This is a genomic window from Bradyrhizobium sp. AUGA SZCCT0283, assembly GCF_018130385.1.
In the GTDB taxonomy this organism is placed as follows: Bacteria; Pseudomonadota; Alphaproteobacteria; order Rhizobiales; family Xanthobacteraceae; genus Bradyrhizobium.
Window position 1 is genome coordinate 1 of the sequence record NZ_JAFCLU010000027.1, and the last position, 54262, is coordinate 54262.

55 protein-coding genes, 1 tRNA gene, 1 other RNA gene, 1 pseudogene and 1 riboswitch (1 of these 59 cut by a window edge) are annotated in these 54262 nt (G+C 64.1%); of the genes and pseudogenes, 29 read left to right on the forward strand and 29 right to left on the reverse strand.

The window, feature by feature from the left end; genetic code table 11:
• Positions 1-517: 517 nt before the first annotated feature.
• Positions 518-910, reverse strand: coding sequence for a Co2+/Mg2+ efflux protein ApaG (gene apaG, locus JQ624_RS28820; protein WP_212422292.1), 393 nt, complete (start codon positions 908-910; stop codon positions 518-520).
• A gap of 236 nt (positions 911-1146) precedes the next feature.
• On the opposite strand from apaG, the gene JQ624_RS28825 reads away from it, so the two are divergent.
• From JQ624_RS28825 to JQ624_RS28835, 3 genes are read left to right on the forward strand one after another with little or no spacing between them, the layout of a single operon-like run.
• Positions 1147-2388, forward strand: a complete 1242-nt coding sequence (locus JQ624_RS28825; protein WP_212422293.1) for an OpgC domain-containing protein — start codon at positions 1147-1149, stop codon at positions 2386-2388.
• Complete coding sequence (locus tag JQ624_RS28830) at positions 2385-3143, forward strand: SGNH/GDSL hydrolase family protein (RefSeq protein ID WP_212422294.1); 759 nt, start codon at positions 2385-2387, stop codon at positions 3141-3143. Before JQ624_RS28825 ends, JQ624_RS28830 begins: the two co-directional genes overlap by 4 nt.
• A 13-nt stretch (positions 3144-3156) precedes the next feature.
• The gene (locus tag JQ624_RS28835; RefSeq protein ID WP_212422295.1) at positions 3157-4227 is read left to right on the forward strand and encodes an SGNH/GDSL hydrolase family protein; all 1071 of its coding nucleotides are present in this window, start codon (positions 3157-3159) and stop codon (positions 4225-4227) included.
• Positions 4228-4354: 127 nt separating this feature from the next.
• On the opposite strand, the gene JQ624_RS28840 is transcribed toward JQ624_RS28835, so the two are convergent.
• On the reverse strand, positions 4355-5548 hold the full coding sequence (locus tag JQ624_RS28840) for an O-succinylhomoserine sulfhydrylase (protein WP_212422296.1): 1194 nt from the start codon (positions 5546-5548) through the stop codon (positions 4355-4357).
• A 72-nt stretch (positions 5549-5620) separates the two neighbouring features.
• Positions 5621-5700: riboswitch (SAM riboswitch) on the reverse strand.
• A gap of 109 nt (positions 5701-5809) precedes the next feature.
• Between JQ624_RS28840 and JQ624_RS28845 the strand changes: the two genes are divergently transcribed.
• Positions 5810-6916, forward strand: a complete 1107-nt coding sequence (locus JQ624_RS28845; RefSeq protein WP_212422297.1) for a 2'-deoxycytidine 5'-triphosphate deaminase — start codon at positions 5810-5812, stop codon at positions 6914-6916.
• Positions 6917-6931: 15 nt separating this feature from the next.
• On the opposite strand, the gene JQ624_RS28850 is transcribed toward JQ624_RS28845, so the two are convergent.
• The gene (locus JQ624_RS28850) at positions 6932-8173 is read right to left on the reverse strand and encodes a DUF4010 domain-containing protein (protein ID WP_212422298.1); all 1242 of its coding nucleotides are present in this window, start codon (positions 8171-8173) and stop codon (positions 6932-6934) included.
• A 192-nt stretch (positions 8174-8365) separates the two neighbouring features.
• Here JQ624_RS28850 and JQ624_RS28855 point away from each other — a divergent pair, with 192 nt between their 5' ends.
• The gene (locus JQ624_RS28855) at positions 8366-9061 is read left to right on the forward strand and encodes a VIT family protein (protein WP_212422299.1); all 696 of its coding nucleotides are present in this window, start codon (positions 8366-8368) and stop codon (positions 9059-9061) included.
• Positions 9062-9074: 13 nt separating this feature from the next.
• Here JQ624_RS28855 and JQ624_RS28860 read toward each other — a convergent pair whose 3' ends face one another.
• Complete coding sequence (locus JQ624_RS28860; protein WP_212422300.1) at positions 9075-10412, reverse strand: sorbosone dehydrogenase family protein; 1338 nt, start codon at positions 10410-10412, stop codon at positions 9075-9077.
• A 208-nt stretch (positions 10413-10620) separates the two neighbouring features.
• Here JQ624_RS28860 and JQ624_RS28865 point away from each other — a divergent pair, with 208 nt between their 5' ends.
• Positions 10621-12063: an MATE family efflux transporter gene (locus JQ624_RS28865; protein WP_212422301.1), complete on the forward strand. Its 1443-nt coding sequence runs from the start codon at positions 10621-10623 to the stop codon at positions 12061-12063.
• 71 nt (positions 12064-12134) lie between these two features.
• Here JQ624_RS28865 and JQ624_RS28870 read toward each other — a convergent pair whose 3' ends face one another.
• The 6 genes from JQ624_RS28870 to JQ624_RS28895 form a co-directional block, all read right to left on the reverse strand.
• Positions 12135-12638, reverse strand: coding sequence for a hypothetical protein (locus JQ624_RS28870; RefSeq protein WP_212422302.1), 504 nt, complete (start codon positions 12636-12638; stop codon positions 12135-12137).
• A gap of 97 nt (positions 12639-12735) precedes the next feature.
• A complete protein-coding gene (locus JQ624_RS28875) occupies positions 12736-13266 on the reverse strand; it encodes a hypothetical protein (RefSeq protein WP_212422303.1) in 531 nt (176 codons plus the stop codon).
• Entirely contained in the window at positions 13263-13664 is a 402-nt protein-coding gene (locus JQ624_RS28880; protein WP_212422304.1) for an SRPBCC family protein, read from the reverse strand. Before JQ624_RS28880 ends, JQ624_RS28875 begins: the two co-directional genes overlap by 4 nt.
• 149 nt (positions 13665-13813) lie before the next feature.
• On the reverse strand, positions 13814-14173 hold the full coding sequence (locus JQ624_RS28885; RefSeq protein ID WP_212422305.1) for a VOC family protein: 360 nt from the start codon (positions 14171-14173) through the stop codon (positions 13814-13816).
• A 52-nt stretch (positions 14174-14225) separates the two neighbouring features.
• A complete protein-coding gene (locus tag JQ624_RS28890) occupies positions 14226-15065 on the reverse strand; it encodes a helix-turn-helix transcriptional regulator (protein WP_212422306.1) in 840 nt (279 codons plus the stop codon).
• Positions 15066-15074: 9 nt separating this feature from the next.
• Positions 15075-15653 (reverse strand): methylated-DNA--[protein]-cysteine S-methyltransferase, encoded by a 579-nt coding sequence (locus JQ624_RS28895; RefSeq protein ID WP_212422307.1) that lies wholly within the window; start codon positions 15651-15653, stop codon positions 15075-15077.
• 196 nt (positions 15654-15849) lie between these two features.
• On the opposite strand from JQ624_RS28895, the gene JQ624_RS28900 reads away from it, so the two are divergent.
• Positions 15850-15923, forward strand: a tRNA-Gly gene (locus tag JQ624_RS28900).
• 174 nt (positions 15924-16097) lie between these two features.
• On the opposite strand, the gene JQ624_RS28905 is transcribed toward JQ624_RS28900, so the two are convergent.
• Positions 16098-16337, reverse strand: a complete 240-nt coding sequence (locus tag JQ624_RS28905; RefSeq protein WP_212422308.1) for a hypothetical protein — start codon at positions 16335-16337, stop codon at positions 16098-16100.
• Positions 16338-17306: 969 nt separating this feature from the next.
• Between JQ624_RS28905 and JQ624_RS28910 the strand changes: the two genes are divergently transcribed.
• From JQ624_RS28910 to JQ624_RS28925, 4 genes are all read left to right on the forward strand, one after another.
• Positions 17307-17675, forward strand: a complete 369-nt coding sequence (locus tag JQ624_RS28910) for a hypothetical protein (RefSeq protein WP_212422309.1) — start codon at positions 17307-17309, stop codon at positions 17673-17675.
• A 47-nt stretch (positions 17676-17722) separates the two neighbouring features.
• Positions 17723-18084: a transfer-messenger RNA gene (gene ssrA, locus JQ624_RS28915) on the forward strand.
• 121 nt (positions 18085-18205) lie between these two features.
• Complete coding sequence (locus JQ624_RS28920) at positions 18206-18766, forward strand: hypothetical protein (protein ID WP_212422310.1); 561 nt, start codon at positions 18206-18208, stop codon at positions 18764-18766.
• A 118-nt stretch (positions 18767-18884) separates the two neighbouring features.
• The gene (locus tag JQ624_RS28925) at positions 18885-20960 is read left to right on the forward strand and encodes a methyl-accepting chemotaxis protein (RefSeq protein WP_212422311.1); all 2076 of its coding nucleotides are present in this window, start codon (positions 18885-18887) and stop codon (positions 20958-20960) included.
• A gap of 8 nt (positions 20961-20968) precedes the next feature.
• On the opposite strand, the gene JQ624_RS28930 is transcribed toward JQ624_RS28925, so the two are convergent.
• From JQ624_RS28930 to JQ624_RS28945, 4 genes are all read right to left on the reverse strand, one after another.
• On the reverse strand, positions 20969-21262 hold the full coding sequence (locus JQ624_RS28930) for a cupredoxin domain-containing protein (RefSeq protein ID WP_212422371.1): 294 nt from the start codon (positions 21260-21262) through the stop codon (positions 20969-20971).
• A gap of 37 nt (positions 21263-21299) precedes the next feature.
• Positions 21300-21821 (reverse strand): DUF4142 domain-containing protein, encoded by a 522-nt coding sequence (locus JQ624_RS28935; protein ID WP_212422312.1) that lies wholly within the window; start codon positions 21819-21821, stop codon positions 21300-21302.
• A 226-nt stretch (positions 21822-22047) separates the two neighbouring features.
• Complete coding sequence (locus JQ624_RS28940; protein ID WP_212422313.1) at positions 22048-22728, reverse strand: RNA polymerase sigma factor; 681 nt, start codon at positions 22726-22728, stop codon at positions 22048-22050.
• A 153-nt stretch (positions 22729-22881) separates the two neighbouring features.
• Positions 22882-23244 carry a nuclear transport factor 2 family protein gene (locus tag JQ624_RS28945; RefSeq protein WP_212422314.1) on the reverse strand — a complete coding sequence of 121 codons (363 nt, stop codon included), beginning with the start codon at positions 23242-23244 and terminating at the stop codon, positions 22882-22884.
• 108 nt (positions 23245-23352) lie between these two features.
• Here JQ624_RS28945 and JQ624_RS39395 point away from each other — a divergent pair, with 108 nt between their 5' ends.
• Both JQ624_RS39395 and JQ624_RS28955 read left to right on the forward strand, forming a co-directional pair.
• Positions 23353-23475, forward strand: coding sequence for a hypothetical protein (locus JQ624_RS39395; RefSeq protein WP_283816974.1), 123 nt, complete (start codon positions 23353-23355; stop codon positions 23473-23475).
• Positions 23476-23646: 171 nt separating this feature from the next.
• Positions 23647-24792: an alpha/beta fold hydrolase gene (locus tag JQ624_RS28955; protein WP_212422315.1), complete on the forward strand. Its 1146-nt coding sequence runs from the start codon at positions 23647-23649 to the stop codon at positions 24790-24792.
• Positions 24793-24861: 69 nt separating this feature from the next.
• Here the strand turns inward: JQ624_RS28955 and JQ624_RS28960 are convergent, their stop codons facing one another.
• Both JQ624_RS28960 and JQ624_RS28965 read right to left on the reverse strand, forming a co-directional pair.
• A complete protein-coding gene (locus JQ624_RS28960) occupies positions 24862-25212 on the reverse strand; it encodes a RidA family protein (protein WP_212422316.1) in 351 nt (116 codons plus the stop codon).
• Between the two features lie 146 nt (positions 25213-25358).
• Positions 25359-27017 (reverse strand): FAD-binding dehydrogenase, encoded by a 1659-nt coding sequence (locus JQ624_RS28965; protein ID WP_212422317.1) that lies wholly within the window; start codon positions 27015-27017, stop codon positions 25359-25361.
• A gap of 290 nt (positions 27018-27307) precedes the next feature.
• Between JQ624_RS28965 and JQ624_RS28970 the strand changes: the two genes are divergently transcribed.
• The 5 genes from JQ624_RS28970 (at position 27308) to JQ624_RS28990 (ending at position 31556) form a co-directional block, all read left to right on the forward strand.
• Positions 27308-27778: a hypothetical protein gene (locus tag JQ624_RS28970; protein ID WP_212422318.1), complete on the forward strand. Its 471-nt coding sequence runs from the start codon at positions 27308-27310 to the stop codon at positions 27776-27778.
• A 99-nt stretch (positions 27779-27877) separates the two neighbouring features.
• Positions 27878-28126, forward strand: coding sequence for a hypothetical protein (locus JQ624_RS28975; protein WP_312014513.1), 249 nt, complete (start codon positions 27878-27880; stop codon positions 28124-28126).
• Between the two features lie 22 nt (positions 28127-28148).
• A complete protein-coding gene (locus JQ624_RS28980; protein WP_212422319.1) occupies positions 28149-28739 on the forward strand; it encodes an SCO family protein in 591 nt (196 codons plus the stop codon).
• Between the two features lie 182 nt (positions 28740-28921).
• Entirely contained in the window at positions 28922-29749 is an 828-nt protein-coding gene (locus JQ624_RS28985) for a transporter substrate-binding domain-containing protein (protein ID WP_249130156.1), read from the forward strand.
• Between the two features lie 160 nt (positions 29750-29909).
• Entirely contained in the window at positions 29910-31556 is a 1647-nt protein-coding gene (locus tag JQ624_RS28990; RefSeq protein WP_212422320.1) for a lysine--tRNA ligase, read from the forward strand.
• Between the two features lie 36 nt (positions 31557-31592).
• On the opposite strand, the gene JQ624_RS28995 is transcribed toward JQ624_RS28990, so the two are convergent.
• Positions 31593-32348 carry a carbonic anhydrase gene (locus JQ624_RS28995; RefSeq protein WP_212422321.1) on the reverse strand — a complete coding sequence of 252 codons (756 nt, stop codon included), beginning with the start codon at positions 32346-32348 and terminating at the stop codon, positions 31593-31595.
• 257 nt (positions 32349-32605) lie between these two features.
• Between JQ624_RS28995 and JQ624_RS29000 the strand changes: the two genes are divergently transcribed.
• Complete coding sequence (locus JQ624_RS29000) at positions 32606-33388, forward strand: class II aldolase/adducin family protein (RefSeq protein WP_212422322.1); 783 nt, start codon at positions 32606-32608, stop codon at positions 33386-33388.
• A 148-nt stretch (positions 33389-33536) separates the two neighbouring features.
• On the opposite strand, the gene JQ624_RS29005 is transcribed toward JQ624_RS29000, so the two are convergent.
• On the reverse strand, positions 33537-33998 hold the full coding sequence (locus tag JQ624_RS29005; RefSeq protein ID WP_212422323.1) for a mismatch-specific DNA-glycosylase: 462 nt from the start codon (positions 33996-33998) through the stop codon (positions 33537-33539).
• Positions 33999-34058: 60 nt separating this feature from the next.
• Positions 34059-34712 carry a helix-turn-helix transcriptional regulator gene (locus JQ624_RS29010; protein WP_212422324.1) on the reverse strand — a complete coding sequence of 218 codons (654 nt, stop codon included), beginning with the start codon at positions 34710-34712 and terminating at the stop codon, positions 34059-34061.
• A 307-nt stretch (positions 34713-35019) separates the two neighbouring features.
• Between JQ624_RS29010 and JQ624_RS29015 the strand changes: the two genes are divergently transcribed.
• On the forward strand, positions 35020-35364 hold the full coding sequence (locus JQ624_RS29015) for a DUF952 domain-containing protein (protein ID WP_212422325.1): 345 nt from the start codon (positions 35020-35022) through the stop codon (positions 35362-35364).
• Entirely contained in the window at positions 35361-36458 is a 1098-nt protein-coding gene (locus JQ624_RS29020) for a quinone-dependent dihydroorotate dehydrogenase (protein WP_212422326.1), read from the forward strand. The genes JQ624_RS29015 and JQ624_RS29020 overlap by 4 nt, the downstream gene beginning before the upstream one ends.
• A gap of 40 nt (positions 36459-36498) precedes the next feature.
• On the opposite strand, the gene JQ624_RS29025 is transcribed toward JQ624_RS29020, so the two are convergent.
• The 5 genes from JQ624_RS29025 to JQ624_RS29045 all read right to left on the reverse strand — a co-directional run bounded on the left by JQ624_RS29025 (position 36499) and on the right by JQ624_RS29045 (position 41672).
• A complete protein-coding gene (locus JQ624_RS29025) occupies positions 36499-37821 on the reverse strand; it encodes an MATE family efflux transporter (RefSeq protein ID WP_212422327.1) in 1323 nt (440 codons plus the stop codon).
• A 2-nt stretch (positions 37822-37823) separates the two neighbouring features.
• Positions 37824-38558 (reverse strand): MBL fold metallo-hydrolase, encoded by a 735-nt coding sequence (locus tag JQ624_RS29030; protein WP_212422328.1) that lies wholly within the window; start codon positions 38556-38558, stop codon positions 37824-37826.
• A 24-nt stretch (positions 38559-38582) separates the two neighbouring features.
• The gene (locus JQ624_RS29035) at positions 38583-38885 is read right to left on the reverse strand and encodes a DUF6460 domain-containing protein (RefSeq protein ID WP_212422329.1); all 303 of its coding nucleotides are present in this window, start codon (positions 38883-38885) and stop codon (positions 38583-38585) included.
• 100 nt (positions 38886-38985) lie between these two features.
• On the reverse strand, positions 38986-40638 hold the full coding sequence (locus tag JQ624_RS29040) for an ATP-dependent DNA ligase (protein WP_212422330.1): 1653 nt from the start codon (positions 40636-40638) through the stop codon (positions 38986-38988).
• The gene (locus JQ624_RS29045) at positions 40635-41672 is read right to left on the reverse strand and encodes a ligase-associated DNA damage response exonuclease (RefSeq protein ID WP_212422374.1); all 1038 of its coding nucleotides are present in this window, start codon (positions 41670-41672) and stop codon (positions 40635-40637) included. The genes JQ624_RS29040 and JQ624_RS29045 overlap by 4 nt, the downstream gene beginning before the upstream one ends.
• A gap of 177 nt (positions 41673-41849) precedes the next feature.
• Between JQ624_RS29045 and JQ624_RS29050 the strand changes: the two genes are divergently transcribed.
• The 4 genes from JQ624_RS29050 to pdeM all read left to right on the forward strand — a co-directional run bounded on the left by JQ624_RS29050 (position 41850) and on the right by pdeM (position 47677).
• Positions 41850-42776, forward strand: coding sequence for a class I SAM-dependent methyltransferase (locus tag JQ624_RS29050; RefSeq protein ID WP_212422331.1), 927 nt, complete (start codon positions 41850-41852; stop codon positions 42774-42776).
• Positions 42777-42883: 107 nt separating this feature from the next.
• Complete coding sequence (locus JQ624_RS29055) at positions 42884-44113, forward strand: ABC transporter substrate-binding protein (RefSeq protein ID WP_212422332.1); 1230 nt, start codon at positions 42884-42886, stop codon at positions 44111-44113.
• 270 nt (positions 44114-44383) lie between these two features.
• Entirely contained in the window at positions 44384-46963 is a 2580-nt protein-coding gene (locus JQ624_RS29060) for a ligase-associated DNA damage response DEXH box helicase (protein WP_312014514.1), read from the forward strand.
• Between the two features lie 42 nt (positions 46964-47005).
• Positions 47006-47677 (forward strand): ligase-associated DNA damage response endonuclease PdeM, encoded by a 672-nt coding sequence (pdeM, locus tag JQ624_RS29065; RefSeq protein WP_212422333.1) that lies wholly within the window; start codon positions 47006-47008, stop codon positions 47675-47677.
• A 113-nt stretch (positions 47678-47790) separates the two neighbouring features.
• Here pdeM and JQ624_RS29070 read toward each other — a convergent pair whose 3' ends face one another.
• Complete coding sequence (locus JQ624_RS29070) at positions 47791-48654, reverse strand: LysR family transcriptional regulator (protein ID WP_212422334.1); 864 nt, start codon at positions 48652-48654, stop codon at positions 47791-47793.
• Between the two features lie 97 nt (positions 48655-48751).
• Between JQ624_RS29070 and JQ624_RS29075 the strand changes: the two genes are divergently transcribed.
• From JQ624_RS29075 to JQ624_RS29085, 3 genes and pseudogenes are all read left to right on the forward strand, one after another.
• Complete coding sequence (locus JQ624_RS29075) at positions 48752-49684, forward strand: DMT family transporter (protein ID WP_212422335.1); 933 nt, start codon at positions 48752-48754, stop codon at positions 49682-49684.
• Positions 49681-50461: pseudogene (locus JQ624_RS29080) on the forward strand (MBL fold metallo-hydrolase). Before JQ624_RS29075 ends, JQ624_RS29080 begins: the two are co-directional and overlap by 4 nt.
• A gap of 99 nt (positions 50462-50560) precedes the next feature.
• A complete protein-coding gene (locus JQ624_RS29085; protein WP_212422336.1) occupies positions 50561-51916 on the forward strand; it encodes an NRAMP family divalent metal transporter in 1356 nt (451 codons plus the stop codon).
• Between the two features lie 30 nt (positions 51917-51946).
• Here JQ624_RS29085 and JQ624_RS29090 read toward each other — a convergent pair whose 3' ends face one another.
• From JQ624_RS29090 to JQ624_RS29100, 3 genes are all read right to left on the reverse strand, one after another.
• Positions 51947-52780 (reverse strand): sterol desaturase family protein, encoded by an 834-nt coding sequence (locus JQ624_RS29090; RefSeq protein WP_212422337.1) that lies wholly within the window; start codon positions 52778-52780, stop codon positions 51947-51949.
• 15 nt (positions 52781-52795) lie between these two features.
• Positions 52796-53110, reverse strand: coding sequence for a cysteine rich repeat-containing protein (locus tag JQ624_RS29095; RefSeq protein WP_212422338.1), 315 nt, complete (start codon positions 53108-53110; stop codon positions 52796-52798).
• Positions 53111-53191: 81 nt separating this feature from the next.
• Entirely contained in the window at positions 53192-53416 is a 225-nt protein-coding gene (locus tag JQ624_RS29100) for a hypothetical protein (protein WP_212422339.1), read from the reverse strand.
• 186 nt (positions 53417-53602) lie between these two features.
• Here JQ624_RS29100 and JQ624_RS29105 point away from each other — a divergent pair, with 186 nt between their 5' ends.
• Positions 53603-54262, forward strand: the 5' portion of a protein-coding gene (locus tag JQ624_RS29105) for a response regulator (RefSeq protein WP_212422340.1). It continues 63 nt past the right edge of the window; the window shows 660 of its 723 coding nt (coding positions 1-660); its start codon is at positions 53603-53605; the stop codon falls past the right edge of the window.

Here is a 54262-nt window from a genome sequence, read left to right on the forward strand (position 1 = left end):
GCATAACTCCGCCCGTCTCACGGCGGATGAGGGGCGTTGGCCATCGTCACGAACGTGCGGTGAGATGCGATGGACGCGAGAGCTGCGACTGACGTGTGTGGCTCGAGCGTACGGCGAAGTCGTGTGGTCCTGACGCCGCGGTGCTGGCGTCAAGTTCTTGAGAAGCAAGCTTCTTGAGGACGACGGTGGCAAAAGAGCCGTTCTCCGGGAAGAGCTCGAAGTAAGCCGTAAAGCCATTGCGCAGGGAAGGCCGGAATGCTCCCGCTGCCCTGTATGCTCGTGTGCACTTTTGTTTGCGCAAATCGCACGCGAGACCGCGGGTGCAGCAAGCACCCGGTCTTCCCTGCGCCCTCTAAATCCTGGAGGGCCAAACGAAGATGCAAACCTCGGGCGACCAGCGCCGCGAGAATGCATAAGCTCGTTCCGTCATTGCGAGCGCAGCGAAGCAATCCACCTCTCCGCTTGCCGCGCTATGGATTGCTTTGCTGCGCTCGCTACGGAGGAGGGCGCGTTGCCCCTAGTTCAACACCCGCCTGTTGTCGGGGCTATCCAGCGAGAACGTCGGCACGTCGATCTCGAACCGCTCGCCGCTTTCGCTGACCATCTGGTAGCGCCCGGTCATGAAGCCCGACGCGGTCGGCAGCGGCACGCCGGAGGTGTATTCGAAGCGCTCGCCCGGTGCGAGCACGGGCTGCTCGCCGACCACGCCTTCGCCGCGGACTTCCTGCTTGCGGCCGGTGGCGTCGGTAATGATCCAGTGCCGGGCACGGAGCTGCACGGTCTCGGCGCCGGTATTGGTGATGACGATGGTGTAGGACCAGAAATACTGGCCCTTGTCGATCGACGAGCGCCCGGGGAGGAAGTTCGGTTCAACGGTGACTTCGATCTGGCGGGTGACGGCGCGGTACATGCGGGCAAGCTTTCGGAAATTCTGTTCCGTATCATAGCCAAGAATGCAGGGGGAACAATCTCCGGTCCGTCGGGTTTGCCCGGTTGTTTGATCGCGGTTTCAACATAGTTCCATTCTAGAGCGCACCCGCGCGCGGTCCGGCCCCGTATCTGTTTGCATATCTTGTGCGCAAGTTGCGGGCCGATATTATCTTTTCCCGGACAGTGCACGCCTAAAAGCTCAACTCACGGTGCCAGATGTCGTCCATTGCCGATCCAGTTGCCGGAACGTCTCTCAGCGATAGCAAGGCCGCGGCGCCTGCCGCGCCGGCGATTGCGCTGCCGGTAACCGGCGAGCGCGAATTGCGGCTCGACCTGTTTCGCGGGATGGCGCTGTGGCTGATTTTCGTCGATCATCTGCCGGCCAATATCCTGACCTGGTTCACCATCCGCAATTACGGATTTTCCGACGCCACCGAAATCTTCATCTTCATCTCCGGATACACCGCCGCCTTCGTCTACGGCCGCGCAATGCTTCAGGCCGGCTTCGTGGTGGCCACCGCGCGGATCATGCGGCGGGTCTGGCAGATCTACGTCGCGCATGTGTTCCTGTTCACGATCTTCCTCGCCGAAATTTCCTACGTCGCCACCCGTTTCGAGAACCCGCTCTACAGCGAGGAAATGGGCATCATGGATTTCCTCAAGCAGCCGGACGTCACCATCGTCCAGGCGTTGCTCCTGAGATTCCGGCCGGTCAACATGGACGTGCTGCCGCTCTATATCGTGCTGATGCTGTTTCTGCCCGTCATCCTGTGGCTGATGAAGTGGCGCCCTGACGTGTCGCTCGGCCTGTCGGTGCTGCTGTACGCGCTGACCTGGCAGTTCGACTGGTACCTGACGGCCTATCCGAGCGGCTTCTGGATCTTCAATCCGTTCGCCTGGCAGTTGCTGTTCGTGTTCGGCGTCTGGTGCGCGCTGGGAGGCGCGGCGCGCATGTCCCGCATCCTGTTGTCGCCGGTGACGATGTGGATTTGCATTGCCTACTTGCTGTTTGCATTCTTCGTCACGTTGACCTGGCATATCCCGCAGCTCAGCTTTCTGATGCCGAAGCGGCTCGAACAGTGGATGTACCCGATCACCAAGACCGATCTGGACGTGCTGCGGTTTGCCCATTTTCTGGCGCTGGCGGCGCTCACGGTGCGCTTCCTCCCCAGGGATTGGCCGGGGCTGAAATCGCCCTGGCTGCGACCATTGATCCTGTGCGGCCAGCATTCGCTTGAGATATTCTGTCTCGGCGTCTTCCTGGCCTTCGCAGGGCATTTCGTGCTGGCCGAAGTTGGCGGGGGTGCTCTCACGCACGCCCTGGTCAGCCTTGCCGGAATCCTCATCATGTGGGGCGTGGCCTGGGTGATTTCGTGGTACAAGCATTCAGCCGACAAAGATGCGTCCAAGACAAAGCGCACGGGCGGCAATGCCGATATGGCTGGAGGGAGCGTATGAGGCGCGGTTCTGGAGCCGTACTAGCCCTGTCCCTGCTCGCCGGTCTTGCGGCTGCCGGTTTGGCGCGCGCCGAGGATGCCCCCCAAGCCTGCGAAGTGCCGACCTATCTCCTGAGCACCGAAAGCCTGCTGCCGAGGGTCACCGACGCCGTCAAGAACGGCCAGCCGCTGACCATCCTCGTGGTGGGCAGTCGGTCCTCCACCATCGCCGCTTCGGCCGACAGCGCCTATCCCGCTAAATTGCAGGCCGCGCTGAAGGAGAAGCTGCCGTCGATCCAGGTCAATCTATCCGTAGAATTACAGCCCGGAAAAACCGCGGAGGAGACGGACGCCGCCCTCGTTAAGCTGGTGGAAGCAAAAAGGCCTACTCTGGTCATCTGGCAGACCGGAACCGTGGATGCTATGCGATCCGTCGATCCCGACGATTTTCGCGGCGCCGTCGGCGAGGGCGTTGCTGCGCTGCAAAATGCAGGGGCCGACGTGGTTCTGATCAATCTGCAATACAGCCCGCGCACGGAAACGATGATTTCTGCGCCGCCATACCTGGATAATCTGCGCGTGGTGGCGCAGCAGCACGACGTTCCGCTGTTCGACCGGTTCGCCATTATGCGTCACTGGAACGACGCCGGAGATTTCGACCTGTTCAGTACCGTTCACGGCCCCGACATGGCCAAACGGGTTCATGCCTGCCTCGGCCGCGCGCTGTCGAAATTTGTGCTCGATGCGGCCCGCCTGGATCAGGCGCAGCAGAATTAGGGGACCAGCCTTAATGAGCCGTCACTACCCTTTTTGTTTGTCGATATTGCTGATTGTCTCCGCGGCGGGCCTGGCGCTGTTGATGCCGGCCTCCGTGCTTCCGCTGCGCGCCCAAAGCGCCCCGCAACAGACCGCCCAGCAGGCGGCGCTGTCCGACGCCGCCAAGGCCAAGACTGAATCTGACAAGACTGAATCTGAAAAGAAGTCTGAATCTGCAGGCAAGGGTGAAGCGGCCAAGCCGACAGGCGTAGGCAATGTCGCCGCCGTCGATCCGGCCAAGCCGGCAGCGCAGAAGGGCATCGCCGGCAAGACCATCGACAAGGTGAAGGAGGTCGCGAAGTCGGCCGGCGATATCTTCAGCCGTGTGCCTTGCGCGTCGCCGAAGGGCGTCTCCAGATCGATGGGTTCGCTGCCGCATGTCGCGGGCAAGCTCGCGGCGGGCAAGCCGGTCGTGATCGTCGCCTTCGGCTCGTCGTCGACCCAGGGCTACGGCGCGACCTCGCCGGAATTCAATTACCCGAACCGCCTGGCGGCGCAGTTGCGCCGGCAATATCCGACGGCCGACATCACGGTCGTCAACCGCGGCAAGGGCGGCGACGACGCGCCCGAGATGATGAAACGGCTGCAGACCGAAGTCATCGACCTGCATCCGGATATGGTGATCTGGCAGGTCGGCACCAACGCTGTGCTGCGCAACCTCGATCCCGCCGAGACCGCGAAGGTCGTGGAAGACGGCATCGCGCGCATTCAGGCCGTGGGCGCTGATGTCGTGCTGGTCGATCCGCAATATTCGCCGGCCGTCAACGCCAAGGCAGAAAACGCCGGCAAGATGGTGAGGCTGCTCTCAAAGGTCGCCGAGCTCCGTCGCGTCGGCGTGTTCCCGCGCTTCGAAGTGATGAGGGACTGGCACGAGAAGCAGGCGATACCGATCGAGAATTTCGTCATCTCCGACGGGCTGCACATGAGCGACTGGGGCTACGCCTGCTTCGCGCAACTGCTCGGCGACGACATCATCAAGTCGGTCGGCCAGATCAAGCTCGGCGTCAACGTGCCCGCGGACGTGCGGGCGTATCGGCCGATGTGAGGTGATGAATGGCGAGAATTCGTAGGGTGGGCAAAGGCGCGTAAGCGCCGTGCCCACCATTCTATCCGAATACGCGCTGTGAGACGGTGGGCACGCTCCGCTTTGCCCACCCTACAAATTCGCTATCTCACGCCTTCTCCAGCGCCGCCGCAAAATCCTCGATCAGATCATCGGCATGCTCGAGCCCGGCCGAGAAGCGAATGAAACCTTCGCTGATGCCGAGTTCGGCGCGCGCCTCCGGCGTCAGCCGCTGATGCGTTGTGGTCGCGGGATGGGTGACGAGGCTCTTGGCGTCGCCGAGATTGTTGGAGATGCGCGAGATCTGCAGCGCGTTGAGGCAGCGGAACGCGGCCTGCTTGCCGCCCTTGACCTCGAAGCCGATCAGCGTCGAGCCGGCGCGCATCTGCTTCTTCACCAGCGCCGCCTGCGGATGATCGGATCGCCCGGGATAGATCAGCCGCGATATCTTCGGATGACTGGCGAGGCTGTCCGCCACCTTGGCCGCCGTCTCGGTCTGCGCGCGGACGCGCACCGCCAGCGTCTCCAGTCCCTTCAACAAAACCCAGGCGTTGAACGGCGACATCGACGGGCCGGTATGGCGCATGAAGTTATGGAGGTGCTCGGCGATGAAAGATTCCGACGACAGGATGACGCCGCCCAGGCAGCGGCCCTGGCCGTCGATATGCTTGGTCGCGGAATAGACCACGACGTCAGCGCCAAGCGAAAGCGGGCTCTGCCAGATCGGCGTGGCGAAGACGTTATCGACGATCAACCGTGCGCCGCCCTTGTGCGCGATCTCGGCAATCGCCGGGATGTCGAGCACGTCGAGCGTCGGATTGGTCGGGCTCTCCAGGAAGAAGGACTTGGTGTTCGGCCGCAATGCGCGCTGCCACTGGTCGAGGTCAAGACCGTCGACCAGCGTCGTCTCGATGCCGTAGCGCGGCAAGAGATCCTGCACAACGTAAAGGCACGAGCCGAACAGAGCTTTCGAAGCGACCACGTGGTCGCCAGCCCGGAGCGGTGCGAGGATCGCGGTCGTCACCGCGGCCATGCCGGTCGCGGTCGAGCGCGCGGCTTCCGCGCCCTCGAGTTCGATCATGCGGCGTTCGAACATCTCAATCGTCGGATTGGAATAGCGCGAATAGATAAAGCCGGGCTCCTGGCCCTTGAATCGGGCCTCGCACTGCTCCGCGCTGTCGTAGACGTAGCCTTGGGTGAGGAACAGCGCTTCCGACGTCTCGCCGAATTGCGAGCGCAGCGTGCCGCCATGGACAAGGCGGGTTTCGGGACGATAGCGGGCAGTAGACTTGGCTTCAGACATGTGACCTCCGTCGTGACCACCTTGGAAAATGGTCACAAAAAACCGGCCTGGAAAAATTTCCACAGGCCGGGATCACACGTGTCCCCGGCCTGTTTAGCGACTTATTTAACGTGGCTGCAAGCCGGCCGGCTCAAATCACCACGGGATAAGTCATGCTGATATTACCTCGCGCCCTTCCCGTCAAGGCGGCCATCGGATAACCCCTAAAAGCCCATATTTACGAGGTTTGGATGCTATTTGGGCCGTATTGAGGATCGCGCCGTGCCGTTCACGCTTCCGCCCGACGCCAACGGAATTCTGCCCGACCGCATGATCGCGGCGATGGCGGATGCGGGCCTGATCCTTCCGGAATATCCCTTTGTCGAAAGCCAGATCCAGCCGGCGAGCCTCGATTTGCGGCTGGGCGACATCGCCTACCGGGTGCGCGCGAGTTTCCTGCCCGGCCCCGGCTCAACCGTTGCCGAGCGCATCGACGAGCTGAAGCTGCACGAAATCGACCTCTCCGACGGCGCGGTGCTGGAAACCAATTGCGTCTACATCGTGCCGCTGCTGGAGAGTCTCGCGCTGCCGCGCGAGATCGTGGCGGCCGCCAATCCGAAGAGCTCCACCGGGCGGCTCGACGTCTTCACCCGCGTGATCGCCGATGGCACCCGCCGCTTCGACATGATCGGCGCCGGCTATCACGGCCCGCTCTATGCCGAGATCAGCCCGAAGACGTTTCCGGTGCTGCTGCGCGAGGGCTCCCGGCTCAGCCAGGTGCGCTTCCGCACCGGTGACGCCATCCTCAACGCCGACGAGCTCGACGCGCTGCACGGCGCCGAGCGGCTGGTCGACATCGACGATGCCGATCTCGCCAACGGCGTGGCGCTATCCGTCGATCTCTCCGGCGAAAACACGTCAGGCTTCGTCGGCTACCGCGCCAAGCGCCACACCGGCGTCGTCGATATCGACCGCCGCAGCGGCTATGCGGTCGACGAATTCTGGGAGCCGATTCCGGCCCGCCCGGACGGCAGCCTGATCCTGGATCCCGGCGAGTTCTATATCCTGGCCTCCAAGGAAGCCGTGCAGGTGCCGCCGGATTACGCCGCCGAGATGGTGCCGTTCGATCCGCTGGTCGGCGAATTCCGCGTGCATTACGCCGGATTCTTCGATCCGGGCTTCGGCTATGCCGGCGCCGGCGGACAGGGGTCGCGTGCCGTGCTCGAAGTGCGCTCGCGCGAGGTGCCGTTCATCCTCGAGCACGGCCAGATCGTCGGCCGGCTGGTCTACGAGAAAATGCTGTCGCGCCCCGACGCCATGTACGGCCAGCGCATCGGCTCGAACTACCAGGCACAGGGCCTGAAGCTCTCCAAGCATTTCCGCGTCTAAGCGGTAGACAGGCCATTACATCAGCAGTGCGCCGGCCCACGCCGCGCCCGCGACCAGGATCAGGCCCGGAATCAAGCGCAACGCGAAAGTGCGGCTTCCGCTACTCCAGGCGAATATGATCTTGCTGATCGTATTGGTCGAGAGCGCGGCGAGAATAGGAAACACGGCGTCGGCGGCGGTCATCTTCCCTGACGCAACCAGCGAAGCAATCGCGATCGCCGCGGAATGCGTGTCGACGAAGCCGGCCGCCGCAGCCGCTACAATGATTCCGGTCTCGCCGAACCATTCCCGTAGCGCGGCCGAGGCGATGAGCACCGCGGAAAGGGTCAGGGCGAATACCAGAGCTACCAGGAAGCTGAAGGCGTGTCCCGGCTGCGGTTCGGCTACGTCCCGTTCGCGCAAGGCCCGGACCGAGAATCCGGCGCCGTAGGCAGCGGCGGCAATGCCGGCGCAAATCAGCGGCACGGACAGCGCGCGCAGTGTGACCGGGCTGGTGGCTGCCAGCACCAGGCACAGCTGAATAACCGTGGCGACTGTCGAGAGAGCCGCGCCGGCGACCGCTGCACTGATGACCTCAGGACTCTTTTGAACCCGCGTGCCCATGGCGCCGATCGTGGCGGTACTCGAAATGAAGCCGGATGCGAGGCCTGCGATCGGGAGGCCAAACCGCGCGCCGAGCATCCGAACAAGGATATATCCCGCGGCGCTGATGGCCATCACCAGAATGACGACGATCCAGATCGACCTCGGAATGAGCGCGTCATATGGTCCGAGCGCCTGATTGGGCAGCAACGGAAGTACCACCAGGGTCGCGCCGGCGAAGATCAGTGCGTCGTTCACTTCACTCTCGGTAAGCACGGAACGGACGAAATGATGCAGAGGGGTTCGCGCCGCGAGCAGGGCGGCAAGGCCGACGGCCATGCCTGCCGCCAAGGCCGGTTGCTGCATCGCCAGACCCCCGAGCAGCGCGGTCAGGATCAGCGCAATCTCGGTCGTAAGGCCGGGATCGTCGCTGCGGGATCGCAAATATGCGATCGCGGTCAGCGCCGCCACGCCTGTGACCGTAACGGCCAGCACGACTGCGCCGCCGACCATGACGCTTGCTGCACCGGCGAGCGAGGCGACGGTGAAGGTGCGGATCCCCGCCGGCGCGCGGGCCGGACCGCCTCCCTTGCGGCGTTCTCGCTCGGCGCCGATCAGAAGTCCGATGCCGAGCGCTGCCGCGAGATTCAGGAGCACGGACGGGAGATCGGGCATGTTCTTCCTGTTTGCGGGAACATCGGCACGTTCGACAGGCCGCCGCAGCAGCAGATTCATCAGATGTCGATCATGACGGCAATCGTCTGATATTGATTCAGATCATTGCTGAACGCTCGACGCTTTGGGAGGCTACCAAGCTTCTTGACGGCGGTTAAGGCGCCGGCCTCGCTCGACAGGAAAGATCGATCAATGAGTCGCCTCCACCGCGAGAATCACCTCGTTGAGCGCATCGGCTGGCTGAGAGCAGCCGTTCTCGGCGCCAACGATGGGATCATATCAACCGCCAGCCTGATATTGGGTGTGGCGGCCGCGGCGGTATCCCGCAACGATATTCTGTTGACCGGCGTGGCCGGGCTTGTTGCCGGCGCCATGTCGATGGCGGCTGGCGAGTATGTCTCGGTCAGCTCGCAGTCCGATACCGAGCATGCCGATCTCGCGCGCGAAAAACGTGAGCTTGCAGACGACCCCGTGTTCGAAAGGGAAGAGCTCGCTCAGGTCTATGTCGCGCGCGGCGTCGAGGAGGGTCTTGCGCGCGAAGTTTCGAAGCAATTGATGGCCAGGGACGATTTGGGCGCGCATGCGCGGGATGAACTTGGCATTTCGGAGATCACCGCTGCTCGTCCTGTGCAGGCGGCGTTGGCGTCGGCTGCGACCTTTTCCGTTGGAGCGGCAGCGCCCCTTGTGCTCGTTCTGGTCTCGCCGTCCAACGCACTGATCCCGATCGTCTCGGTGGGATCGCTGCTGTTCCTGTCGCTGCTCGGTGCGATTGGTGCGAAAGCCGGTGGCGCCGGCTTATTGAAGCCGACCATCCGCGTGACGTTTTGGGGTGCTTTCGCGATGGGGCTGACAGCTGGAATTGGCGCGATTTTCGGCAAAATCGTCTGAACGTCGGCGGTCCCTATCGCGCCGCCGACTTTGCCGCCGGCGTCACGCGCCACACCGTGTTGCCGACATCGTCGGCGACGAGCAAGGCGCCCTGCTTGTCGAGCCGTACGCCGACGGGGCGGCCCTGCGCTTCGCCCTTGTCGTTGAGGAAGCCGGTCAGCACATCCTGCGGCGCACCCGAAGGCTTGCCGTCCTTGAAGGGGATGAAGATCACCTTGTAGCCGGCGCGCGGTTTGCGATTCCACGAGCCGTGCTGGCCGATGAAGGCGCCACCTTCCATCTCGGGCGGGAAAAGATTTCCGGTGTTGAAGGCAAGCCCGAGCGAGGCCGTATGCGCGCCGAGCGCATAGTCCGGAGCCATCGCTTTCTGCACCATATCCGGCCGTCGCGGCTCGACGCGGGTGTCGACGTGGTCTCCGTAATAGCTGTAGGGCCAGCCGTAGAACGCACCGTCCTTCACCGAGGTCATGTAATCGGGGACGAGATCGTTGCCGAGTTCGTCGCGCTCGTTGACGACGACCCAGAGCTCGCCGGTTTTCGGATTCCATGCGGGGCCGTTGGGATTGCGCAAGCCCGAGGCGAACACGCGCCATTGGCCGTTGGCGCGGTCGACTTCCAGAATCGCCGCGCGATCCTTCTCGGCCTCCATGCCGTTTTCGCCGACATTGCTGTTGGAGCCGACGGTTGCATAAAGCCTCGTGCCGTCCAGGCTCGCCGTAAGGTCCTTGGTCCAGTGGTGATTGAGCGTGCCGGCGGGGAGGTCCGCAAGCCTGACGCCGGGCGCGCTGATCTTGGTGTCGCCCTCGCGATAGGGGAATTTCATGATCGCATCGGTATTGGCGACATAGAAATCTTCACCGACCAGCACCATGCCGAACGGCGAATTCAGCCCGCTGAGGAAGGCGCTGCGTGTTTCGGCGACGCCATCGCCGTCGGCATCGCGCAGCAGCGTGATGCGGTTGGCGCTCGGAACCCCGGCGCCTGCCCATTTCTGCGCGTGCTTGTAGATAAAACCCTTGATGCCCTTGCCGTCATCCGGCTTCGGCGGAGCGTTGCTCTCGGCGACCAGCACGTCGCCGTTCGGCAGCACATAGACCGTACGCGGATGGTCGAGTCCGGTCGCGAAGGCGGTGACTGTCATGCCATTGGCGGCGGTCGGCTTGGCGCCGTCGGGCCAGCGGTTGACCGAGGCGATATCGACCGTCGGGATCCATGAATGTTCCGGCGGCGGCAAGTTTGGCGAAGGACCATAGCTCTGCGCCACGGTCGCGGTGTCCTTGGGGTCGTTACAGGCGGCAAGCGGCAGTGCCAGCGCGGCGACGCCGATAGCCAGGAGGATGTTCTTGCGCATGGCACGGCTCCCTGAGCGATCTCGCCGTTAACAATGCGGTGCGCGCCCGAACGTTCTCGTCCCGGCATGAATTCCCCGTGAAACCGCCCGAAATGACGGCCCGTCTGCATTCCCGCAGGCCCCCAATGCGCCCCGTGCACGCGGAATCACCCCCCGCCATGCTAGGAACGGGCGCGGCGTGGCCCCAAGTCCGCGCGCGGGAGCAGAAATGTCCGACCTCGGCGTTGCCGAAATTCCTGTCGACGAGGATGAACGCCCGCTTCCGCCGCCGGAAGCGCCGACGAAGAACGCGTTGCTCGACGGTCCGATCCTGCGCACGCTGCTGTGGCTGGCCTGGCCGAACGTGATCGCGCTGACGGCCGGCACCTGCGTCGTGATCGCGGAGACCTCCTATATCGGCCGGCTGGGTGTGGAATCGCTGGCCGCGATGGCGCTGGTGTTCCCGATCGTGATCCTGACCATGACCATGTCAGGCGGCGCCATGGGCGGCGGCGTGGCCTCGGCGATCGCGCGTGCGCTCGGCGCCGGCGATATCGACCGCGCCTCGACGCTGGCGGCGCATGCGCTGCTGATCGGCCTCTGCTTCGGCCTGACCTTCATGCTGGGCATGCTGATCTTCGGCCCCGCACTTCTGGAACTGCTCGGCGGGCGCGGCAATGTGCTGACGCAGGCGGTCGCCTATACGCAGATTTTCTTCGGCGGCGCCGTGGTGCCGTGGCTGATGAACACGATGTCGGGCATTTTGCGCGGCACCGGCAACATGAAGCTGCCGTCGTTCCTGATGCTCTCGTCGGCCGTCTGCCAGATCATTCTTGGCGGCACGCTGGGCCTAGGCCTCGGCCCGATCCCGCAATTCGGCATGCGCGGCGTCGCCGCCGGTTCGTTGACCGCCTATCTGATCAGCATCTCCGTGATGTCCTGGTATCTGTTTTCGGGACGCGCGCGCGTCATTCCCAAGATTCGGGGCCTTCGGATTCGATGGGCGATGTTCATCGACATCCTGAAGGTCGGCGCCATCTCCTGCTTCTCGCCGCTGCAGTCGGTTTTGACCATCAGCATCTTCACCCACATGCTGGCGAGCTTCGGCACCGAAATCCTCGCCGGCTACGGCATCGGCGCGCGGCTCGAATTCATGCTGACGTCGATCTCATTTGCGGTTGGCATCGCCTCGGTGCCGATGGTCGGCATGGCGGTCGGCGCGCAGCGCATCGCGCGGGCTCGCAGGATCTGCTGGATCGCGGGGGTCGTTGCATTCGTCTCGGTCGGCGCGGTTGCGAGTGTCATTGCTGTATTCCCCGACATCTGGGTCAATCTCTTCACCGACGATGCGAGCGTGCGGGCCGCCAGCCGGCAGTATTTGTCCACGGCGGCGCCGATGTATGCTTTCCTCGGCCTTGCCACGACGTGCTATTTTTCATCGCAAGGCGCGGCCAAGGTGATCGGCCCGGTGCTGGCGCAGACCGCGCGGTTGCTGTTTATCGGCACCGGCGGCTGGTGGCTGTCCACGCACAATGCGACCGCACAGGACTTCTTCAAGCTGGCGGCGGCGTCCATGGTGTTGCTCGGCGTGCTGTCATGCGTCAGCGTGATGCTGACCCGCTGGGGGCCGAAGCCGCGGCCGGTCTCCGCCGTGCGGCCGGCGTTGTCGTGATACTCGTCATTGCGAGCCAACGGGCGGCGCTTTGCGCGCGACCCGTTGGCTCCTCGCAATGACGGAAACGATTACCGCCGCCGGTGACGCCGGCCGTGCCGGCCGCCGCCGACATTGGCCATGCGCATCAGTTGCGGGACCATGCTCATCAGCTCGCCGCCGCCGGCGCCGCCGAGCATGTCCATGAAATCGCCGCCGCCCAAGCCTGCTGTGTTCAAGCCACCGATGTTCATGCCGCCGGTGCTTACGCCGTAACCCTCAGGCACATAGCCGCCGCCGAAGCCGCCGGGGATTCCGCCACCGCCCATCATGCCGCCAAGACCGCTTGGACCACCACCGCCGCCGCCTTCCATCATGCGGCTCATCATCGGGCCCATGGTCTGCATCATCATGGCGAAGCGGCGCTTGCCCATCTTCGCCTTCATCATTTCAAGCATCGGCGCCATCTGCGTCATCATGTCTTGGCCGCCGCCGCCTCCGCCGCCGGCGAATTGCGCCTTCGCCGGCATCGATGTCAGCGTTAACAGCAACAGCAGCGTGGCTGCGTGGCAGACGACCTTGTCAGCTCCCGTCATGGTTCGACTCCTCATGCGCGGGCGGCCGCGGGCGTGGCGCCATTCGGACGCACGCGTCGAGGCTAGGAGAGGGGTATCGGCTGATCTGTGAGAAAGATCACGCTGCCCTGCGGCGGGCGGTGAACTCGGTGACGACCCGCCATGTTGCGCCCGCATCCGCCGAGACTTCGCCGCGCCAGAGGAACGAATCGGCGGCGATGTTTCTAAAACTCCAGCGGGCCAGTTGGCCATCCGGCCGTGTGCCAAGCTGCACGATGTTGCGGCCTTCCGCCCGGCCGATCATCTGCAGGAAATTTCGCGTGACTGGGTCGGTCCACTGAATCCGCCAGGCGTCGATATCGGGATCGTAGACCCGCAGCGTGGTGCCGTACGAGTTGAAATTGGCTGCGGCATCGCCGTGCCGCAGCTCGCCGCGTGGCGGCACGATCCACACATCCTGGATCGCGCGCCCCTCCAGCGCCCAGCCAAAATGCCATTCGCCGGCGCGGCGGCGCTCACTGCCGTCTTCAGAAAATTGCCTGACATCGAGATCCCAGGAGCCGACGAAGCGGCCATAGAGATCCATCTTGCCGGCGCGGTCGGCCGAGGGGCCGTCCGCGCCGAGGGCGTCGAGAAATGCGCAGGTCATGCGGCGCTGCGTCCCAATGCCTTCTGCATCGCGAGGAGGCCCAGATCCATCTGCGCGTCCATGTAGGGCGCGATCTCGTTCGGCAGCACGTCGGCGATCCACACGAAGCGGGTGCGGCCATCGCTCTCGGCGAAGACCTGTGCCGAGGCGCTGTGCTGCTTGATACGTTCGCTGACGATGGCATAGACCAGCCGCCGCCTCTTGTCGTCGCAATCGACCAGGATCTCGCGCGCGACCGTGCCGTTCGAAAACGTCACGATGCGGGCGTCGCCGTCGAGCTTGGTGTCGGTCACGAAGCCTGGAACGAGCCGCGTATGCAACGCGCCGAAATCGCGAAGTGCGTCCCAGACGTGATCGGGGGATGCGTCGATGAGGATTTCTTTGTGAATGGAGGCCATGAGATTTTCCTTTCAGGTGTTCGTCATCCTGAGGTGCGAGCTCTTGCGAGCCTCGAAGGATGAGGGTTAGGTGTTCGCGGCCATCCTTCGAGACGCACGCAAAGCGCGCTCCTCAGGATGACGGTTGTGTGCGTTGAGAGAGCAACGTGCTATGTGCAAACCGCCTCGACATTGTTGCCGTCGGGATCGATCAGGAACGCCGCGTAATAGGTCGGGCTGTAATCCGCGCGCGGCCCGGCGCCGCCGTTGTCGCGGCCGCCGGCCTTCAGGCCTTCGGCGTGGAATTTTTCGATCGCCGCATGATCCTTGGCGCGGAACGCGACATGCGCCGCTGACCCCGCCGATCCCTTGTGCAGATGCAGCCAGAGCGCCGGTGCGCCCTTGGGGCCAAAGCCCGCGCCGGAATCGTCGCGCGAGCACAGCACGAAACCTAGCGGCGCAAGCGCTGCCGTGTAGAAGCGCACGCTGGCGTCGAGATCGCCGACGCGTAATCCGATGTGGTCGTACATGGTATTCTCCAGTTGGAAGCGCGCGACGTCGCGCGGCCTGGAGAAAGCCTAGCTAGTGCAGCGCCAGCGGTTCTTGGAAAATCTTGCGCTTGCCCCGCGAGGCCTGACGGAACTTTAGCGGCGACGCGCCGGCGGCACGGCCAAACGTGCGCACGAAATTCGAGAGGTCAGCAAAGCCGACGTCGTAGGCGATATCGGTGACTGGGCTGTCGTCGTCGGCCAGCCGCCGCGCGGCATGGCGCAGCCGCGAGCGCACCAGATATTGATGCGGGGTGACGCCGAGCGCCTGCGAGAACAGCCGCAGGAAGTGGAAGGGGCTGATTCCGGCTTGCGCGGCGGCATCTTCCAGATTGATCTGGTGGTGCGAGTTGTCGTCGATCCAGAGCGCGGTCTCCACCGCGCGGCGGCGGTCGCGGGCCGCATCGGGGCCCGCCTTGCGCGGCTTGCCGGAAACCACCTCGACAAAACGGCTCGCCAGCACCTGACCGATCTCGTCGAGCCCGATGTCGCTGCTGCCATCTGCTGCCGATTGCGCCAGTTCGCCCAGCACCACGAGTTCCGGCAGCGGCGGCACGGCGCCGACCTGCCAGGGTGTCTGGCTGTCGCCGATCGCTTCCACCAGCTCGGGCGCCAGGAAGAACGACAGGCACTCGTCGCCGCAGACGTGCTCGTGGGTGCAGGTATATTCATCGCCGGGATGGCCGATCAGGACCGATCCCGCCACCAGTTCGCTGAACTTGCCGCGGCAATGCAGACCGAAACTGCCCTTGCGCACATAGGAAATCGAATAACGGCTATGCTGCTCCGCAAACGGCTTGTCGCCGGGCCCTGCGGTGCAGCGAAAGTCGGAAACCGAAATGGATTTGCGTTCAAGAAGCGTGGTCGCCGTCATCCAGCCTACTTAAGGATGGGCCCTCGGCGGTGCAACCGGCAGCAGCACGTCGAACAGCGTCTTGCTGGAGGTGGGGCTGGCGCCCTCGATCGACAGCAGCCGTCGCTTGGAGATCGCCCCGCCGTGCGGCGAGATCTTGTCGGCATAATTGCCCACCTCGAGCACGCGATGGCAGGGCACGATGATCATGAAGGGGTTGCGCGCGATCGCCTGCGCCACCGAATAGACCGCGCCGGAGGCGCGCAAGGCCGAGGCTATTTCCGCATGGGTCCGGGTCTCCCCGCGCGGGATCGCGCGCGCATAGGCGTAGACGCGCTGGTTGAAGGCCGGAATGCCGGTCATATCAAGCGCGACCTCGGCGAAATCGCACGCAGCCCCGCGCAGCAGGGCGGTGATGCCCTCGATTGCGACCTGGACATTCGGGGGAGGCCGAAGCTCGCGCGCATCCGGATAAAGCTGATAGAGCCGCCGCCGCGTATCGATCTCGCGCACTTCAGGAAGCTGCACGCCAATAATGCCCGACGGCCCCCACGCGATGCCGCAGCGGCCGATCCCCGAATCGAAAATGGTATAGCCACGCCCCGCCATACGCCACCAAGCCCCGAAGGATCATAGCACCGGCTTGAGAGAGCGCATCTGGAATTTTGCGGAAGTTAACAGTGAGGCGGGACGGGCAACGGAACAGCTTGGCGGATCGCGCGATGTCGGCTAATCATGGCAGCATGATCCGGAAAAGTGCTTGCCGGTTTTCCGAAAAGATCATGCTCAGAGCAAAGAGCGACCCGCGGGCGTAGTTCAATGGTAGAACGGCAGCTTCCCAAGCTGCATACGAGGGTTCGATTCCCTTCGCCCGCTCCATACCTCAACCGACTACGAGGTAGCATTGACCCAGGCGCTCACCTCTGGCAGCGATCCTCTCAAGATCGCCATCGGCGGCCTTGTGTCCGGCATCCTCACGCCGGGCCGCGCAACGCGTCGCTCAGTCCCCGCTGCCCCTTCCTTGTGAGAGTGAGGCGAAGAAGGCGTTCGAGCTTACTTCACCCTTCCTTCGGCACGCTTCCTGCCGCAGTCGGCAAGCACTCTCTCCTCGCGCCAACCGAGGCGTCGCGAGTCGCGTACGCAAGTGGCGTAGCTTCCGTCCAGACAGACTTCCAGTGTGATGCCGGTCGGGCCGGTGGCAGTCTTCGTCTGCCCTTTGCACGCTGCCGAAACTTCGCTGGTCATGGTGGTGAACGCGATGATTGCAAACGCACATGCAATGCTCAATTTCATTGTTGCCCCCTTGAATACAATTTAATTTTATGAACGGGAGAATCCTGCATTAGACCGTCCCTTGATACAAGTATTCATTGGATGATGCCTTCCCATAGCTCCCCACCCAAAGCGCAGGCATTCTTCCATAACCGAACTCGCTTTCCACGGCATCCACACCTCCCGCTTGCAAAGCCTGCAAAAAAGCGAAACGTGTAACCCATGTGTCCGGTACGAAATGTCACCTATGTCTCGGCCGCTCACCATGCAACGCACGACATGACTGCCGGGCCACCGGCTTTGCGACAGGTTGAGCCGCATGTCACCACGCCATTTGCGTGCAATCCTTCAGGACTATTGAACGCCGCCGTCGCGTCGTCGCAATAGCCTTCGGGCTCGTCCTTCAGCCCTGTGCCAGGTCTATTCAGCGCTGCGGCGAGTCGGAAGCCCTTCGGGGTGATGAGTTCTTTGCGCTCACGCGCGTGTGTGAACGCCGACCGCTCCCGTATGTCTGACACCTTGCAATGACGCGAAAGAGAGAGCTGGGGCTGCCACCCCGCACCCATGCACACCGACCTCACGAAATGCACCTCACACTCGTGCCTGTGTTTCAACGTGCCCTTTGCCGGCGGCCTGTGCAGTTCCGCCCGATGGGGATCGGTCGGTCTTCGTGTGCGCCTGTGCGCCAATCGCAAATGCAAGCGTGAGTGCGACGATGAGTGCAGTCCGCATTTCAGCTTCCCCCGTGTTACTACGGTGAAGTAGCTTGCTCGACGGTAACCGGCGCGCTGACGAAGAACGCCGAGAGCTTCTTCGCTGCACTGCTAGGACCTTCGACTTCGTCCCGCACGAACGGGAAAGCAACAGTCTTGCTTAAAAAAGCTGGCCGCTCAGAAAAGAGGCTCCCATTTTTTTTGGAATATGGCCTCCTTAGTTGCCGGAGAGTTCGTGTGATTCGCGAATTGATGACAGTCCACAATGGAGGCTGCCATGAAAGCGTTCGGTCGCGTACTGACGACGTTCGGTATTCTTCTTCTGGTGTCCTTTCGTGCTGACGCACACGATGCGTCGATGCCGCACCACGAGTGGTTCAATGCGCAGGAAATGAACCCGGCAGCACGGCAGCGGCTCGGTGTCCCCTGGAAGTCATGCTGCGACAACGGCGACGTGTTCAAGACCCGCTTCAGGGTGGCTGAAGATCGCTCAGACCAGTGGCAATACCTGAAGGATGGACAGTGGAGAACGATCCCACCTGACATCATCAAGGAAGAGGATACGCCGGACCATCTGCCCGTGCTGTTCATCAATAAGCATACGGGAACGGAACTCTGCTTCTTCGTGCCGAAGGGTGGATTGTGACGCTTTAGGCCTGTCGCAGGCTTGACCCATCGACTTTGGGCAACACCAGCCTATCTTTCGCGCGCGATCACGCGTAGGGTCACTTCGTCGCAAGACGATGGCGCTGAACCTTAGAGTGGACTGCGGGCAGACCCGGGGGCAGTACCCGGCGCCTCCACCTTAGCAGCTTGAGCTTAAAGGTCTCATCTCGGTGAGATCGATTCTGCCGAAAGGCCGAATCCCAGGGCTGCTAGGGCGGGGGCGAACCAGGATCGATGGTCGCAAAGAAACTCTGAATTGTGCCCGGCATGATACCGCCGTTATCGGGTCAAAAACCTAAATGCAAACGATAACGTTGCATTGAACGAAGTGCGCCTCGCGGCGTAACCTGTTCGGGGTTGGTCCACCTGGCAACAGAACGGCCATCGCCGCGTCAACCTTCGGGTTGGCGCGGCTTTTATTTGTGGGCCCGGCTCGCGCCATGCCCGCTGCCTTCAATTTCCGTCGTTGCCGTGCTAGATATGAGGCGTGTCGCAAAAGAGGAGTGCGCGTTGACCCAGGCGATCACTTCCACCGACACCTCCCGCAACAATCTCCTGATGGTCGCTGCCGGCGGCATCGTGTCCGGCATCCTCACGCCGCTATTGCCGGCGCTGATCGACCATATCGTCGGCTTGCCCGGCCAGCTGCGCATTTCGCTCATCGCGGTGCCGTTTGCCGTGCTCGTCTTCATTCTGGTGCGGCGCTTCAGCGCGAATCCGCTCTGGGCGGCGATGCTTGCTGCGATCATCACCATGGTCGCGTTCGTCTGCGCGGTGAATGCGGCCATCTTTATCGAGGGACAGACCGCGGGCGCTGCCACAGTCATGCGCTATCTGCTCGCCGGATTGGCCGGCGGGCTGGTCGGTGCGGGCGTGATGGCGCTGGGGATCGGCCTGTTGCCGGCAGGGCCGCGTGCGGCCGCGGCGTGGTGGCCGATGCTGATCACGGGGACGCTCGCCGGCACGCTGCTGGCGCTCGACAATGCGCTCGGCCTCGACCAGATCTCGTTCCTCTATCCGGTCTGGCAGGCGGCGGTGGCGGTGCGGCTGGTGATGGTGCTGCGGTCGTGACGGCCCAGAGCCGCGTGCAGCCCCGTAGTTCTACCGGCCTGCATTAAAGCCTGCATTAAGGCTGCCTTAGCCGAGTTCCGCATACGTTGACCGCTCCCTCATGCAGCGGAATCACAATATGCGGATCGGTCGACTCTTTGCGGTATCGATGCTTTCGGTGACAGTCTTGGCGGTCATTCTTGGTGCCGGGGTCCTTGTCCCGCAGTACCGGACCTTTGCCGGCAAGACCGAGGCGATCAGGGCGGTGGAGGCCTATGGCACGGTGCTGGCGGTTGGCCAGCAGGTCGCCGGTTACCGCGCGCCTTATGTCGGTCCGCTGTTCCAGGAAGGCGCGGCGACGCCGGCCCAGCTCGAGGTGGCCGCGAAGGCCGTGCAGACGGCTGATGCCGCGTTCGCAAAAGCGCGGATCGCCGTCGGCGCGCTCAGCGATGGCGCGGCGATCATCCAGGGCCTAAACCAGGCAGCGGCCAAGCTGGCCGAGGTTCGCACAGCGAGCGATCGCGCGATGGCGCTGCCGATGAGCGCGCGCGATCAGGCGGCGATCAAAGGCTTCCTGCCGGGCATTGCCGGGGTTGTCGGGATTCTCGAACCGCTGTTGAACCGGCTTGAAAACCAGGTCGCGATGGCGGACGCGTCGTTGACGGCGTTATTGAATGTCGCCCGCACGTCGCAGGATTTGCGAATTTCGGCCGGCGGCCGGGCTGCTACGGCATCGCTTGCGATCAGCACCCGCCGTCCGCTGACGGCGGCTGAAATATCCAGCATGGACCGCGCCCAGGGCCGCGTCGATCTCGACCGCGAGCGGATCGAGGCCGGTGTGGACCAGATCGGCAGCCCGCAGCGTCTTACGAAAGCGATGAACGAAGCGATCGAGGCCTATTTCGGAAAAGCCGCGCCGTGGCTTGAAAAGGAAATGGCGGTTGGACGCAACGACGGCAAATTCGCGATCGACTCCAATCAACTCGCCAGCACGATCGTGCCGGCGGTGCAGGCCTTCTTCGCCGTGCGCGATGCCGCATTGGTGGAGGCGGAAGAACGCGCAGGCGCCGCACGCGATGGGGCGCTGACCATGTTGGCGCTGGCCGGCCTTGCCGTGGTGGCGTTGCTCGCCGTGCTTGCCGGCGTCACCGTGATGTTGCGGCGGCGTGTGATCACGCCGCTCGCGACGCTGACCGGCGTGATCGGCGACCTCGCCGCCGGCCGGCACGACGTCACGATCCCGACCATCGGGCGTGCCGATGAAATCGGCGCGATGGCGGGCTCGCTGCAGGTTTTCAAGGACGCCCTGATCGCCAAGAAGGCCGCTGACGAGGCCGCTGCGGTGGAAGCCGATGCCAAGATCCAGCGCGGCCAGCGCGTCGACCGGATCACCAGCGATTTCGAAGCGATGATCGGTGAAATCGTCGAGATCGTGTCACAGGCCTCGACCGAGCTGGAAGCTTCCGCCGGCACGCTGACGACAACCGCCGAGCGTTCGGAGGAGCTTGCCACCACGGTCGCGGCGGCGTCCGAGGAAGCCTCCACCAATGTGCAATCGGTCGCATCCGCCACCGAAGAGATGGCATCCTCGGTCAACGAGATCAGCCGTCAGGTCCAGGGCTCGGCGCGCATCGCCAATGAGGCGGTGGAGCAGGCGCAGAAGACCAATGACCGCGTCGCCGAACTCGCCAAGGCCGCCGCCCGGATCGGCGACGTGGTGGAGCTGATCAATACCATCGCGGGCCAGACCAACCTGCTGGCGCTGAATGCCACCATCGAGGCGGCGCGGGCCGGCGAAGCCGGGCGCGGTTTTGCCGTGGTGGCGTCCGAAGTGAAGGCGCTGGCCGAGCAGACGGCCAAAGCGACCGGCGAGATCAGCCAGCAGATATCGGGCATCCAGGCAGCGACCCAGGAATCGGTCGGCGCCATCAAAGAGATCGGCGACACCATCGGACGGATGTCGGAGATCGCCGCCACCATCGCGGCCGCCGTCGAGGAGCAGGGCGCGGCGACCCAGGAAATTTCCCGCAACGTGCAGCAGGCCGCGAACGGCACGCAGCAGGTTTCCTCCAACATCGCCGACGTGCAGCGTGGCGCCAGCGAGACCGGGTCGGCCTCGGCCCAGGTGCTTGGCGCGGCAAAGTCATTGTCCGGCGAAAGCGACCGGCTCAAGCGCGAGGTCGGCAAGTTCCTCAGTTCGGTGCGGGCGGCCTGAGCCGCGCGCTACGGCGCGATCGTCAGCACCGCCTTCATGTTCGGATGGAAACGGCAGTAATACTCCACCGTGCCGGCCTTCTTCAGGACGGAGGTCACGGTCTTCTTCGGCGCTATGGTGACGTCGAAATCGCCGTTGCGCGCGGTCGCGGTATGCACGAACACGTCCTTGTTGATCCATTCGATGGTGTCGCCGACCTTGGTTGAAATCTCGGCCGGCGCGAACACCAGATCCTGCATCGTGATTTGAATTGTCGCCGCATGCGCCGGGACGGCTATCGCGCCGAACAGCAGGGCGGTCATAACAGGCAGATAGCGTCCCGGATGCACGGCGGGCTCCTTACTTCAGCTTGGCGGCGACTTGTTCGGCGTGCTGCTGGTGGCCTTGAAAAATCTTCAGGCCGGTCTGCAGGAGGCTCTTCAGTTCGGCATTGCTGGCCGACGGAATCAGCTGCGTCTCCAGGGCGCCGTTGACGGCCTTGTGGTAGGCGACCTCGTTGGCAACATAGGCCTTGTCGTAGTCGGCGCCCTTCAGCTTGGCGAGTTCGGCGAGCTTGTCGGCGGCCTGCTTCGACAGCGTCTTGCTGGTGTCGTTGTCCTCCGGGGTCACCTTCAGCTTCTTGACGAGGTCGAGCGCCTGCTTGTTCACGGCCTCATGGTCGCGCACCATGTCCTGCGCGAATGCCTTGACGTCCTTGTTGCCGGCTTTCTCGATCGCCTGTTTGGCGGCGGCGATGTCGATGACGCCCGCGGTGTAGGCGATATGCGCGATCTCGGGATCGGTGGGTTTTGCGCCTTGCGCCAGCGCGGGGCCGGTCAGCAGGCTTAGTGCGGCGATCGCCGCGCTCATTCGAACGAACATGGTTTGACACTCCTGTAGCGCGGAACCAATGCCGCGCGTTGTTGATGCACAGGAGTTGGATGATCGTGGAGTACAGAGGTTCCCGGAAAATTGCCGCGCATGGCGGCAGTCGGGCCTTCATGGTTCGAGACGCGCGGCTGCGCCGCGCTCCTCACCATGAGGATCTTAGACCTCATCCTGAGGAGCGCGCCCTTGCGCGCGTCTCGAAGGATAGAGCCCCGCTGCCTCAGAAACCCAGCCGCTTCAGCACGGCGTCCGTCAGCCGCTCGCAGCGCTTGCCGGCAAAGGGGAACGCTTCCATCACCACGGGACCGATTTTCTTCTCGACATTGTCTCGCAACATCGTGCGGGCACGGTGCAGCCGGCTCTTTACCGTCTCCGGCTTGAGCGAGAGAATTTCGGCGGTCTCTTCGACATTCATGCCCTCGATCACGCGGGTGATGAAGACGAGACGAAACGCCTCCGGCAGTTCGTCGATGGCATGCTCGACGACGGCTTGAATTTCACGCTGGGCCATGGATTTTTCCGGATCGGCGGCGGAGAGGGGGAACTGGATGATCTCGGCGTCGAGCGCGCCTTGCGGCAAGGAGTCCAGTTCTACGGCTGGACGGCGGCGGCGCAGCCGGCCCAGCGCCTCGTTCATGGCGATCCGCGACAGCCAGGTCGAGAGGCTGGAATCGCCGCGAAAGCTTTCCAGGTGTGTGAAGGCGCGGACGTAGGCTTCCTGCACGACGTCCTCGGCTTCGCTGTCGTTGCGCAGGATACCGCGGGCAAGGCGATAGAGCCTGCGGTTATTCGCCTGCATGATGGCTCGAACCGCCGTCTCGTCGCGCGCCAGCGCCCGCCGCACCAGTTCGGCATCGCCGGATTCGACGGGCGCTATTTGCGGTATGTGGGCCTGGCGCATGATGTCCACCAATAACAGGGTATTGGGGTTGGATGCGGCAGAGGGAAAGAGGTTCCCGAAATATTTTGGCTTCGTAGGATGGATGGAGCGAAGCGATACCCATCATTGCTGAGGCGGTGGGTTTCGCTGCGCTCTACCCACTCTACAGGTCCATCACGCCGCCGGCACCTGGTCGAGGAACCCGGTGATGCTGCGGATGCGGCCGTCGCTGAGTACGGCGAAATCGGTGCCCTTGATCGGACTGTCGCCGCCGTCGGGACCCAGCCCCCAGGAGAAGCGGACGTGGTCGCCAAAACCGTTGGGTTCGCCGATCAGCCTGAATTTGAAATCCGGAAAGCGCTGCTGCACGCCGGCGACGAGGGCGTCCACGCCGTCATGGCCGTCGCCCGACATCAGCGGGTCGACATACTTTGCGTCCGTCGTCCAGTTCGCGGCCAGAATTTCGCGCCGGCGGGCTGGGGCACGCTCATTCCACAAATCGATGTAGCGGTTCGCGACGGTCTTGTGATCGGTCATGTTGCTCTCCTTCGATAGTGCCGGATGGATCGGCTGAACGCACTATCGGAGGTTCGCGCGGGCTGAGCGATTACCTCGGAGGTCAAGGATTTCGAGGCGCAGCAGAAAGTGTTCGACGCCGATCCGAACTATCAGTTGCTCGCGATCGGTGCGCGTGCGGCGCTGACCTATTTCCGCTGGTTGCTGGCGCGGCGGTTCGAGGCGGAAGGGAACACGGCGCGGGCGGCGTAGAGGCCGCGGCCGTGCCGCCCCCAAATCTCGGGCACGTGACCATGGATGGGGCTGGGGCCTGCACCAGATTTGGCGTAGAAGCATGATCTCGACCTCGTTTGGCTCTTGATCAGAGTCAAAGCTTGGCCCTTGCCCTTCTCACTATGTGGGGCGATCAATCGGTGAACGGGCATGACAGAGAAAACAAAGCCGCCGGAGCAGCACGCGGGCGCCGACTGGGCGCAGCAGGTCTGGCTGTGGCCGCTGGAAGCCACGCGATTGGCGCTGCACGGCTACGCGCAATGGTTCGCCGATCAGAAACCTGAGCCTTCCCCCGCACCGGACCAGGAGCCGCTGGCCTGGACCACGCCAAACGCGGTGGTGCTGCAACTTCCATCGATGCGATTGCGGGAGTTTTCTCGAGGGAGCGCAGGGCAGCGGCCGGTTCTCGTCTGCGTCCCCTATGCACTGCACGGTGCGCTGATCGCGGACTTCGCACCCAGCCACAGTCTGGTGGGGGCGCTGCAAAAAGACGGCGTGAACCGCATCTATGTCCCGGACTGGCGCTCGGCGACGCCGGACATGCGCTATCTGTCGATCGACAATTATCTCGCCGAACTCAATGTCGCCATCGACGAGATCGGCGCCCCGGTCGATCTTGTCGGCCTGTGTCAGGGCGGATGGCTGTCGCTGGTCTATGCCGCCCGATTTCCCGGCAAGGTGCGGCGGCTCGTGCTTGCGGGCGCCCCTGTCGATATCGCCACGCCGTCAGAACTCTCGAAGATGGTGGCCGCACTTCCGCAGCCAGCTTTCGAGCAGATGGTGCAGCAGGGCGCCGGCGTCGTCAGCGGCGAGCACATGCTGCGGTTCTGGAACCCTCCGTTCAGCCAGCATGACGTGGAAGCCGTGCTGCAAAGGAATCTCGGCGATGGATCGGACGAGGCGCGGATGCTGCTGGATCGTTTCGCGCGCTGGGACCGCGCGACGCTGGATCTGCCGGGGACCTATTATCTCGAGGTGACCGACCGGGTCTTTCGCCGGAATCTGATTGCCGAAGGGCGTTTCGTCGCGCTCGGCCGCAGGATCGATCTCGCCGAGGTGCGCGTGCCGGTCTTCCTGCTGGCCGGTGAGAGTGACATCGTCGTCCCGCGCGATCAGGCGTTCGCCACGGCACGGCTGTTGGGCACGCCACCGGCGTGGCTGGAACGGGCCTGCGAGCCGTGCGGTCACCTCAGCCTTTTCATGGGGCGCAGCGCCTTAAGCCATTCCTGGCGCCAGATCGCCCGGTGGCTTCAGGCCGACGTTGGCGATGTCGCCGGCGCCAGGATCCGCGCGTGAGATGCAAATGAAAATGCCCCGGACTGCACCTGCAATCCGGGACAGCTAACCACTTTGCGGTGGATGGCCTTACTTCGCCGCGACCACCATGATCTCGACATTGTACTGCGGCGCGGCGAGCTTGGCCTCGACCGTGGCGCGCGCCGGCGTGTTGCCCGCCGACACCCAGCCATCCCACACCGCGTTCATCTCGGGGAACGTCTTCATGTCGGTGATGTAGATCGTGGCCGACAGCAGCTTCGACTTGTCGGTGCCTGCCTTGGCGAGATGGCCGTCGATGATCGCGAGAACGTCTTGCGTCTGCTCGGTCACGCTCTGGCCGGCGGCCTTGCCGGCGACGACGCCCGCGAGATAGACGGTGTTGCCGTGGACGACGGCCTGGCTCATGCGAGGTCCGGTTTCGAAGCGCTGGATGGTCATGTTTTTCTCCTGATAAGGGGGCGGCGGCTTCTTAGCGCGCTCACGTCTCAAGGGCTACTGCGTTATTTGCATCGAACCTCGGCATAGGCGAGCGGAAGCGACGCCGTCCTTCAAACGGCTACGTCAGGGCTTGACGAGAAGTCGTTTCACCCCGCCGCCTTCGCCGCCGCGCGTCCCGCATTCCTGCCCGAGAACAGGCAGCCGCCGAGGAAGGTGCCTTCCAGCGAACGGTAGCCGTGCATGCCGCCGCCGCCGAAGCCTGCTGCTTCGCCTGCGGCATAAAGTCCCCGGATAATCTCGCCGCCCGTGCCGAACACGCGCGAGTCGAGGTCGGTCTCGAAGCCGCCCAGCGTCTTCCGCGTCAGGATGTTGAGCTTGACCGCGATCAGGGGGCCGTGTGCGGGATCGAGAATTTTGTGCGGCCTCGCGGTGCGGATCAGTTTATCGCCGATATAGCGCCGCGCATTGTGCAGGTTCATCACCTGCGCGTCCTTGACGTAGGGGTTTGACATCTCGCGGTCGCGCGCCTCGATCTGCGCCTTGATGTGATCGTGCTTCAGCAGGTCGCTGCCTGCCAGCGCATTCATCGCACTGACGAGGTCAGCGAGATTGTCACGGACGATGAAGTCTGCGCCGTTCTTCTTGAACGCCTCCACCGGCGCGGGCGCCCCCTTGTTGGTGGCGCGCTTGATCGTCATGCGCCAGCTCTTGCCGGTGAGGTCGGGGTTTTGCTCGGAGCCGGAGAGCGCAAACTCCTTCTTGATGATGCTCTGGGTCAGGATGAACCAGGAATAATCGTATCCGGTCGACATGATGTAGTGCAGTTGGCCGAGCGTGTCGGAGCCCGGGAATAGCGGCGCGGGCAGGCGCTTTCCGGTCGCGTCGAACCACATCGAGGATGGGCCGGGCAGGATGCGGATGCCGTGGCGCGGCCAGATCGGATTCCAGTTTCGGATGCCCTCGACGTAATGCCACATCCGGTCGCGGTTGATCAGCCGGGCACCGGCCGCCTCGGTGATGCCGATCATGCGGCCGTCGACATGTTCGGGCACGCCGGAGATCATGAATTTCGGCGGCTCGCCCAGGCGCTTCGGCCAGTTCTGCCGGACCATGTCGTGATTGCCGCCGATGCCGCCGGAGGCGACGATCACGGCCTGCGCGCGCAGCGTGAAGTCGCCGATCACCTTGCGCGAGGAGCTCTTGCCGCGCTCGACGCTCTCAGGTTCGAGCACCGATCCGCTGATGCCCTGGACCGCGCCGTTCGTCATCATGAGTGTGTCGACGCGGTGGCGAAACCTGAACGTTAACCGGCCATTTTTTTGCGCTTCGCGTGCGCGGCGCTCGAACGGCTCGACAATGCCGGGGCCGGTGCCCCAGGTGACGTGAAAGCGCGGCACCGAATTGCCGTGGCCCATCGCGTCATAGCCGCCGCGCTCGGCCCAGCCGACCACCGGAAAGATACGGTGGCCCATCGCGCGCAGCCAGTCGCGCTTTTCGCCGGCCGCGAACGCGACATAGGCCTCCGCCCAGCGCTTCGGCCAATGGTCATCATCGCGGTCGAAGCCCGCGGTGCCCATCCAGTCTTGCAGTGCGAGATCGTAGGAATCCTTAATGCCGAGCCGGCGCTGTTCGGGAGAGTCCACCAGGAAGAGTCCGCCGAACGACCAAAAGGCTTGTCCGCCAAGGCTTTGCTCGCCTTCCTGGTCGACGACGATGACGCGCTTGCCGGCATCTGCGATCTCCGTCGCCGCGACCAGTCCCGCCAGTCCGCCGCCGACCACGATTACGTCTGTGACCTCAGTCATCGTTTCCTCCCCCCCGTGCCGTTTTTGATTCAAGCCCGCGTCCTCGCGCGCGGTCAACGGCTAAGCGGGGCTTGCCTGTGACAGCGTCGCCACCTCGGCAAGGGGGGCTTGTTCCAGTTTGGGACCCTTTCGCGCGGAGGGTGCAGCGGCCCGGCAACACTTAATTTGAATTTGTTTTGAGCGGCCTTCGCCGCCTAGACAAAAACGCGATCTCAAACGACGCTACGTTCCGTCTTGCATCACAAAGACGATCAGATTCGGTTTTGACATTCTTCGACTGGGGCTGGGATATGAAGCTGGTGACGGGGTTGCTTGCCGCGGTGCTGCTGCTGGCGGGGGTAGGGGCGAGCCAGGCGGTGGTGCGGATTGCCGATGATCGCGGCGGCCGGATCGGCACCTATGTCGACAAGTACCAGGGCCTGCGCACCTCGGGCGAAACCGTCATCATCGATGGCCTGTGCGCCTCGGCCTGCACCATCGTTCTCGGCGCGGTTCCCCATGACCGGATTTGCGTCACCTCGCACGCCAATCTCGGCTTCCATGCCGCCTGGGATTTCGGCGCCAACGGCCGCGCCGTCACCAATACCGAAGCCACCCACATGCTGTATTCGATGTATCCGCCAGCGGTCCGGAAGTGGATTGCGGCGCGCGGCGGCCTGACCCCGCGCATGATCTTCCTGCGCGGCAAGCAACTGCAGACGATGTACAAGCCCTGCTACCTCGACGCCCAAGCCTCCACCAACAAGCCGGCATCGCGCTGAACCAGCGGCCGTTTCGCCGAAAGTGACGTGGTGGCCGGGCCTTCCCGGCCATTTACTTTTCGTGAACCTCTCACCCAGCCTGCCCCTCCGCATGACGTGATGTCGGGCGCGGCCATTCCGCTTGCCTGCCCCGGGAACTGGCCCTATCTGAAGCGCATGGCTCAGCCGATTTCCACCCACCAAGGCATGATGGCCGCTCGGCCGCAGGGCAGGGTGGCCTCCATGATCGTTTGGAGCGCAGCCACCCTCGGCGCGCTGGCCGTGCTCGGCGCGGCGGCATTGTGGTTCCATTACGGCACCGCGGTGTTTTTCGAGATGATCGCCGCCGGCATCTCGGCCTGCTTCTGATACGGCATAGAGGAAATCGACGATGGACCGGACGATCCGCCCGCTGGTGATTATCGCTGCCTTTGCCGCGAGCCTCGTGGTCGGGCTGGTGATCATGCTGTGGGCGATGGGCGGCTTGCGCACCGTGACCGCGCCGGCCGCGATCGGCGGTCCGTTTCAACTGACGGACCAGGCCGGCCAGGCTGTCACCGAGCAGAATTTGAAGGGCAAACCGACGCTGATCTTCTTCGGCTTTACGCATTGCCCCGATGTTTGCCCGACCTCGCTGTTCGAGATTTCCGAGGTGCTGAAGGCGATGGGTCCGGACGCCGATCGCGTCAACGCCTGGTTCGTTTCCGTCGATCCCGAGCGCGACACGGCCGCCGCGATGAAGGACTATCTCTCCAGCTTCGATCCGCATTTGAAGGGGCTGACCGGCGAGCCTGCGGCGGTGGCCAAGGTGATTTCGGCCTACCGGGTCTATGCCCGGAAGGTCCCGCTCAAGGACGGCGACTACACCATGGACCATACCGCGCTGATCTATCTGATGGACCGCGACGGCAATTTCGTAGCGCCGTTCAACCTGAAACGGACGCCGGAGGAAGCCGCCAAGGATTTGAAGCGCTATCTCTGAGCCGGCAAGGCTGGCCAAATGCCGAAAACGGCCCTCGCATCGGGGTCCGGATGGTCTATAAGGCCGTGAAATTTCCGCAAGCATTGCCGAAGATGCCATATCCTAACGTCCCGTTAACCAATGCAAGACTGCATCGAACCGTCCGTGCCTGGCTGGCCGGGTTGTCGATCGTGTCCGCATTGATGGCTGTTGGCGGCGTTACGGCGCAGGCGCAAACCCAGCCCCGCCCGGCGATCGAGGCGGCCCCGCAGGCGGTGCCCGGCTTCTGGGACCCGCGGCGGCGTCCGGACCGGCCGGACATGTCGCGCCTCACCGTGATCCGGTTCCTGACCGAGACCGATTACCCGCCGTTCAACTTCACCGGCGCCGACGGCAATCCCGCCGGCTTCAACGTCGATCTGGCGCGCGCGCTCTGCGACGAGATCAAGATTTCCTGCACCATCCAGATGCGCCGGTTCGAGACGCTGGTCGATGCCATCACCAGCAACCGCGGCGACGCCATCATCGCCTCCATGGCGGTGACGCCGGCCCTGCGCGCCAGGCTCGATTTCACCGATCCCTATTACCGCGCGCCGGCGCGCTTCGTGTCGCGGCGCGAAGCGGTCATGCCGGAGATCCGCCCGGAATATCTCGAAGGCAAGAAGGTCGGCGTCATCGCCGGCACCTCGCACGAGGCCTATCTGAAGGCGATGTTCACCGACGCCGAGATCAAGTCCTATCCCAATGACGACGCGCTGCGGCTCGCCTTGCGGCGGAGCGAGGTCGATTTCATCTTCGGTGATGCGATCTCGCTGGCGTTCTGGATCAACGGGACTGATTCGGGCGAATGCTGCGCGTTCTCGGGCGGGCCCTTTGTCGAGAGCCGCTATTTCGGCGAGGGCATCGGCATCGCCGTCCGCAAGGGCAACGATTTGCTGCGGACGTCGCTGAACTGGGCACTGTTCCGGATCTGGGAAAAAGGCCGCTACACCGATCTGTGGCTGCGGTATTTTTCCATCAGTCCGTTTTAGGAGTTGCTTCGTAGGGTGGGCAAAGGCGGCTTGCGCCGTGCCCACCATTCCTTGCTCGGAACGTGATGGTGGGCACGCTTCGCTTTGCTACGATTCCCGCCCGTCATTTTGCATTTTTTCGCGGAAGCGCTAGTTTCCGCGGCCTTGGAGAGCCTTTTAGATGTCCACGATCGACCTTGCCTTTAGCCCGAGCGATTTGCGCGCGCTCGCCGAACAATCCAACGCCTGGCCGTTCGAGCAGGCCAAGGCGATTGTCGCGCGGCTGAAGAAAAGCCCGAAGGACGAGGTGCTGTTCGAGACCGGCTATGGCCCGTCCGGCCTGCCGCATATCGGCACCTTCGGCGAGGTCGCGCGCACCACGATGGTGCGCCACGCTTTTCGCGTGCTCACTGAGGACAAGATCAAGACCCGGCTGCTCGCCTTCTCCGACGACATGGACGGGTTGCGCAAGGTGCCGGACAACGTGCCTAACAAGGAGCTGCTGGAAAGTCATCTCGGCCGGCCGCTGACGCGCGTGCCGGACCCGTTCGGCACCCACGACAGCTTCGGCGCGCACAACAATGCGCGGCTGCGGGCCTTCCTCGACACCTTTGCCTTCGACTACGAGTTCGCCAGCTCAACCGATTATTACACCTCGGGCAGGTTCGACGCCGCGCTGCTGCGCATGCTGGAGCGGCTCGACGCTGTGATGAAGATCATGCTGCCGTCCTTGCGTGAAGAACGCGCCGCAAGCTACTCGCCGTTCCTCCCGATCTGCCCGCGCACCGGCATGGTGCTGTACGTGCCGATCGTTGAGCATGACGTTAAGGCGGGCACAGTCTCTTACGTCGATCCTGATTCCGTGGCTGGTGAACGCATAACGGTCCCGGTGACCGGCGGCCACTGCAAGCTGCAATGGAAGCCGGACTGGGCCATGCGCTGGTTCGCGCTCGGCGTCGACTATGAAATGGCCGGCAAGGATTTGATCGATTCGGTGAAGCTGTCCGGCAAGATCTGTTCGGCGCTCGGCGGCACGCCGCCGGAAGGCTTCAATTACGAACTTTTCCTCGACGAGAAGGGCCAGAAGATTTCGAAGTCGAAGGGCAATGGCCTCACCATCGACGAATGGCTGCGCTATGCCTCGCCGGAATCGCTGTCGCTGTTCATGTACCGCGAGCCGAAGGCGGCAAAGCGGCTCTATTTCGACGTCATCCCGCGCAATGTCGACGACTACCAGCAATTCCTCGATGGATTTGCGCGGCAGGATGCCAAGCAGCAGCTTGTCAATCCGGTCTGGCACATCCATTCCGGCAAGCCGCCGAAGGCCGACATGCCCGTCACCTTCCAGCTGCTATTGACGCTGGTGTCTTCGTCGAACGCGGAGAATGCTGAAACGCTGTGGGGTTTCATCGGCCGCTATCGTCCCGGCGTGACGCCGCAGACGCATCCGAAGCTGGACGCGATGGTCGGCTATGCCATCAACTACTACCGCGACTTCGTGGCGCCGACCAAGCAGTTCCGCGAGCCGACCGACAGCGAGCGTGCCGCGCTGCAGGATCTGCGCGATGCGCTGTCGAACATGCCGGCGGGGTCGAGCGCCGAAGACATCCAGAACGTGGTCTACGAAATCGGCCGCCGCGAGCCGTTTCTCGATCCCGTGAAGAAGGGCAAGGACGGCAGGCCGGGCGTCTCGCTCGACTGGTTCAACATGCTCTACCAGGTGCTGCTCGGCCAGGAGAAGGGCCCGCGCTTCGGCTCGTTCGTCGCAGTGTATGGCGTGACCAATGCAGTCGCGATGATCGACGGCGCGCTGGCGCGGAGCGCGTAGCTTTTTCCTTCTCCCACAAGGGGAGAAGGAAGATTCTCAACTCGACTGCAGCACGTAGCGGCGGTTGTCTTTCTGCGCCGGGCGGGCGTTCATCGGGTAGAGTTTTGCGAAGCCCGCGACATCGCTGGCCGCGACCTGGATCGGATCGGTCAGCACCAGCCATTCGACGACCTCCGAGCATGGCGGCGTCGTCAGCGAGCCCGGATACCGGTAGTAGCCGAGCTTTGCCGGCAAGAGCCCGTTCGGGTTGATGCTGCTATCCGCCTTCACCGCCGGACCTTCCTTGGCCGGCATGGTGGCTATGATCTTGCCGAAGGTGGCGTTCGGCTTTCCTTCCGAGAACATGACGCCGACCACGACGAGCCCGCCCGAATCGGCGCGATGCACGAAATGCGCCTCCATCGGAAAGCTCTTGCCGCCGATCAGATGTTCGCTCGGCCGGTGAAAGTGCACCTGCAGGAGCTTGTAGGTGGTATCGCCGAGCTTGAGCGTTGAGCCCTCGGCGAAATTGAGCTGGATGGTGTGGCCGTTGTTGACGATGGTATCGGCCGTCTTGTCCCATGAAAGTTTCAGCGCCGGGAGCTGCGACTTGATGGTGGGGCCGATATTGATCGGCGATTGCTGCGAGCCGAGCGAGCAGGCCTTGTTGGCGGCGTCGAGGTCGCCCCATTTGGCAGGTCCCCCCGCGCCCTCGTAACTCCAATGTGCGCCTTCGGCGGCAAAGCCCGCGGTCGTGCAGACCGGACAAGCCGCAAGCCCGGCGAGCGCTTTCAATAGATTTCGACGATCCATTTTGACCCCCCAATATGTGACGCGCTGGCACTATCCGATTCCGGGGAACACGTAAGCCGAAAAACCCGAGCATGGTTGCCGGACGGTAATTTGGCAACCGCAGCGGCCGGGGCTGTCGTCGATGCACCCCGCAAACCGGAATGGGAGGCCCTCCGCAATTTCAGCCGTTATCCGCGCCGGATTGCGTTACAATGACCGATAGCCGTCAAAGCCCCCGACCGAGGGGCAGGCCATACAGCGGATCAGGGAGAAAGCTCATGCAGTTCAGGGTTTCGCCGAAATCGCTCAGCGAGGACAGCGCCGAGCAATGGCAAGCGCGGGTCGACCTCGCAGCCGCGCACCGGCTCGCCTTCATCCAGGGTTTTTCCGAAGGCATCTTCAACCATCTGACCTTCGTGGTGCCGGGCAAGAGCGATCGCTACTATCAGATCCCGTTCGGCACGCATTGGTCCGAGGTCACGGCCTCCTGCTTCATGGAAGTCGGCATCGACGATGGCGAGGTCAAGCGCGGCGAGGGCGAGGTGGAGCGCTCCTGCTATTGCATCCATGCCCCGATCCACAAGGCACTGCCGCAGGCGAAGGCGGTGTTCCACACCCACATGCCGCACGCCAGCGCGCTGACGCGGCTCGAAGACCCCCGCATTAAGGAAATCGGCCAGACCGAGGTCGGGCTATCGGGCGCCATCGCCTATGACGATGAATATACAGGTCCGGCGCTCGATCCCGCCGAAGGCGCGCGGCTCGCAAGAGTCATCGGCGACAAGACCGTGCTGTTCATGGCCAATCACGGCATCTCCACCGTCGGCGCGACCGTCGCGGAAGCCTACGACATGCTGTACTACGTCGAGCGCGCCGCCCAGGTGCAGATCTATGCAATGTGGACCGGGCAGAAGCTGAAACAGCTTCCTGCTCCTGTGGTGGAGAAAACCAGGCGCGATTACAAGGACGAGCATCTCTACAAGGGACCGACCCCGGCGCAGCGGCACTTCGATGCGCTGAAGCGGATGCTGGATCGCAAAGAGCCGGATTACTCGACGTAGTGTTTCCGTCGTCCCTGCGAACGCAGGGACCCATACGCCGCGGCCCGCGGAAAGGGCAGGCGGGGAGACGTCATCCTCCACCACCAATATTTGTGGGTATGAGCCCCTGCGTTCGCAGGGGCGACAAACGGGGGGCGTTCTCTACGGGTCAGCCAACCGCCGCTCTCACCTTATCCGCGAACTGCTGCCAGATCTCCGGACGCCAGCTTCCATTGGCGGCGCCGGAGGTCGACGGCAATATCCACACCCTGGTGTCGCCGAACAGCTCGACCTGCTCGCCGTACTCTCGCTTGCCGCCAAAGAATTTCTGTCCGGCCGTCTTGCTGGTGAATGCGAGAAATTGCGGACGAAACGTCGCGATTGCATTGCGCAGCCGCGCACGATCCGCCACCGTCAATTTGGGAAGCGTGGCACGGTCCATTCCCGCGCCCGCTTTTACCAGGTCGGTCAGGCCGATCCGATATTGCAGCAGAGTGCGAAACTGATGCGGCCGCAGCAGCTCTTGAGTGAGTCCGGTCTCGTGCAAGACCTTCCAGACCTTGTTTTGCCGGTGTGCGTAGTAGGCCCGCTCGACGGCGGACGTCGTCCCGGCGGCGGTCCCGCAGAACACGATGCGAAGGGAATGTTGTGCAGCAGGTCGCTCAGCACATCCGTCACGGCAGCGGCAATCCTATTGGCTCGCCCACACGATCCTTGCGATCCAGGCGACGTCGTCGGCGTCGAGCGTGCGGTCGGCCTGGGCCGGGTTGAGCGACTGCAATTCCAGCGTCCTGGTGGTGCGGCGCTTCAATTCCTTGACCATCACTTCGCCATCCGACGTCTTGAGCACCACGCGGTCGCCGCGCCGGATCGGCGTTCCCGGCGACACCACGATGATGTCGCCGTCGCGGTAGGCGGGCTTCATCGCATCGCCGGATATCTCCAGCGCGTAGGCGTGCTCGTCAGAGGCCTGTGGCAGCGCCGCCTCGTCCCAGCCACGGCCGGCCGGAAAGCCGCTCTCGTCGAAATGGCCACCGCTGCCGGCTTGCGCGAGGGCGAGCAGCGGCACCGATTGCAGGCTGCGCGCGCCGTCGCCGATCAACTGCACAAAGGTGTCGATCGACGAATTGGTCGCGGCCAGTGCCTTGGAAACCGATTCGGTCGAAGGCCAGCGCTCGCGGCCGTCGGCGGTAATGCGCTTGGATTTGTTGAAGGTGGTGGGGTCGAGGCCGCTGCGCCTGGCAAGGCCCGAGGCCGACATGCCGGCGCGTTCGGCCAGCCGGTCGAGCGCGGTCCAGACCTGGCTGTGGGTCAGAATCCGTTGCGCCTTGGATTGTCTCGCCATCGAAAATCTCTGAATCGCCTAGGAATTATTGCCTCATTCGGCCGGTTTGCGCAAATCTCACATGGCGCTTTCCAGCGAAAGCCTGCCCCGCACTTAAAGCGGGTTGGATACCGGTTCACGTGAAGAAAACGCGTCAAAACAGGAAATTGGCGCCCGGTTCTGTCGAATCAGAGCCGAACAGGTGCCGCGCCCTGCTGCGGCAGCGCTTGAGTTGGCGGCCTGCCGCCTTTACGGTCGGCCGCCAGCCCGGCCATTTCCGGGAAAATCCCAAGAGACTCAACGATAAGCAGGGGAAGCCCGGAAAGCCGTGCGCACGATCTATAAAATCACTCCCGCCTCGGCCTGGCGCGAGGCCGAACGGCAGGGCGTCTACCGGGGTAGTAGCGACGATCTGCGCGACGGCTTCATTCATTTCTCGACCGCCGCCCAGGTCGCCGAGACGGCGCGAAAGCATTATTTCGGCCAGACCGGCCTGTTCCTGATCGCGGTCGACGCGGACGCGCTCGGCGATGCCTTGCGCTGGGAGCCCTCGCGCAACGACGAACTGTTCCCGCATCTCTATGGCGAGCTCGATCTCGGCGCGGTGACCGCCATCCTCGACATGCGCGCGCGGTCCGACGGCACTCACGACATTCCGGAGCTTATCCCGTGATCCGCGCCTTCGACGCCTTTTCGCTGCCGCTGCTGCGCTGGTTCGATCCGGAGGACGCGCATCGCATGGCGATCCAGGGCCTGCGGCTGCTGCCGCCGGTCAAGCCGCGCGCCGACGACCACAAGCTGGCGGTGCGCGCGTTCGGCCTGAATTTCCCCAATCCGATCGGCATGGCCGCGGGCTTCGACAAGAGCGCGGAGGTGCCTGACGCGCTGTTGCGGCTCGGTTTCGGCTTTGTCGAGATCGGCACGGTGACGCCGAAGCCGCAGGGCGGCAATCCGCGGCCGCGGCTGTTTCGCCTCGAGCGCGATGAAGCCGTGATCAACCGCATGGGCTTCAACAATGACGGCGCCGAGGCCGTGCTGCGCCGGCTTGCGGCACGTGCCCACCATGGCGGCATCGTCGGTGTCAATGTCGGGGCCAACAAGGATTCGTCCGACCGTGTCGCCGACTACGTCAAGCTGATCGAGACGTTCGCGCCGGTCGCGAGCTATTTCACCGTCAACGTCTCCTCGCCGAATACGCCGGGCCTGCGCAACCTGCAGCAATCCGCGGCGCTCGACGACCTGCTTGCCAAGGTGATCGATGCCAGGGAGCGGGTGCGCAAGAATGCCGGCGATTCGCCGGTGCTGCTCAAGATCGCGCCGGATCTGACTCTGACTGAACTCGACGACGTCGTGCACATCGCGCGCTCGCGCGGTGTCGACGGCATGATCGTCGCCAACACCACGCTGGCGCGTCCGGCGACGTTGCGCGAACAGGCCCGCGCCAAAGAGCAGGGCGGATTGTCGGGGCGGCCGTTGTTCCGGCTGTCGACGCGCATGGTGGCCGAGACCTATGTCCGCACCGAAGGCGCGTTTCCATTGATCGGCGTCGGCGGCATCGATTCCGGCGGCGCCGCGCTGACGAAAATCCGCGCCGGCGCCAGCCTGATCCAGCTCTATTCGTCGCTGGTCTACAAAGGCCTCGGCCTGGTCGACGCCATCAAGAACGATCTGGCCTCGACCTTGCTGCGCACGGGGCGCGACTCGCTGTCGGAGATCGTCGGCGCCGATGCCGCGACGATCACCGCCGAGGACTGGCCGGTGAAGTAGCCGTTCGCGCGCACGCGCCTTTTAAGTTACCTCGCCCCGCCTATCCGAACGACTTCCTCAACAGCACCGGATACCTCAACGCCTGCAATCCGCCGCGGGCGGCGTAGTGCACCAGGAAGGCGCCCCACAGCCCGGCATTGCCGAACGATCGCAGCGAAAACCACGCGCCGAGGAAGATCAATAGCGACAGCAGCATCAGGTTGCGCATGTCGCGCGCCCAGGTGGCGCCGATATAGATGCCGTCATAGGCAAAGGCGAACACGCCGAGCAGCGGCGCGAAGATCACGAACCAAAGATAGTCGCGCGCGATGCGTCGCACGTCCGCGCTCGCCGTCATGATGTCGATCAGTGCCGGCCCGAACAGCAGGAAACAGGCGGCGACGGCGAGCGCGAAGCCGAAGCCCCAGATGACAACGAGCTTCACCGCCCCGGCAAAAGCATTCTTGTCGCGCGCGCCATAGGCCCGGCCGCAGAGCTGTTCGGCGGCGTTGGCGAGGCCGTCGAGGAAGAAGCCGCTGATCATCAGGAAATTGTTCAACACCGCATTGGCCGCGAGCGTCGCGTCCCCGGCGCGGGCTCCCTGCGCGGTGAAGAACAGGAAGGCTGTGATCAGCGCCGCGGTACGGATCAGGATGTCGCGGTTGACCGAGAGCATCCGCACCAGCTTGGTGCGGTCGAACAGCGTCGCACGCGAAATGGCCGATTGCCCACGTGCAAGATGCTGCGCGACCAAAATGCCGAGCAGGAGGCCGGTTGTTTCAGCGATGACGGCTGCGATCGCAGCGCCGGCGATGCCGAGGTCGAATACCAGCACCAGCAGCACCGTCGCGACCATGTTGGTCACGTTGATCGCGACCTGTGTCGTCAGCGCCAGCGTGGCGCGCGCCTGTCCGATCAGCCAGCCGAGCACCACGTAATTGGCGAGCGCCAGAGGCGCCGACCAGATCCGGATGGCGAAATAGGTTTTGGCAGCGCGTGTCACGCTCTCGCTGCCGCCCATCGCGCCGAACAGGATCGCTGCAAGCGGGATCTGCAACGCAATCAGGGCCGCGCCAACCAGCGATGCGACAATCAAGCCGCGCACCAGGATCGCGCGCAGTTCCTGCGTCTCGCCGGCGCCCAGGGACTGCGCCGTAAAGGCGACCGTGCTCATGCGCAGGAACCCGAACAGCCAGAACATGCAGTCGAACAGCACGGAGGCCATCGCCACGCCGCCGAGCATCGCTGCATCGCCGAGCCGGCCGATCGCCGTGGTCGAGACGATGCCGATCAGCGGCGTGGTCAGGTTCGCGACCATCGCGGGACCCGCGATGGCAAACACCTGCGCCGTTGTGACCCTGGATGGAGTTACGGGCGAATGCATGCCTAGAGCTCGACGGCCATGCCGTCATGGGCGGCCGTGTAGAGCAGTTCGCCCAGCCGGGCGAGCATGTCCTCGCTCATATGCGTCAGCACCAGCCGTTTGGCATTGATCTCAGGAAGGTGCGCTTCCAGCGTCTTCAGGCTGAGATGGTTTTTGACGATCTTGTCGTAGTAATAGGCCTCGGCAATGAACAGGTCCGCGCCGCGCGCCGCCGGGATCAGCGCATCGGTCCATTCGGTGTCGGCGCTGTAGGTGATGACGCGGCCCTCGGCCTCGATGCGATAGGCGAGGAACGGCCCGCCGGATTCGCCGTGGACCACCGGATACGGTGTCACCTTGACCTCGCCAACAGTCCGGCTCTGCTCCGGTTCGAGCGCGACGACTGAGAGATCGAAGCGCTGCCTTGTCTTCGAGGAATGCTCGAACAGCGCTTCCATCAGGTTGGCGAGCTTGGTCTCGATGCCCTGCGGGCCTGCGATAACGAGCGGCCGGGAACGGCGTGTGAACTGCGCGTCCAGCAGCAGGAACGGCAAGCCGCCAAAATGGTCGCCGTGAAAATGCGTGATCAGGATCAGGTCGATGGCGTCGCGCGCGATGCCGAGACGCTTCAGCGCCGGCAGCGACGACGCACCGCAATCGATCAGGAAATTGACGCGCCCGCCCGTGACGTGGAAGCAGGTGTTGAACCTGCCGCCGGAACCGAGCGCGTCGCCGCAGCCGACAAATCGCAATTGCATCGGCTGCTGCCTTACGAGCTCGATTTATCGCCCGCGCGGGGCGCCGAACAGCCGCGACAGCAGCCAGATCGGGATCACGATGACCGCTCCGAGCAGGAAGTAGCGCCACAGCCAGTTGACGGCGTCGAAGCCGAGATCCCACAGCCGCCGGAACAGGGTCTGGATGCTGTGCAGGATATTCCAGGGATCGAAGCCGATGGCGGCGAGCACCACGCCGACCAGGATCGATAGCAGAATCAGCCGGAACGCTACCGCCAGCGGCGAGCCGCCGAGGAAGCGGTAGAGGCCGTCATTGCTGGCCGGCAGGTCTCTGACGTCGTTCGGCATCGGTTTCTCCCGCGGAAGGTCTCGCAACAGTATAGAGCACGGCGGGGCACATGGGGAACCCGCTCGTATCCGTCAATGGCCGCCATGCGCCGTCGGAATGTTAATTTGCCGTCACGTCTTTGAGCATCCGCTCCAGCGTCTCCAGCCGATCGGCCTCGCGCGGCGGCTTGTCCCAGCGCAGCCGGCTGATGCGCGGAAACCGCATCGCGACGCCGGATTTGTGCCGCGGCGAGCGCTGCAGGCCCTCGAAGGCGACTTCCAGCACCAGGCCCTGGTCCGGCTCGTGCACGACATGACGGACCGGGCCGAATTTTTCCGTGGTGTTGCGGCGGACGAAACGGTCGATCTGCAGGAGTTCCTCGTCGGTGAAGCCGAAATAGGCTTTTCCGACCGGCACCAGCTGCTCGCCATCCTCGCCCGAGGTCCAGACGCCGAAGGTGTAGTCCGAATAATAGGAGGAGCGCTTGCCGTGGCCACGTTGCGCGTACATCAGCACGGCATCGATGATATGCGGATCGTGCTTCCACTTCCACCACTGGCCCTTGGGGCGGCCCGGCAGGTAGGGCGCGTCGCGCCGTTTCAGCATCACGCCCTCGACCGCGTCGGCATCCTCGCCGGCGCCGGCGCTGGCGGGATCGGCGCGGGCAGCCATCAGCGTCTCCCAGCTATCGAAGGCAATGGTCGGCGACAGATCGATGCGCGGGTCGTCGAGCTTCTTGATGAATTTCTCAAGGTGCGCGCGGCGCTCGTCGAACGGCAGTTCGCGCAGATCGTTTTCGTCGTCGCCGAGCAGGTCGTAGGCGCGCAGATGAATGGGAAAATCCTTCATCAGCTTCGGCGAGACGATTTTTCTGTTCAGCCGCTGCTGCAGCACATTGAACGTCTGCACGCGCCCCTCGCGCAGCACCAGCAGCTCGCCATCGATGGCGCCGGGCAGATGCAGCGACGGCAGAAGGTCGGGAAAGCTTTTGGTAATGTCCTCGCCGGTGCGCGAATAGAGCCGCGCCTGCATGTAGCCGCGTTCGTCACGGCCCGAGACCGCCTGCACGCGAATGCCGTCCCATTTCCATTCCGCGATGAAATCGGCGGGATCGAGATTGGCAAAGTCCGAATCCTCGATCGCATGCGCCAGCATCACCGGGCGGAACGGCGCGGGATCGCGATTGACCGGTTTTTCGCCGCGGCCTTCCAGCCAGGCGAAGAGGTCGAGATAGGGCGGCGACAGCCCTGGCCAGATCAGTTCGATCTCGTGCGGATCCTTGTCACCAAGCGCGGCAGCGGCGGTCTTGGCCAGCCGCGCCGAAATCCCGATCCGCATCGCGCCGGTGACGAGTTTTAAAAGCGCCCAGCGGCCGGTCTCGTCGAGCTCGTCGAGCCAGCATGCGAGCTGTTTTGGCAGCTCGGTCTTGCCGAGCGTGCGCAGCGTGGTCACGACGTCGGAGAGGGTGGGGGGAGGCGGGTTGTTGTGGCCGGGCGGCGGGGCCTTCGGCCACATCAGCGCGACCGTTTCGGATAAGTCGCCGACGTAATCATACGACAATCCGAACAGCACCGGATCGGTGCGATCGGCGATCAGATCGCGGATCAGTCCGGGCTTGGCGTGCTTGAACGACAGCGCGCCGGTCAGTGCCGCCAGCGCGTAGCCGCGGTCGGGATCGGGCGTGTCGCGAAAATAGGCCGTGATCAGGCGCAGCTTGTTGTTGCGGCCAGGCTCGTAGGCGAGGCGATCCAGCAGTTCGGCAAAACGGTTCATGCCTCGGCCTCGTCGGCCGCGACCACCTCGTGCTCCTCCTCGTCGCCGTAGCCGACGAGATCGAGCGGCCGTGCGGCAAGCCCGCGCGCTTGGCACCAATGCACCAGCGCGTCTTCCTGCCCATGGGTGACCCAGATCTCGCCGGCGCCGGTGGCCGCAATGGTCGCGGTCAGCCCGTCCCAATCGGCGTGGTCTGAGATCACCAGCGGCAGTTCGACGCCGCGCTGGCGGGCGCGCGCCCGCACGCGCATCCAGCCCGAGGCGAATGCCGTGACGGGATCGGGAAAACGCCGCGTCCAGATGTCAGACGTGGCCGACGGCGGCGCCAGCGTGATGGTGCCGGCGAGATCGGCTTTCTTCACGCCCTTCACTGCGCACAGCTCGCCGAGGGCTATGCCACGGCTCTCATAATAGCGCGTGATCGTCTCCATCGCGCCATGCAGATAGATCGGCGCGTCGTAGCCCTGCTCGCGCAGCAGCGCGATCACGCGCTGTGCCTTGCCGAGCGAATAGGCGCCGACCAGATGCGCGCGTTCCGGAAACAGCGCGACCGACGCCAGCAGCTTCTTCACCTCATCCGCCGCATCGCCGTGACGAAACACCGGCAGGCCAAACGTCGCCTCGGTGATGAAGACGTCGCAGGGCACGACTTCAAATGGCGTGCAGGTCGGGTCGATGGCGTCCTTGTAGTCGCCCGAGGCGACGATACAGGTGTCCTTGCAGGTCACCGCGATCTGTGCTGAGCCGAGTACGTGGCCCGCGGGATGGAATTTGATCTTGACGTCGCCCAGTCGGATTTCTTCGCCATAACGAATGGCCTGCGTGCTGCGGGCGAAATTGTCGCCATAGCGCAGCCGCATCATGTCGAGCGTTTCCTGCCTGGCGAGCACCGCGCCATGGCCGGGCCGGGCATGGTCGGAATGGCCGTGGGTAATCACGGCGCGCTCGACCGGGCGGACCGGGTCGATGTGGAAGCCGCCCGGCTTGCAGCACAGGCCGGCGGCAACGGGCATCAGGATGTCCTGCGGACGCATGCCTCCTATATAGGCGGTCTGCTTGCGATGTTTAGCCGTGCGATGTTTGGTCGTCATGCGCGGGCTTGACCCGCGGATCCATCTTTTGAAGAGTCTCCTTTTATGATGGGATTGCCGGGTCGTCCCCGACCGAGGTCGGGACAGGCGCCCGGCAATGAAGAAATTTTGGTTCCTGAAATGCCTGCCCGCCTTTTTCTGTCTTCCGGCGATCTGATGGCCGACCAACGGTTCGAATTCGCCCGCGATCTGCAATTGAAGGGCGATCTGCCCGCCGCCGCCGATCTGCTGATGCAGGCGATCGAACTGGCGCCGGATTTCACGTCCGCGTGGTTCACGCTCGGCAATATCCGCGAAGAACTCGGCGAGCGCGATGCGGCTGTCTCCGCGTTTCGCCGGGCGCAGGCCTGCGATCGCGGCGACCGTCACGGCGCCGGCCTGCGGCTGATGCGGCTCGGCGCCGAACCGTTGGCCGGCATGTCGCAGGCCTATGTGCAAACCCTGTTCGATCAATACGCGCCGCGGTTTGAATCCTCGCTGGTGGATGACCTCGGCTATCGCGGCCCGGAGCTGTTGTTCCGCGCGGTGCTGTCGGTGCGAGCGGCGGCGCGCAAGCCGGCGTTTTTCAAGCGCGCCATCGATCTCGGCTGCGGCACCGGGCTGGCGGCATCGGCCTTTGCAAAAGAAGTCGATCATTTCATTGGCGTCGATCTGTCGCCGCGCATGATCGAGCGGTCCCGCGCCACGGGCCTCTACGCCGAGCTTGATGTCGCCGACATGCTGCAGGGTCTGCGGGCGCGGCCGGACGCCAGCGCCGATCTCATTCTCGCCGCGGATGCCATGGTGTACGTCGCCGAACTCGCGCCGGTACTCGCGGAGGCCGCTCGCGTGCTGGCCTCCGGCGGGCTGTTCGCCTTCACCACCGAAACCCATGACGGCGAAGGCGTCGTCATCGGCCAAGGGCTGCGCTACGCCCATGCGGCCGCTTATGTGCGAGCCGTGGTCGAATCCGCCGGCCTCAAATTGTCCCTGCTGGAAGATCGCTCCGCCCGCAACGAGGACAACGCGCCGGTTCCCGGCCTCGTCGCCGTCGCCGCGAAAACTTGAGTCTAGACGCTACGCAATGCCCGAATGGCGGCATTGCGTGCGACATGTCAGCTATTGCCAGTGGCGCCGGAATGGCTGATCAAGACTCCCATAAGGGAGAAGCAACAATGAACAAGAAACAAACCCGGCGCGAATTCGGCGCCACCGCGCTTGCTACCATCCTCGCATCCGCCATGCCCGCGCCATCAGTCTGGGCGGCGGAGAAGAAATACGATCCCGGCGCCAGCGACACCGAAATCAAGCTCGGACAGACCGTGCCGCATTCCGGCCCCGGCTCGCTCTACGGCGTGCTGGGGCGCGTCGGCGAGGCCTATTTTCAGATGCTGAACGAAAAGAGCGGCATCAACGGACGCAAGGTAAAATTTCTCTCCATGGACGACGCCTACAGCGCGCCGAAATGCGTCGAGGCGACGCGGCGGCTGGTCGAGCAGGAGGAAGTCCTGGCGCTGTACGGCTCGCTCGGCACCGCGCCGCAGACCGCCGTGCACAAATATCTCAACTCGAAAGGCGTGCCGCAGCTCCTGCTCAATACCGGCGCGTCGAAATGGAACGATCCGAAGAATTTCAAATGGACGATGGCGGGCCTGCCGCTCTATCCGACCGAAGCGCGCATTCTCGCCAGGCATGTCGTGGCCGTGAAGCCGGACGCCAAGATCGGCATCCTCTACCAGAACGACGATTTTGGCCGCGATTTCCTTGGGCCCTTCAAGAAGGTGCTGGCGGATGCCGGCGGCACCGCCAAGGTGATCATGGAGCAGACCTACGATCTGACCGAGCCGACGATCGATTCGCAGCTCATCAATCTCTCGAAATCCGGCGCCGATGTTTTCTACAATATCTCGACCGGCAAGGCGTCGTCGCAGTCGATCCGCAAGGTCGCCGAGCTCGGCTGGAAGCCGCTGCATCTGCTGTCGGCGGGTTCGACCGGCCGTTCGATTCTCGCCGCCGCGGGCCTTGAGAACTGCGCTGGCATCGTCGCGATCCGCTACGCCAAGGAGGTCGGCGTGCCGCGCTTCGAGAAGGATCCCGACGTGATGGCGTTCGAGGAGCTGCGCAAAAAATACCTGCCCAATGTCGATCCCGACAACACCATCGCCTTTGCCGGTTATGGCCAGGTGGTGGCGATGGCGGAGATTTTGCGCCGTTGCGGCGACGAGCTCACCCGCGCCAACGTTCTGAAGCAGGCCACGACGCTGGCGGGCTTCCATTCGCCCTACATGCTGGACGGCGTCACCTACAGCTACACGCCCGACGACTACACGCCGATGAAGACGCTCTACATCTCCATCTTCAACGGCAAGGACTGGGATATTTCCGACAAGCCGGTGACGGAGTAGGGCGGGGTCGATCTCCCTCTTCCCGCCCTTCGCGGGGCCGAGACGAGCGAAGCTCGCTCTTAGAGGGTCGGGGTGAGGGGCTCTCTCCACGCACTGAGCTCGCGGAGAAAGCTCCTCACCCGGCGCCTAAGCCGTAGCCGAAGCTTCGCTTCGGCGTCTCTTTCTTGAGGAACGGCCGCCCAAGGCGGCCTACGCCTCTCCCCGCGAAGAGCGGGGCGAGGTGACTCCTGAGGCCTCGACGAACCCCCTCCGACGGCTTACCTCTTTGCTGTGCCGTCGCCCGATCCCTTGCCCTTCACGCCGCTTGAAACGGCAGCGCTCTTGCCCGACCGCTTCCGGCGCTGGTTCGCCGCGCGCGGCTGGTTACCGCGTGAGCATCAATTGGCGCTGCTGGCAAAAGCCAGCGACGACCGCTCGGCGCTGCTGATCGCCCCCACCGGCGCCGGCAAGACGCTGGCCGGCTTTCTGCCGACGCTGGTGGAGCTTTCTTCCCCCGCCGCCTCAAAGGGCGGTGGCGAGAAGAGCCTCATCTCCACCGGCCGCGGCGTGAAACGCACTGGCGGCCTCCACACCCTCTACATCTCGCCGCTGAAAGCACTCGCGGTCGATATCGCGCGCAATCTGGAGACGCCGATTGCCGAGATGGCGCTGCCGGTCAAGGTCGAGACCCGCACCGGCGATACGCCGGTGTCGCGGCGGCAGCGGCAGCGGCGCTATCCGCCGGACATCCTGCTCACGACACCTGAGCAACTGGCGCTGCTGCTGTCCTCCGACGACGCACCGTTCCTGTTCTCCTCGCTCAAGCGGATCGTGCTCGACGAACTGCATGCGCTGGTCACTTCCAAGCGCGGCGATCTGCTGTCGCTCGGCCTGGCGCGGCTGTGGCGGCTGGCGCCGGAGATGCGCGCGATCGGGCTGTCCGCGACGGTGGCCGAGCCGGAATCGCTGGCGCGCTTTCTGGTGCCGCAGCGCGACGGCAAGGAAACAGCCGCCGATATCGTCGTGGCCGGCGGCGCGGCGGCGCCCGTCGTCGAGATGCTCGATACCAAAGAGCGCCTGCCGTGGGCCGGACATACCGCGCGCCATGCGCTCGGCGAAATGTACGACCTCATCAAACGGAACAAGACCACGCTGATCTTTGTCAACACCCGCAGCCAGGCCGAAATGCTGTTCCAGGATTTCTGGCGCATGAACGACGACGGCCTTGCGATTGCGCTGCATCATGGCTCGCTCGATGTCGCCCAGCGCCGCAAGGTCGAAGACGCGATGGCGGCCGGAAAACTGCGCGGCGTGGTCTGTACGTCCTCGCTCGACCTCGGTATCGACTGGGGCGACATCGATCTCGTCATCAATGTCGGCGCGCCCAAGGGCGCCTCGCGCCTGATGCAAAGAATCGGCCGCGCCAACCACCGGCTCGATGAGCCGTCGCGCGCGGTGCTGATCCCGGCCAATCGTTTCGAGGTGCTGGAGTGCCGCGTCGCGATCGATGCCATCGCGGAGAATGCGCAGGATACGCCGCCCTTGCGCACCGGCGCGCTCGACGTGCTGGCGCAGCACGTATTGGGTTGCGCCTGCGGGGAGCCGTTTCTGTCCGACGAACTCTACGAGGAAGTGCTGACGGCGGCGCCCTACGCGTCGCTGACGCGAACCGATTTCGACGACGTGGTCGACTTCGTCGCCACCGGCGGCTACGCGCTGAAAACCTACGAACGCTTCGCCCGCATCAAGCAGGACAAGCAGCGGCGCTGGCGCGTCACCAACCCAAGAGTGCGGCAAAGCTATCGCCTCAATGTCGGCACCATCGTCGAGGAGGCCATGCTGAAGGTAAAGCTGGTGCGCGGCCGCGGCGGTGGGGCTGGTGCCACCGGCATGATCGGCCGCGGCGGCCGGATGCTGGGCGAGATCGAGGAATACTTTATCGAGGGGCTGGTCGCCGGCGACACCTTTGTGTTCGGCGGCGAGATCGTGCGCTACGAGGCGCTGGTCGAGGACCAGGTCTATGTCTCCCGCGCCAACGACAAGGACGCGAAAGTGCCGTCCTACATGGGCGGCAAGTTTCCGCTCTCGACCTATCTGGCCGAACGGGTGCGGAAACTGCTGGACGACCGGCGGCAATGGAATGCGCTGCCGGAGCAGGTGCGCGACTGGCTGTCGCTGCAACGAAACTTTTCACTTGTGCCGGCGGTGCGGGAACTGCTGGTCGAAACTTTCCCGCGCGGCAACAAGTATTACTTCGTTTGCTATCCCTTCGAGGGCCGGCTGGCGCATCAGACGCTCGGCATGCTGTTGACGCGGCGGATGGAGCGCGCGCGGGTGCGGCCGCTCGGCTTCGTCGCCAATGAATACGCACTGGCGGTATGGGGCCTCGGCGACATGTCGTTCATGATTCGGCACGGCAAGCTCAATCTCGCCGCCCTGTTTGCGCCCGACATGCTCGGCGACGACCTCGAGGCGTGGCTGGCCGAATCCGCGCTGATGAAGCGCACCTTCCGCAATTGCGCGCTGATCTCCGGCCTGATTCCGCGCCGCTTCACCGGCGAAGAGAAAAGCCGCCGCCAGGTGCTGTTCTCGACCGACCTCGTCTACGACGTCTTGCGCAAGCACCAGGCCGACCACGTGCTGTTACGCGCCGCGCGCGCGGATGCGGCCGCCGGCCTGCTCGATCTCAAGCGTCTGGGTGATATGCTCTCGCGTATTCAGGGGCGAATCACCCATCGGGAACTCGAACATGTTTCGCCGCTCGCCGTGCCGGTCATGCTGGAAATCGGCCGCGAGTCAGTTTATGGCGAAGCAGCGGACGAGTTGCTGGCGGAAGCCGCCGATGAACTCGTCAAAGAGGCGATGGGATAGAACGTGACGGCAGGGGCGCAATCTTCGGGAGACGATCAGCAGATGCGCGCCTCCAAGGTCATGGTTGCCGACGTCACGTTCGTTGCCGACCTCTCCGGCGCGCTGTTCTGGCAGGAGCAGCGCCTGCTCATCGTCTCTGATCTGCATCTGGAAAAAGGTTCCAGCTTCGCCACGCGCGGCGTGCTGCTGCCGCCCTATGACACGGTGGCGACGCTCGGCCGTCTCGCCGCCGTCATCGCGCGGCACGACCCGCGCATGGTGATTGCGCTCGGCGACAGCTTTCATGATCGCGACGCGCATGAGCGGCTGTCGGCGCCAGACCGTGAGGCGCTCTCGGCGATGCAGGCGCGACGCGACTGGATCTGGATCTCTGGCAATCACGATCCGGCGCTTCCGTCCGATCTCGGCGGTGTGGTGGCGAGCGAAGTCGCGATTGGCCCGATTGCATTTCGCCATGAGCCGACGGGGGCGGCGGGTGAAATCGCCGGCCATCTGCATCCCAAGGCGCGCGTCGCCACAAGGGGACGCTCGATGGAGCGGCGATGCTTTGCGAGCGACGGCGAGCGCGCCGTGATGCCCGCGTTCGGCGCCTATACGGGGGGCTTGAGCATCCGTGATCCGGCGTTTGCGAAAATCTTCCCGACGCAGGGTTTGATGGCCCATGTGCTAGGTGACAACCGGCTGCACGCCATCGCCGCGTCACGGTGTTATTAAGCGGCCACACATGATGACCTCATCCTGAGGAGTCGCGTAGCGGCGTCTCGAAGGATGGGCCACGGGCTTCATGGTTCGAGACGCGCTTCGCGCTCCTCACCATGAGGGACGGCCTACGCCGCCTTCGCCTGCACGTTGTTGCAGAATTCCGCGAGGCGCTCGGCGAGCCGCAGCGTCGCGGGGCTCGCCTCGGGCGAGGCCACCAGCGCCACTTCGGTGCGGTCGATCGGTGCGAAGCCATCCTTGGCCGTCAGCACGCGGTGATCAGCCTGGATCGCCATTTCCGAGAGAATGGAGAGGCCCATGCCGGCGGCGACCGCGGCCTGGATGCCGGAGAGGTTGGAAGAGGTATAGGCCATGTGCCAGCTGCGCCCAGCGCTTTCCAGCGCATGGATCGCGCCCGCCCGATACAGGCAGCCCGAGGGAAAGCCGATCAGCGGCACCGAGCCGATGCGGGTATCGCTCGGATGGCTTTTGCTGGTGACCCAATGCACGCGCTCCGGCCACACCGCGATGCCGCCCTTTTCTCCCGCGGCGCGCTTGAACAATGCGAGATCGAGTTCGCCGCGTTCGAGCTCGCGCTTGAGGTTGGCGCTTTGATCGGCGCGAACGTCGAGCCGCAGGCCGGGATGCGAGCGCGAGAATGCCGCCAGCAGTTTCGCCAGGCGATAGGCGGCGAAATCCTCGGGCACACCGAGCCGGACCGCGCCCTCGCTCTCGGGGCGCGCCACCACGTCGCGGGCTTCTTCCGCGAGCGACAATAGCCGCCGCGCATAGGACAGCAGTCGCTCGCCGGCTTCGGTCGGCGTCACATCCTTGCCGTTGCGGTTCAGCAGCGGCTGGCCGACATCGTCTTCCAGCCGCTTGATCTGCTGGCTGACGGTCGACTGCGTTCGATGAACGCGCTCGCCGGCGCGGGTGAAGCCGCCGGCATCGACGACGCTGACGAAACTGCGCAGGAGCTCCAGATCGAGCATGCGAATGCTCCATTTACAAATCCACTGGATATCAGTTTATCATTTAATTTCCAAATAGCAAGGCGCGGGCCTAGATCATGGGCAAAGGAGAATTCCCATGTCGCTCGCGCCCTCGGTCGCGGTTCCCCGCACCACCTTCAATCCGCTTCCGCTCTACATCGGCCTGTTTTGCCTGCTGTGGAGCTTCGCCTTCGTCGCCGGCAAGATCGGCGTCACCGATTGTCCTCCGCTGATCCTGCTTGCCGCGCGGTTCTCGCTGGCCGGCGTCCTGATCCTCGGCATCACCGCGCTGCGCGGCGAAGTGTGGTCCTCGCTCACCTGGCGCGATACGGGCATTTTCGCGATCCTCGGTGTTGCCAACAACGCGCTCTATCTCGGCCTCGGCTATACTGGGCTGCAGACGGTTTCCGCCGGCCTCGGTGGCCTGATCGTCAGCGCCAATCCGGTATTTACCGCGGTGCTCGCGGCGGCCTTTCTCGGTGAGGCGCTGACCTGGCGCAAGGTGATGGGCCTCCTGCTCGGCATCACCGGTGTCGGCTTCATCGTCTGGCACCGCATGTCGGTCGGCACGGATGACTGGCACGGCATCCTGTTCACGCTGGCCTCGCTGGCCTCGATCGTGGCCGGCACCATCCTGTTCAAGGTGCTGGCGCCGAAGGGCAGCCTTTGGGTCGGCAATGGCGTGCAGAATCTCACAGCCGGCATCGTGCTGCTGCCGTTCGCGTTCACCTTCTCCAGCGTGGGCGACATCGTGCCGAGCGCGCGGCTGTTCGCTGCGTTCGCCTTCCTCGTGCTCGGCGGCTCGATCCTTGCGTACCTGCTCTGGTTTCATCTCCTGAAAGTGTGTGGCGCGACGGCCGCAAGCGCCTATCATTTTCTGATGCCGCCGCTCGGCATGCTGTTCGCCTTTCTCGTGCTCGGCGAACATGTCGAGTTCCGCGACCTGCTCGGGATCGTTCCGGTGGCGCTCGGCATTTATCTGGTGACCCGTCCCGCGGCGTCAGCATCGACCAAGAGGAGTGTGACATGAGCCTATCCATCACCCTGATCGGCGGCCCCACGGCCCTGATCGAGATCGACGGCTTCCGTCTCCTCACTGATCCGACGTTCGACGAACCCGGCGCCTATCAACTGCCGCATGTGAAGCTCGAAAAGCTGGCCGGTCCCGCGCTCAGCGCGCATGATATCGGCGAGGTCGATGCCGTGCTGCTCAGCCATGACCAGCATTCAGACAATCTCGACAACTCCGGCCGTGATTTCCTCAAGTCCGCCAAGCGCGTGTTGACAACGGAAGCTGGCGCGAAGCGGCTCGGCGGCAAGGCGGAAGGCTTTGCGCCGTGGCAGGTCACTGAATTGACCGGCAGCAACGGTCATTCGCTCACCGTCACCGCGACGCCCGCGCGTCACGGGCCGGCCGGGATTGAACCGTTGTCGGGCGATGTCATCGGGTTCGTCGTTGCGTCGAACAAACCCGGCAGCCGTCCGGTCTATATCAGCGGCGACACTACCTGGTTCGACGGCGTCGCCGAGGTCGCGAAGCGATTCAAGGCGGGCGTGGTGCTGCCCTTCGCGGGCGCGGCGCAAACCCGCGGCCCCTTCCATCTCACCATGGACACCAATGACACGATCGAGACCGCGCGCCTTTGCCGATGCGGTGATCGTCCCGGTGCATACCGACGGTTGGGCACATTTCCGCCAGAGCACGAACGATCTGCGCGCCACCTTCGATACGCTGGGTTTTGGATCGCGGTTGCGCATCCTGGAGCCGGGCGTTGCGACCATCATCGAGCCGCTGCACGCCGCGTGACGGTATCGACGGCGGCTTGTCTGCCGAGGCGTCCTCGGGCAAGGTTGCGGCCCGGAACCTGTTCCCGTCAGGTTCGTTGTTGCCGCGGCGGGACCGGGCATGGCAGAGCACAACAAGTCGAATTCAAAGCATCACGCGAACAAGCATCCCGGCCGTGACAAGCCGGCCGCGAAGGCCGAGCCGGCGCGGCCGTTTCGCTTCCGCGACGCGCTGGAGGGGCTCGGCCCCGGCCTGATCACCGGCGCGTCCGACGACGATCCGTCGGGGATCGGCACCTACAGCCAGGCCGGCGCGCAGCTCGGTTACGGCATCGGCTGGACCATGCTGCTGACGTTTCCGCTGATGGCCGCGATCCAGGAAATTTCCGCCCGCGTCGGCCGCGTCACCGGGCACGGCATTTCAGGCAATGTCCGCCAGCACTATTCATCGGGATTGCTCAATCTGGTGGTGACGCTGCTGTTCATCGCCAACACCATCAACATCGGCGCCGATCTCGGCGCCATGGCGGACGCCAGCAAACTGCTGATCGGCGGCCACAGCATCGTCTATGTGTTGCTGTTCGGCGTGATCTCGGTCGTGGCGCAGATCTTCCTTGACTACAAGCGCTACGTCTCGGTGCTGAAATGGCTGACGCTCAGCCTGTTCGCCTATGTCGCGGCGCTCGCCTTTGCAAAAGTATCGTGGGGCGAAGCGCTGGCCGGCATTCTCGTCCCGCGCCTGACCTGGAGCCTCGACTATTTCACCACCATCGTCGCGATCCTCGGCACCACGATCTCGCCATATCTGTTCTTCTGGCAGGCCTCGCAGGAAGCCGAGGACCAGCGCGTCGATGCCACCAAGCGTCCCTTGATCGAAAAGCACTACGGTGCACGCGCGGAATTTTCTCGCATCCGCGCCGACACCATCATCGGCATGGCGTTTTCCAATTTGATCGCGCTGTCGATCATCGTGACCGCCGCGGCGACGCTGCACGCGGCCGGTAAGACCGATATCCAGACCTCGGCGGAGGCGGCCGAAGCGCTGCGTCCGATCGCGGGCGCCTTCGCGGAAGTGATTTTTGCGCTCGGCATCGTCGGCACCGGGCTGCTGGCGATTCCCGTGCTCACCGGCGCCACGGCGTATGCCGTCGGCGAGGGGCGGCGCTGGCCGGTCGGGCTCGCGCGCAAGCCGAAGGAGGCTGCCGCCTTCTACGCCGTGCTGGCGCTGTCGGCCGGCATCGGCATCGCGCTGAACTTTACGCCGATCAATCCGATCTCGGCACTGTACTGGAGCGCCGTCATCAACGGCGTCCTCGCCGTGCCCGTGATGGTGCTGCTGATGTTCATGGCGCGGCGCAGGGATGTGATGGGCACCTTCGTCGTCAAAGGTCCGCTCTTTTGGCTGGGCTGGCTGTCGACATCCGCGATGGTGCTCAGCGTGCTCGCAATGGGCATGGGGTTCTTTGCCGGGAACTGAACAGCACCGGCTTCTCTCCAGGCACACGGCTCAGATGCCGGGTGGTCCGAACAGCGCGCGAAACTTTGCCCGAGCGCCCGCGGCGTTTCGGACGTCGTGGAGCATCGCGATCCATTCGCCGAGCGCGATGCGTACCGGGTTGAAGGACCGCTTGCCGCCGACCAGGCCGTATCGGAGCGGCTCGTCAGCCGGCGCCTGCGCGAACGTGACGAACAGGCGATCGAATATGATCAGTATGCCGCCGTAATTCTTGTCGAGGCAGGGCTCGTTCGAGGCGTGATGCACGCGATGGTGTGCCGACGTGTTGAGCACGAACTCGAGCGGACCCAGCCGCGGCGCGAGTTCGGTGTGAATGAAGAATTGATAGGTCAGGTTGATGCCGAGCATCGTGACGACGGCGAAAGGATGAAATCCGATCCAGACCAGCGGCAGGAAGAACAGGAAGTTGCCGGAAATGTTGCCGGTCCAGCCTAATCGGATGGCGGCCGTCAGGTTGAATTTGGTCGGCGAATGATGAACCCGATGCGTCGCCCACATCCAGCGAATCCGGTGAGAGGCGCGATGCTGCCAGTAATAGAAGAACTCGCTGCCGAGAAACAGTCCGAGCAGGGCCGGTGCGCTTGTCGCGGAGAAGTCGAACAGACGGTGCTGATAGACGTACGCGAATGGTATGGCGACGATGCCGGCCTCGATGAGGCGGACGAGGTTCTGCACGACCGCGACGCCCAGCGTCGCGGCGCTCTCCCGCCAATCATGCGTCTGGCGATGCGCGAGGCGGCTGATCCCATACTCCAGCGCCATCAAACCGAGCGCTGTCACCAGGATCAAGCCGCGGAAGTAGGGGCTGGGGAATAACGGCTCCATGGTGTCCACGCTCTGCTACTTCGGCGCCACGCCGGCAGCGGCCGCGCTGTCTCTGAGCGATTGGGCGCGCGGCATGGCCTGTCCGCAGGCGGCGCTGAGCTGGTTCGCGTGGTTCTGGAGACAGGCAAGCACCCGTCCGCCGCCGGGCTGCACACCGGCGCACAGCCGGTCGTAATCGCCGCGGCAAACCTGCATCAGCGCGATCGCTTCGCCGCGCAGTTGCGGCGATACCTGCGCCTGCGCTGAAGAAGCCACGGGGAGCGCGGCTGATACAGAAGCCAAGCCGGCCAGCGCGAGAGCCGGTATCGAAGAAACGGAAAACCTGGGCATGGTGATCTCCTGACAGTAAAGGGGGATAGCCGAGATGCGATCGCCCGAGGCAACCGGGGCTTCGAGCGATCGCAGTCGCCGTCAATAGCGGGAGACCGTGCCCTGGCGGGTGTAGGTGTTGCCGGCCGGGCCGGTGCGGGTCACGGAGCGCGAGCAGGAGCCGTTGGCGCATGACCCGGTGGCCTGCACGCTCGATGTCCCGCGCGGCCCGGTGGAGGTCGCGGAACGGGTCCAGGCGCTGGCGTCGGCGGCGGCAGCGATCGAAAGGGCGCCGGCAAGCGTGGACAGGGCGATGAGTTTCTTCATGGTCGCGGTCTCCTTGATGGGTGAAGGCTGCCGTTGCGGTAGCCATGCGAGGAGACTGGAGGCGCCGTGTCAGCCCGATATTGCTGCGGCGAAACGGCTGATATCGTTTTGTCGATGGAATGTAACAGTGTGTAACAACGGCGCCTCCGGCCTTGCACGGCGCGCGACCTTGTCCAGAATACGGCCATGACTGTGCCCCTGGCCTCGCTCCTGATCGTGGAAGACGACCCCGAAATCAGCCGGCTGCTTGCCGACTTTCTGCAGCGGGAGGGATTTGAAGTCGAATGTGCCGACAGCGGCAAGGCGATGGAAGCCGTGCTGCAGCGGATGCGCCCGGATCTGCTGGTGCTGGATCTGATGCTGCCGGGCGAGGACGGGCTTTCGATCTGCCGGCGGCTGCGCGCCGACGACAATATCCCCATCCTGATGCTGACGGCGAAGAGCGACGAGATCGATCGCGTGGTCGGTCTTGAAATGGGTGCCGACGATTATCTGACCAAGCCGTTCGCGCCGCGTGAACTGCTGGCGCGGGTCCGCGCCATCCTTCGCCGCGTCAAGGCGGCGCCGGCAAAACTCCCGGTACGGCGCTACGCGTTCGACCGGTTCGTGATCGATCTCGATTCGCGCAGCATCCAGTTCGGCGATGCTGGCGACGACTCGCTGCAGCTGACCAGCGCGGAATTCGACCTGCTCGGCTGCTTCGTGCAGCGGCCGCGCCGGGTGCTGACGCGTGACCAGATCCTCGACTGGACCCGTGGACGCTCGGCCGAACCGTTCGACCGCACCGTCGACATGCTGATCTCGCGGCTGCGCAAGAAGCTCGATGCCGCGAGCCCGGGCTCCGGC

Excerpts from the sequence above, each read along its gene's own strand:
- apaG (WP_212422292.1), bottom strand. The coding sequence starts at position 910 with ATGTACCGCGCCGTCACCCGCCAGATCGAAGTCACCGTTGAACCGAAC.
- JQ624_RS28825 (WP_212422293.1), top strand. The coding sequence starts at position 1,147 with ATGTCGTCCATTGCCGATCCAGTTGCCGGAACGTCTCTCAGCGATAGC.
- JQ624_RS28830 (WP_212422294.1), top strand. The coding sequence starts at position 2,385 with ATGAGGCGCGGTTCTGGAGCCGTACTAGCCCTGTCCCTGCTCGCCGGT.
- JQ624_RS28835 (WP_212422295.1), top strand. The coding sequence starts at position 3,157 with ATGAGCCGTCACTACCCTTTTTGTTTGTCGATATTGCTGATTGTCTCC.
- JQ624_RS28840 (WP_212422296.1), bottom strand. The coding sequence starts at position 5,548 with ATGTCTGAAGCCAAGTCTACTGCCCGCTATCGTCCCGAAACCCGCCTT.
- JQ624_RS28850 (WP_212422298.1), bottom strand. The coding sequence starts at position 8,173 with ATGCCCGATCTCCCGTCCGTGCTCCTGAATCTCGCGGCAGCGCTCGGC.
- JQ624_RS28855 (WP_212422299.1), top strand. The coding sequence starts at position 8,366 with ATGAGTCGCCTCCACCGCGAGAATCACCTCGTTGAGCGCATCGGCTGG.
- JQ624_RS28860 (WP_212422300.1), bottom strand. The coding sequence starts at position 10,412 with ATGCGCAAGAACATCCTCCTGGCTATCGGCGTCGCCGCGCTGGCACTG.
- JQ624_RS28865 (WP_212422301.1), top strand. The coding sequence starts at position 10,621 with ATGTCCGACCTCGGCGTTGCCGAAATTCCTGTCGACGAGGATGAACGC.
- JQ624_RS28870 (WP_212422302.1), bottom strand. The coding sequence starts at position 12,638 with ATGACGGGAGCTGACAAGGTCGTCTGCCACGCAGCCACGCTGCTGTTG.
- JQ624_RS28875 (WP_212422303.1), bottom strand. The coding sequence starts at position 13,266 with ATGACCTGCGCATTTCTCGACGCCCTCGGCGCGGACGGCCCCTCGGCC.
- JQ624_RS28880 (WP_212422304.1), bottom strand. The coding sequence starts at position 13,664 with ATGGCCTCCATTCACAAAGAAATCCTCATCGACGCATCCCCCGATCAC.
- JQ624_RS28885 (WP_212422305.1), bottom strand. The coding sequence starts at position 14,173 with ATGTACGACCACATCGGATTACGCGTCGGCGATCTCGACGCCAGCGTG.
- JQ624_RS28890 (WP_212422306.1), bottom strand. The coding sequence starts at position 15,065 with ATGACGGCGACCACGCTTCTTGAACGCAAATCCATTTCGGTTTCCGAC.
- JQ624_RS28895 (WP_212422307.1), bottom strand. The coding sequence starts at position 15,653 with ATGGCGGGGCGTGGCTATACCATTTTCGATTCGGGGATCGGCCGCTGC.
- JQ624_RS28905 (WP_212422308.1), bottom strand. The coding sequence starts at position 16,337 with ATGAAATTGAGCATTGCATGTGCGTTTGCAATCATCGCGTTCACCACC.
- JQ624_RS28910 (WP_212422309.1), top strand. The coding sequence starts at position 17,307 with ATGAAAGCGTTCGGTCGCGTACTGACGACGTTCGGTATTCTTCTTCTG.
- JQ624_RS28925 (WP_212422311.1), top strand. The coding sequence starts at position 18,885 with ATGCGGATCGGTCGACTCTTTGCGGTATCGATGCTTTCGGTGACAGTC.
- JQ624_RS28930 (WP_212422371.1), bottom strand. The coding sequence starts at position 21,262 with ATGACCGCCCTGCTGTTCGGCGCGATAGCCGTCCCGGCGCATGCGGCG.
- JQ624_RS28935 (WP_212422312.1), bottom strand. The coding sequence starts at position 21,821 with ATGTTCGTTCGAATGAGCGCGGCGATCGCCGCACTAAGCCTGCTGACC.
- JQ624_RS28940 (WP_212422313.1), bottom strand. The coding sequence starts at position 22,728 with ATGCGCCAGGCCCACATACCGCAAATAGCGCCCGTCGAATCCGGCGAT.
- JQ624_RS28945 (WP_212422314.1), bottom strand. The coding sequence starts at position 23,244 with ATGACCGATCACAAGACCGTCGCGAACCGCTACATCGATTTGTGGAAT.
- JQ624_RS28955 (WP_212422315.1), top strand. The coding sequence starts at position 23,647 with ATGACAGAGAAAACAAAGCCGCCGGAGCAGCACGCGGGCGCCGACTGG.
- JQ624_RS28960 (WP_212422316.1), bottom strand. The coding sequence starts at position 25,212 with ATGACCATCCAGCGCTTCGAAACCGGACCTCGCATGAGCCAGGCCGTC.
- JQ624_RS28965 (WP_212422317.1), bottom strand. The coding sequence starts at position 27,017 with ATGACTGAGGTCACAGACGTAATCGTGGTCGGCGGCGGACTGGCGGGA.
- JQ624_RS28970 (WP_212422318.1), top strand. The coding sequence starts at position 27,308 with ATGAAGCTGGTGACGGGGTTGCTTGCCGCGGTGCTGCTGCTGGCGGGG.
- JQ624_RS28975 (WP_312014513.1), top strand. The coding sequence starts at position 27,878 with ATGTCGGGCGCGGCCATTCCGCTTGCCTGCCCCGGGAACTGGCCCTAT.
- JQ624_RS28980 (WP_212422319.1), top strand. The coding sequence starts at position 28,149 with ATGGACCGGACGATCCGCCCGCTGGTGATTATCGCTGCCTTTGCCGCG.
- JQ624_RS28985 (WP_249130156.1), top strand. The coding sequence starts at position 28,922 with ATGGCTGTTGGCGGCGTTACGGCGCAGGCGCAAACCCAGCCCCGCCCG.
- JQ624_RS28990 (WP_212422320.1), top strand. The coding sequence starts at position 29,910 with ATGTCCACGATCGACCTTGCCTTTAGCCCGAGCGATTTGCGCGCGCTC.
- JQ624_RS28995 (WP_212422321.1), bottom strand. The coding sequence starts at position 32,348 with ATGGATCGTCGAAATCTATTGAAAGCGCTCGCCGGGCTTGCGGCTTGT.
- JQ624_RS29000 (WP_212422322.1), top strand. The coding sequence starts at position 32,606 with ATGCAGTTCAGGGTTTCGCCGAAATCGCTCAGCGAGGACAGCGCCGAG.
- JQ624_RS29010 (WP_212422324.1), bottom strand. The coding sequence starts at position 34,712 with ATGGCGAGACAATCCAAGGCGCAACGGATTCTGACCCACAGCCAGGTC.
- JQ624_RS29025 (WP_212422327.1), bottom strand. The coding sequence starts at position 37,821 with ATGCATTCGCCCGTAACTCCATCCAGGGTCACAACGGCGCAGGTGTTT.
- JQ624_RS29030 (WP_212422328.1), bottom strand. The coding sequence starts at position 38,558 with ATGCAATTGCGATTTGTCGGCTGCGGCGACGCGCTCGGTTCCGGCGGC.
- JQ624_RS29035 (WP_212422329.1), bottom strand. The coding sequence starts at position 38,885 with ATGCCGAACGACGTCAGAGACCTGCCGGCCAGCAATGACGGCCTCTAC.
- JQ624_RS29040 (WP_212422330.1), bottom strand. The coding sequence starts at position 40,638 with ATGAACCGTTTTGCCGAACTGCTGGATCGCCTCGCCTACGAGCCTGGC.
- JQ624_RS29045 (WP_212422374.1), bottom strand. The coding sequence starts at position 41,672 with ATGCGTCCGCAGGACATCCTGATGCCCGTTGCCGCCGGCCTGTGCTGC.
- JQ624_RS29050 (WP_212422331.1), top strand. The coding sequence starts at position 41,850 with ATGCCTGCCCGCCTTTTTCTGTCTTCCGGCGATCTGATGGCCGACCAA.
- JQ624_RS29055 (WP_212422332.1), top strand. The coding sequence starts at position 42,884 with ATGAACAAGAAACAAACCCGGCGCGAATTCGGCGCCACCGCGCTTGCT.
- pdeM (WP_212422333.1), top strand. The coding sequence starts at position 47,006 with ATGCGCGCCTCCAAGGTCATGGTTGCCGACGTCACGTTCGTTGCCGAC.
- JQ624_RS29070 (WP_212422334.1), bottom strand. The coding sequence starts at position 48,654 with ATGCTCGATCTGGAGCTCCTGCGCAGTTTCGTCAGCGTCGTCGATGCC.
- JQ624_RS29075 (WP_212422335.1), top strand. The coding sequence starts at position 48,752 with ATGTCGCTCGCGCCCTCGGTCGCGGTTCCCCGCACCACCTTCAATCCG.
- JQ624_RS29085 (WP_212422336.1), top strand. The coding sequence starts at position 50,561 with ATGGCAGAGCACAACAAGTCGAATTCAAAGCATCACGCGAACAAGCAT.
- JQ624_RS29090 (WP_212422337.1), bottom strand. The coding sequence starts at position 52,780 with ATGGAGCCGTTATTCCCCAGCCCCTACTTCCGCGGCTTGATCCTGGTG.
- JQ624_RS29095 (WP_212422338.1), bottom strand. The coding sequence starts at position 53,110 with ATGCCCAGGTTTTCCGTTTCTTCGATACCGGCTCTCGCGCTGGCCGGC.
- JQ624_RS29100 (WP_212422339.1), bottom strand. The coding sequence starts at position 53,416 with ATGAAGAAACTCATCGCCCTGTCCACGCTTGCCGGCGCCCTTTCGATC.